We start from the raw sequence: 57,671 nt of genomic DNA on the forward strand, positions 1-57,671 counted from the left end.
AAACAAAAACGCAGCTTAAAGCTGCGTTTTTGTTTTTCAGCAGATGTCATTTCAGAAACTGAAAATTGCACGAGCCAGTAGTATAACAAAAGTACTTATCAGCACCACGCCTGCGATGTTCAGTGCTAAGCCAGCCTTTACCATATCGCTTATTTTAAGTTTACCTGACGCAAATATGATTGCATTTGGTGGTGTCGCCACCGGCATCATAAAGGCAAAACTTGCCGCAACAGCAGCGGGTATCACTAGCATTGCTGCTGAGGTGTCAAGTGATACTGCTACAGGCCCGAGCAAGGGCAGAAAGGCTGCTGCAGTGGCTGTATTGCTGGTAACTTCTGTCAGAAAAATAATGACTGACGTTACCAGCACGATGAGCACTAGCAGGTTAACATTGCCAAGCGAGCCGATTTGGCTGGCAATATAAGCAGACAAGCCGGAATTATCAATCTGGGCTGCCAGTGTGAGGCCGCCGCCAAATAATATTAATACGCCCCAGGGTAGGTTCTGGCAGTCCTGCCATTGCAAAATGCGGGTGCCTTCACGAAAAGACACCGGCGTAATAAATAGCAGGCAAGCTGCGGCTATTGCGATAAGGGTATCGTCTAGCTTGATGCCGCTGATATCACTTAGTGCACTGCGAAATATCCAGCAGAATGCTGCTGATGAAAAGATCATGAGCACCAGCTTTTCAGCGCGATGCATACTGCCGAGCTCTTGTAACCGTTGGCGATATAATGCTCTGCTATCAACTGTGCCACTGGATTGCAGTTTAAAATGTATTTGTGTCAGCCAAACCCAGCAAATAACTAGCATACTGATTGATAACGGTAGACCAAATAGCATCCAGTCACTGAAGCTCAGTTGTAACTGGTAGCTTCGTTCGAGATAAGCCGCCAGCAGCGCATTTGGCGGTGTACCAATTAATGTCGCAACGCCGCCTATGCTGGCAGCATAAGCGATAGATAGTAGTACGGCTTTAGCAAAGTTATCATCGTTACTGTCATGCTCTTGTTGCATCGCAATGACTGAAAGGCCTATAGGCAACATCATTACGGCTGTGGCAGTATTAGACATCCACATTGATAAGAATGCCGTTACCAGCATAAGTCCGGCAATTTGCTGGCTTGGCTTGGTACCGACCAATAGCATTGTCAGTAAGGCAATACGCTTATGTAAATTCCAGCGCTCCATAGCGATAGACAACATAAAACCACCAAGAAACAGAAAAATAAGTGGGTGGGCGTAGGGGGCTGTAACGTTGCCAATACTATCGAGTGCTGACAGTGGCACCATAACAATAGGTAGCAGGGCGGTAACAGGTATCGGCACGGGTTCGGTTATCCACCACCAGGCCATCCAGGTTGTTAATCCACTTATGAGCCATGCATTTGGGCTCATGCCGGCAAAAAATGGTTCGAAAACCAATGTAGTAAGAAATAGCGCTGGCCCAGCTAATAGATTGACATAAAAAGGTATTTTAATATTACCTGGCATATCTCACCTTACACTTCTACACAACAGTGTTAGTCTTCGAAACTATTGACTGTACTGGCTGAATTTACTGTCTTGCTGGAATTAAGTAGTTGCTGCTCCAGCATCTTGATTTCAATATCCTCAAGCAAACGCCATTGCCCCGGCTTTAAACCTGCTAAGCGGATATGCATGATGCGGTTACGTTTAAGTGTTACCACATCGTATCCCAGATACTCACACATCCGGCGAATTTGACGGTTGAGTCCCTGCGTCAGGATAATTGAAAAGCTCTGCTTTGAACGCTGCTGAACTTTACAAGGCAGTGTTACAGTGTCCAGTATCGGCACGCCGCGGCTCATTTGCTGAATAAAACGCTCGGTAATTGGCTTGTTTACAGTAACGATATATTCTTTCTCGTGCGCATTGCCTGCGCGCAGAATTTTGTTAACGATATCACCGTCGTTGGTCAGAAATATCAATCCTTCGGACGGTTTATCCAGCCTGCCAATTGGAAAAATACGCTCAGGGTAGCGCACCGCATCGACTATATTGCCCTGAATGTGACGCTCAGTGGTACAGGTAATGCCAACCGGCTTATGGTAGGCAAGGTAGACGCGTTTCGGTTTGTCTTTGAGCGGCTTACCATCAATCAGTACCTGGTCTTGTTCTGAAACTTTAGTGCCGACTGCTGCAATAACACCGTTTATAGTGACATTACCGTTTTCAATTAAACGATCTGCTTCACGGCGCGAACAAAAACCAGTGTCACTGATAAATTTGTTTAAACGATATAAGGTGTTATCTGACATAAAACAAACAATTTCCAAGCGGATTTATAAAGTGGCGATAGTGTAGGGTGATATCTGGTTTTACGCTACTGCCGATAGTAAAAAGGCTTAGCATTGCTAAGCCTTTTCTCGCCACAGCGCAGCGTTACTCACCTGTAGGTGTTTTTCGCTGGCTTTGTGGATTAAGCGAAATAACCTTAGTTTTACTGATTTTATGCCGGTAAATTTCCCGCAGGTATTTAATGGCCTTTTTCACGCTGTCACGGCTTAAACGGATGTCGTTAATCGAAACGAACTTGTCTTTATTATGGATAAGTTCACGATACTTTTTCTCATACATAGGTTTAATAGCGTACCAATTGGTATCAAGAATTTTGGCCGGATTTTCATATTCGTGCAGCATAGTATCCAGTGCGGCTTCATCAAATTCGTCTGAGCGGATAAAGGTTAACATTGCCTGATCCAACTGCTCATCAAACCGATAATTGTCTTTAGCAAAACAGCGTTTAATAAAGGCAACGATCAGGGTTAGAAAATCATCACTCAAGCAGGGGCTTTTTACAATCAGGGTTGTTAACGAAATATTTGCAGAAGCGCCTATTACCAGCGCATAGCGCTTTAATGTGGTATTAGGGAACAGAGAGTTAAGATGTGATTTTAACCGGTTTAAATCCATATATGATAATTTATAATCTTTTGGCAATGACACTATTGAAACAACTGACGAGCAGTTTTTGAAGAAATGCAGATCTTTGAGATCCGCTGCGTTATAACCGTTCTTAACATAGCTGGCTAATGTTTCGCGATAGCGGCCAGATTCAATTGGTAATAAACTGATGCCCTCAATAGCTTGCGTAACCTTGTTAAAGTGAGGCAAATCTATTGAGCGGAAAAACAAGTCGTCGATGTTCAGACCGCTACTGGATTTTTTATCTGTACTGCCGTTGTCGGGCGGAATGACAGACTCAGCATAAGCCACTGCAACCGGCCCCGCCAGGCTCATGAATAAATCGTTAGCATCAAGCCGTATCGTCTCGCCGATATCAATACCTGCCCGGCGGAAATAGTTCTCGTCATAATCCGTGGTTACTGCCTGGGCAGTCAAGATGTTAAATATTTGCTGTGAAATATACTGATTGGCATATTTTTCCATCGCATTGACATCAATATGCTGAATGCCCCCGTCGTCAGTCTCTTCGGCGTAGCGCATAATGTCGTTAGAAATCAGCATCATCGCATTCCAAGGCCGTATGCGATGCATAACACTGGATTCGCTGCTGTCTTCGTTGTCGAAGTTGTATGAAAAATCCCACTCTTCGGCCAGATACTTACATAACAGGCGGCCGGCGTTAATATGCAGTGCTTCCGACATCTCTACGCCGTGGTCAGAGATATTAGGCAGAATACAAATACCACTGGTGAAAATAGGCTCGAATACGAAAGAGTGTCCCCGGTTTTCCTCGTCTTCAGCCAGCATACGGGTATCAAACGTTTTACTCATATATGCATACTGCTGTGCCAGGCCAAACTCGGATGCCATACCTGACCCTGTACCACCACCGGCACTGAAGATATAAAAGTACAGTCTGGACTGATTGGCTTTGATACCGCAGGAGTCGATTAGGTAGGAGTGAATGAACTTCCAGTCCGCATTGGCAAAACGCTGAGTGTCTTTATTCAGGATAATTTTTGCCAGATACTGCCCTAAGATAGGTGCGTTGCCAGCACCTCCGGCATGTACTTCAGACAAGTCCATTATTTTCATTTTGGTGTAGTCATGCAGGAAGCCGCTTTTTTCACCTTTGTGGGAAAAACGGATCCGGCCTTCAATGTCTTTGTCGAGATCTCCCAACATTACCAGTGGCTCGATTAAAAACACCGGTTTTATCGACTGGGAATTTTCCAGATGCAGGCTGCGCTTTATCCAGCGCATAGGGCGGTATTCCTGCTCCCGGTTTTGCTTTTCTTCGTTATTAAACTCGCTGAGGTAAAAATTACGTGCATTGTAGACTAAAGATGCAACATCCAGCGCGATATTTGAACCGCAGCGGCCAAGCCCTATCAGGCAGACAGACGGAAAGTGCTGCTGCTTTCGGCTTTGGATCTCATTATCAGGGTTTGATACCGGAAATACGTTGGCCCGCAGTGCATCGAGATTGGTTAGAATTTTATTCAGATCGCGCTCGGTAAAATACATATAGCGATCGCTGGCAAAGGAGGGTGATGGAAGCGGTGCTGCAGGCTTTTTTATCACCGGCTTCACGGTAACCATATCATCTTGCGTAGACGTTTCTGTTTTTATTTTATTGTTCATATCACTACTTCCAATCTCTGGCGAGGCAATAAGGCTAAGTAAATTAATACTACGGACAATATTAAAAGTAGTAGCAGATTAAAATTAAGCCAATGAAATAACTAAATATAAAATGCGCTGTTTTAACGAGATTAAAGAGTGATTTATATAAGAAACAAGAGGTTGGTTTTTAGCGCCGGCATATTAACCTGGTTGATATGCCGGACAATCAATGCAGGACATCACATATTGGGATAGTTGGGGCCGCCAGCACCTTCCGGCGTTACCCAGATAATATTTTGTGCCGGATCCTTAATGTCACAGGTCTTACAATGGATACAGTTTTGAGCGTTGATTTGAAACTTAGGCTGATGATTTTCATCTTCTACAATTTCATAAACGCCAGCCGGGCAGTACCGCTGAGCTGGTTCATCATAGACCGGCAGGTTTACCGCTATCGGAATGCTACTGTCTTTTAATTTTAAATGACATGGTTGCTCTTCCTCATGGTTGGTATTGGATAAATACACCGATGATAAGCGGTCAAAACTTAACACATTGTCTGGTTTTGGATACTGGATCACAGTCGCCTCGCTAGCGGGTTTAAGCTGGGCATAGTCATACGTATCGTCTTTTAACGTAAAAGGTAATTTACCACCAAACCAGTTCTGCTCCAGCGTATTAAAAGCTCCGCCCCAGAAAGTGCCGAATTTGTGCATTGCCGGGCCGAAATTGCGCGACCGGTATAACTCATCATATAACCAGCTATTGGCCAGCGTGTCTGCAAACTGGGTAAGATCCTGGCCGCCTGCATCATCTTGCTGTAATACACTAAACAGCACTTCTGCCGCCAGCATGCCGGATTTCATTGCTGTATGGTTACCCTTAATTTTGGCAAAATTCAATGTTCCGGCATCACACCCAACTAGCAGACCGCCGTTAAAGCTCATTTTTGGCAAGCTATTTAAGCCACCTTTGGCTATAGCCCGCGCGCCATAGCTAACGCGTTTGCCACCGTTAAGATATTGACGAATGACAGGGTGATGCTTGTAGCGCTGAAATTCAGCAAACGGGTTTAGGTGAGGGTTGCTGTAATTCAGGTCGACAATCAGCCCAACTACTATCTGGTTATTTTCAGCATGGTACAGGTAACCACCACCGGAGGTGTCGCCTGTCAGAGGCCAGCCGGCAGAATGCACCACTAAACCTTCTTTATGCTGTTCTGCCGGAATATCCCAGATTTCTTTAAACCCCAATGCATAATGTTGAGGAGATTTTCCAGCGTCAAGGTTGAACTGCTTAATTAACTGTTTGCCCAGATGGCCGCGACAACCTTCTGCAAATACGGTATATTTAGCCCGCAGCTCCATACCAGGCGTAAAACTGTCTTTGGGCTTACCTTCGCGATCCAGTCCCATATCGCCAATCAGAATGCCTTTGACTACATTTTCTTCCAGCAGCACGTCACCGGCAGCAAAGCCCGGAAAAATCTCAACACCTAATTGCTCAGCCTGTTGGGCAAGCCAGCGGCACAGGTTAGCTATAGAGACAATATAATTGCCATCATTGTGCATCGTCTTAGGTACAGCAAAGCCAGGAAGCTTGCGCGCATTTTGGCCATCATTAAACAGATAAATATCATCATGGCTGACTGCAGTGGTGACAGGGGCGCCAAGCTGTTTCCAGTCGGGTAGCAACTCATCCAGTGCCCGAGTTTCAAACACGGCACCAGACAGAATATGAGCGCCAACTTCGGAGCCTTTTTCCACCACACAGACACTGAGCTCCCGGGTAGCTTTCTTAGCCTGTTGCATCAATCTGATCGCGGTTGATAAGCCAGCAGGACCTGCGCCTACAATTACCACGTCAAATTCCATTGATTCTCTTTCCACTGCGCGAACTCCTTGGAGTTTATTATTTACAGCATACGCCGTTTTTATCATGTTGATTAGGGTATTGTAGGTTGACGTTAACGTCAACAGTAAGTAGATTGTCGCAACGAGTCCATCTTAGCTTTACCTTCACGTAAACCTGCGGCATATAATGCAGCAATAGCAGGGCAGAGAACGAGGAAATTATGAAAATATTGGTGCCGGTAAAACGGGTAATAGATTACAACGTTAAAGTTCGGGTTAAAGCTGATCAAACAGGTGTCGATCTGGCTAACGTAAAAATGGCATTGAACCCGTTTTGTGAAATCGCAGTAGAAGAAGCTGTACGGTTAAAAGAAGCAGGTACAGCGTCTGAAGTGGTAGTGGTTTCAATTGGCACGACTGCAGTGCAGGAACAGTTACGCACTGCACTGGCGTTAGGTGCTGACCGGGCACTGCATATTGAAACCGATTTAAATCTGGACTCATTACAGGTTGCGAAGCTACTGGCGAAAGTAGTTGCTGATGAACAGCCGGGAATGATTATTCTTGGTAAACAGGCGATCGACTCTGATAACAACCAAACCGCACAGATGCTAGCAGCGCTGACGGGTATGGGCCAGGGTACCTTCGCTTCTAAGGTGGTCGTAGACGGCGGCAAAGTGCAGGTTACCCGTGAAATTGATGGTGGTTTACAGACCGTAGAACTGACATTGCCTGCTGTAGTATCAACTGATCTGCGGTTGAATGAACCGCGCTACGCGTCACTGCCTAACATTATGAAAGCGAAGAAAAAGCCGCTGGATGTTAAAGCTGCAGACAGCTACGGCGTAAGCCTTGAATCGAAAGTTTCTTTGCTGAAGGTCGCGGCTCCGGCGGTGCGTCAGGGTGGCGTCAAAGTAGAGTCAGTGGCAGAGCTGGTTGATAAATTAAAGCATGAAGCGAAGGTGATCTAATGGCTATTTTACTTATTGCAGAACATAACAACCAAAGCCTGAAAACCGAAACGCATAAAGTGGTGCAGGCGGCAGCCGCTATTGGCGGAGAGATTACCGTACTGGTTGCTGGTTTTAACTGCGCTGCGGCGGCATCTGAAGCCGCAACGATTAGCGGTGTAAATAAAGTACTGGTTGCAGATAATGCAGCATACGAGCATCAATTAGCAGAAAATATAGCAGCGCTTGTGGCTGAGTTGGGTAAAGATTTCAGCCATATTCTGACGGCAGCGACCACAACGGGTAAAAACTTCTTACCACGCGTAGCAGCATTGTTAGATGTGGCACAGATTTCTGACGTTATCGCAATCGAAAGCGCAGATACATTTGTGCGGCCAATTTACGCCGGTAATGCTATTGCTACCGTGCAATCTGCTGATGCCATTAAAGTGTTGACGGTGCGTCCAGCGGCATTTCGCGCAGCAGAGACCGGTAACAATGCAGCCGTTGAAGCACTGTCTTCAGTGCATGATGCAGTTGTATCACGTTATGTAAGTGAGGAGCTTACTAAGTCAGAAAGGCCTGAATTAAGCGCAGCCCGTGTTGTGATTTCAGGCGGTCGTGGCATGCAAAATGGTGAAAATTTCGCGTTACTAAATGGTATTGCCGATAAACTGGGTGCCGCTATTGGTGCATCACGGGCTGCGGTAGATGCGGGTTTTGTGCCGAATGATATGCAGGTTGGTCAAACTGGCAAGATAGTTGCGCCAGAGCTCTATATCGCTGTTGGTATTTCAGGTGCTATTCAACACCTGGCTGGGATGAAAGATTCAAAAATCATCGTGGCGATAAACAAAGATGCTGAAGCCCCCATTTTTCAGGTTGCCGATTATGGGCTGGTGGCAGATCTGTTTACGGTACTGCCTGAATTGGAACAGCAGTTGTAGATAAACATTGCACCGCAGAAGCCAGCATTGCGCTGGCTTTTTTATTGCGGGAGCTTGTTGCGATACCAAATTGCCCGTTAATATACAGCGTTATTGTTGCCAAGGATGCTATTATGCCTGCTGTGATCCGCCACGCTGAACCTGCTGATATTGATGCGATAAAATCCATTTATGATCAGTCAACCGTTTATGCTAACACCTTACAACTACCTTATCAGCCAGTCGCCAACTGGCAACGACTATACACTGCAGGTGCCGGTTTTTATAATCTGGTTGCAGAAGTCGAAGGCGCGGTAGTCGGGCAACTTGGCATGCAGGTTTGTCAGAATCCCCGCCGCCGTCATGTTGCTGAAATCGGTATGGGGGTGTCTGAGGAATATCAGGGGCAGGGGATTGGTTCAGCCTTGCTGCGCGCGGCACTGGAGATGGCCGACAACTGGTTGAATATCAGACGGGTAGAATTGACAGTGTACAGCAGCAATGAAGCTGCTATAGCCCTGTATGAACGTTTTGGTTTTGAAGTTGAGGCCGAGCTGGCAGATTATGCCTTCCAATATGGTAAATATGTTACTGCTCTGGCGATGGCACGTATTAACAACGTCAGCGGATAGTAAAAAGGCACCAACGGTGCCCTTTTTATAACTAGTTCATTTCGCTGTTTTTCTTGCACTGTTCCGTGTCTTTACACTCACCGTACAAATACAGGCTGTGGTGTGTCAGCTTGATACCATTCTTTTCTGCAATTTCCAGCTGCTTTGCTTCAATTACCTCGTCTTCGAACTCGATAACCTTACCGCATTTCAGGCAGACCAAATGATCGTGGTGGCTGCCACCGGTAAGTTCAAATACTGATTTACCACCTTCAAAGTGGTGACGGGTTAATATGCCTGCGTCATCAAACTGATTCAACACGCGGTATACGGTCGCCAGGCCGATATCTTCACCAATTTCTAACAGCAACTTGTATACGTCTTCAGCACTGATGTGCTGGTGCTTAGGGTCCTGTAGGATCTCTAAAATTTTTACTCTTGGCAGAGTAACTTTCAGGCCGGCTTTACGTAACTCATTGTTGTGATCTGGCATATTCATTCTGATTCTGGCTTATATATGCAAAGGATTATAAAGGCATTGCCGACAGATTGAAATGGCAAAATAGTGCAATAGGGACAAAGCTGCGCTTGTACTGTGATTTTACTGTCGTACAATGGCAGGATACAGGTCATACCAGAGATAAAAGATGAAATGGGCATTTAACCCCGCAGTGATGCGCAGATTGCTGAACTTCTGGCCACCTTTTTTGTTTCCGGGCATAAAAGTGGAAGAGCTAAGCACAGATTATCGCTATTGCAGAGTGATACTGAAAGGACGACCCTGGACGCGTAACATTAATAGTAGCCAGTTTGGCGGCTCTATGTTTGCAATGACTGATCCCATTTACCCTCTTATGCTAATGGGAGCATTGGGTAAAGAGTATCTGGTTTGGGATAAACAGGCAGATATCGACTTCATAACACCAGGTATTGGCAAGTTGACGGCTGAGTTCTGGTTATCCGACGATGCGATAGACGGTATAAAAGCCGCAACAGACAGTGGCGAGAAACATTTTCCGCAGTTTGTGGTACATATTAAAGACAGTAAAAACCAGATAGTCGCTGAGGTTAACCGTACTGTGTATATCAGAAAAAAAGCGAAATACCGGCCGCTTTGAACTAAGCAACAAAAAGCCGGCGTATCAGCCGGCCTTGTTATGTTTACAGCGCTTCAAACTCTTTCAGACTCATTTCATCGTAAATTTGTTTGCACCACTGTTTAACACGTTGTTCAGTCAGCTCTGGCTGCCGGTCTTCGTCTATGCCTAAACCGATAAAGTGATTGTCATCGGCTAAAGCTTTAGAGGCTACAAAGTTATAGCCTGCCGTTGGCCAGTGACCAACAATGATTGCGCCTTTGGGCTCGATAATATCGCGCAGTGTGCCCATCGCATCAAGGAAGTATTCAGCATAATCTTCCTGATCACCACAACCGAAAATAGCAACCAGCTTATTACTGAAGTCGATATTTTCCAGCTCAGGAAAAAAATCATCCCAGTCACACTGGGCTTCGCCGTAGTACCAGGTTGGAATACCCAATAGCAATAAGTCAAAGCCAGCGATATCTTCTTTGCTGCTTTTTGCTATATCACGTACGTCGAACAAATGTTTACCCAGCTCTTTCTGGATCATTTTGGCGATATGTTCAGTGTTACCTGTATCGCTACCGAAAAAAATGCCTACAGTTGCCATTAATCTAACCTTCTTACCTGGTTAAAACCTGTGTCAAAATATGTTCTATATACGCACTGCGTGTCATATCCGCTTTGCCGGCTTCTTTACTCAATGCGGTATACAGCTCGTCGGATACTTTGAATTCAATACGTTTTAAGCCTTTGCTGCGATCGCGCCTGATTTGATTACGCTTGTTAAGCTTAAGCTGTTCTTCCCGCGGCAGTGGATTCGTTTTGGGTCTGCCGGGGCGTTTTTCCTGCGCAAATAAATCAATGGTGGTGCGATCAGTGGCAATCTTCGCCATCGATCTAAACCTTACTACTCAAAAAAATAGGGCACGATACTTTTTATAATGAACACCGCGGGTGACAGAAAAAGCACCAGCCACACAAAAAACTGACCTATTTTAGGTGCATTGCTTTTCTTTAAAACGTCGCGGATCGCCATGATTATAAAGAGGTATAAGACACCCAGGCCTAACCACAAACCCAGCGATTCAAACTGCTCTATAGACATAGTGCTACCACCACCCCCTCAAAAGTGCGCGCACTATAGCATAATTTGAATAAAAATTTAGTGCGCTAGCGCAATAAAAACTCCTGCACCAGCCTGGTAAAGGCTGCAGGCTTTTCCGCATGTAACCAGTGTCCTGTGCCTTGAATGATTTTTGCCTGTGCGTTGGGAAACAGCCGGTTAATGACTTCTTTGTGCTCGGGTAAAATGTAGTCTGACTCGCCGCCTTTAATAAAAAGCACCGGGCCCTCGTACTGGCCTTTAGCCATGGGAGCATCAGTAAGTGCGCTGTAGTTTGCTTTTAAAGCGTTAAGGTTAAAGCGCCAGTAAAATTTGTCGTCTTCTTTTATCAGGCTTTTTAGCAGAAATTGCCTTACTCCTGCCTCTTTTACGAAAGCAGACATCTGCTCATCTGCCTGAGCCCGGCTGGATAAGTTTGCGATATCGACTGCAAACAGACCGGAGAAAATACTGTTGTGCCGGGGCGGGTAAGCCACCGGTGCTACATCTGCGGCGATTAGCTTGGTTACCCGCTGCGGGTACAATAGCGCGAATGTCATCGCCAATTTTCCACCCATAGAATGTCCCAATAAAGCGGCTTTACTGATGTTCAGTGCGTCTAGCGTTTGTGCTAAGTCATCAGCCATCAATTTGTAGTTCATCTGCTCACTGTGCCCGGAGCGGCCATGGTTACGCACATCAACGTTAATGATGTGATATTGTTCACCTAGGCTGCGGGCTATGACGCCAAGGTTTTCGTAGCTACCGAACAGACCATGGATCAGAACCACCGGCTCTGCTGTGCTCTCGGTCAGGCCACTACTGTGGGTATATAAAAGCATGTATAACTCATCTGGTTAACGGGTGGATTAGTCTAGCAAATCATGCCGCTGGCGTCAGTCGATAAGGCTTTATATAATGAAGCCAACTTTAGTGCGCGGAATAAATATATGAAAACCATCGAAATAGATGATGAGCTGTATCAGTACATTGCCGGCCAAACGCAGAAGATCGGTGAAAGTGCGTCAGAAATTTTAAGACGGCTGTTGCTTGGCGATGCTAAAGCGGCTGTCACTGCGACAGAAACAGAGGCAGTGCCAACAAAAATTGCTGCAAATAGTAATATTTTTGACTTACTTAACCGACAAGATTTACAGGCAGAATCCAGTGTTGTCGGGCGCTTTCTGTTTATTTTGTCGACGCTGGCGCGGGCACACAAAAAGCAATTTCATAAAGTGCTGGAAATAAAGGGCCGTAACCGGCTGTATTTTGGCCGCACGGCAGAAGAGTTATCAGAAGCCGGTAGTAGCACTAACCCTAAACCTATCCCGAATACAGAGTTTTGGGTAATAACCAATTCCAATACTACCCGTAAAAAAATGATGTTAACCGAAACCGCGGTGAAACTCGGTTATAGTGAACAGGACGCAGAGCGTATTCGCGATTTGTTATAACAAGGAATTTTTATGTCTTTACATCCGCTGGCAGGGCAACAGGTACCAACGTCGTTAATTCCGAATATCAGCCGCCTGATGACGGCTTATTATGTGTTGGAGCCCGATGTGCATATGTATCCGGAACACAAAGTGAGTTTTGGTACGTCAGGCCATCGGGGCAGTGCCTTACAGTGTTCCTTTAACGAGCCTCATGTGCTGGCAATTTGCCAGGCAATTGCGGATTACCGGAAAAAACAGGGCATTACCGGACCGCTGTTTTTGGGTAAAGACACTCATGCGCTGTCAGAAGCCGCCTTTGCCAGTGCGTTAGAAGTACTGATAGCCAACAAAATCCAGGTTTGTATTCAGAAAGATCTGGGTTATACGCCGACACCCGTTATTTCACATGCCATTTTGACGCAAAACAAAGACGCTGATAACCGCCTGGCAGATGGCATAGTTATTACACCTTCGCATAACCCGCCGCAGGATGGTGGCATCAAATACAATCCACCGCATGGCGGGCCAGCCGACAGCGATGTCACCAATTGGATTGAGCAACGCGCCAATGAGCTGCTGGCAAAGGAGCTTGAAGGGGTCAAAATGATGCCATATGCGCTGGCACTGCAATCTGGTTATTGTCAGCATATCGATTACATTCAGCATTATGTTGACGACCTGGAAAATGTTGTGGATATGGCTGCTATCGCAAAAGCTGGCATCCGCATTGGTGTTGACCCGTTAGGTGGCTCTGGTCTGGCATATTGGCCACGCATCGCTGAGCGTTACGGCATAAATATTACTGTTGTCAATGATAAAGTCGACCCGGCATTTGCCTTTATGCCGCTGGATAAAGACGGGCAAATCCGTATGGACTGCTCATCGGCTTACGCGATGGCGAATTTAATTCAGTTAAAAGATCAATTTGATATCGGCATTGGCAATGATCCCGATTTCGACCGGCACGGCATAGTTACCCGCAGTGGTGGCTTGATGAACCCTAACCATTATCTGGCGGTGGCGATTAATTACCTGTTGGCTAACCGGCCTGATTGGGATACCAGCTTAGTGATTGGCAAAACACTGGTATCCAGCGCACTAATTGACCGTGTGGTTGCCGCCCGTGGCCGCAACTTGTACGAGGTACCTGTTGGCTTTAAGTGGTTTGTCAGCGGCTTACACAAAGGCGAAGTGGCCTTTGGTGGCGAAGAAAGCGCCGGCGCCAGTTTTCTGCGCTTTGATGGCACGGCTTGGTCTACAGACAAAGATGGTATCATTTTAGGCCTGTTAGCCGCTGAAATACTGGCCAAAACAGGTGTAGATCCTTATCAGCAGTATCAGGCACTGACCAAAGAGTTGGGCTCGCCACTGTACCGCCGGCTCGATGCACCAGCCAGCAGTGAGCAAAAGGCTGCGCTAAAAAAGCTTGATGTCAGCAGTGTTACGCAAACGACGCTGGCAGGTGACGACATCTTAGCCGTACTCACTAAAGCTGAAGGCAATCAGGCTGATATTGGCGGGGTAAAAGTGGTTACGCGTAATGGCTGGTTTGCCGCGCGGCCATCCGGTACAGAAAACGCTTATAAAATTTATCTCGAGAGCTTTGTCGATCAAGCGCATCTGCTACAGTTAGAGCATGATGCCAAGGCTTTCGTTGAATACGTATTCAGTAAAATGTAACTTATTGAATTATATAAAAATTAAAATGTAATTAAGTTTCAGGTGATGCTGTTTATTTTGCTATCAGGCAGGACATAGGGTATTTTTTTGTAATAATTCTACATATGCCGCTATTTTGTTGAAAATTCAGGCATTAACTAATCAGGATTTGTAATGAAAAAACAAACTGTTTCTGCCAGTACCGGTATGAGCCAGATAAATACCGAGCAACTTAAAGAGCAAATTATCCGCCATTTACACTCGACGTTGGGAACCGACGTAAACAAAGCCAGCCCGCAAGCGTGGTGGCGTGCAACCTGTGCAGCAGTGAATGAGCAGGTGTATGACGGTTTACGTAATACCCAGCGGACGCATTACGAACAAAACACCCGGGCATTGCATTACTTTAGCCTTGAGTATCTGATGGGCCGGCTGTTTAGCAATAACCTGCATAATCTTGGGTTGTATGAACAGGCTAAACAGGCTTTGGCAGAGCTTGGGCTGAATATCGCTGATCTGGAAGATCAGGAAGAAGACATGGCGCTGGGTAATGGTGGTCTTGGCCGTTTAGCTGCATGTTTTATCGATTCGTTGGCGACATTGAATTATCCGGCCATTGGTTATGGTATTCATTACGAGCATGGCTTGTTTCAACAGAGCTTCCAGGATGGGCGCCAGATTGAGCGGCCGGATAGTTGGCGAGAATATGGCAACCCGTGGGAGATTTGCCGGCCTGAATCCGTGCAGGAGATATCTGTTTATGGCTATGTCGAGACCGTATACGATTTGCAGGGCAAAATGAAAAAAGTCTGGCACCCGGGCCGTATTATCAAAGGTGTGCCATGGGATATCCCGATCGTTGGCTACAACGGCAGCTCCGTTAACGTTTTGCGGCTGTGGGAGAGCCGGGCCAGTGATTTCTTTAACTGGGACGTGTTTAACTCTGGCGGCTATATCGATGCGGCAAGGGAAAACATCGAGGCAGAAACCATCTCTAAAGTACTGTATCCAAATGATGAAACCGATGCCGGCAAAGAACTGCGGCTCATTCAGCAGTACTTCTTCGTCTCCTGTTCACTAAAAGATATTATCCGCCGTTATAAGCGGGCGCATGGTGATGACTGGAGCGACTTTGCCAAACAGGTGGTGATCCAGCTAAATGATACGCACCCGGCGGTGTCTATTCCCGAATTGATGCGTATTCTGGTTGACCGCGCTGAAATGCAGTGGGATCAGGCGTGGAATATCTGCCAACAGGTATTTGCTTATACCAACCATACGCTGTTGCCTGAAGCGCTGGAAAAATGGCCGGTCAGATTGTTCGAGAAAGTGTTACCCCGCCATCTGGAGATTATTTACGAGATTAACCGTCGCTTCCTGGTAGAGCAGGTCGATGTGTTATGGCCAGGCGACAACGATAAAAAACGTAAGCTGTCCATCATTGAAGAAGGCCATGATCCTATGGTGCGGATGGGACACTTATCTGTAGTGGGCTCTTTCAAGGTAAACGGCGTGGCTGAAATTCACTCGCAACTGGTGAAATCAGACCTGTTCCCTGAAATGGTAGCGCTATGGCCAGACAAGTTCACTAACGTGACTAACGGTGTAACGCCGCGGCGCTGGCTGAAAGCCTGTAATCCAAAGCTGGCGAAACTGCTCGACAGTAAAATTGGTGATAACTGGCCAACCGATCTTAAGCAGTTGTCTAAGTTCGCTGCCTTTGCCGATGATCCTGCCGTACAGCAGAGTTTTATGGCGATAAAACAGCAAAACAAAGCCGAGTTGGCTACGGTGGTTAAAAAGCTAACTCAGATTGATATCGACCCTCATGCCATTTTTGATATCCAGATCAAGCGCCTGCATGAGTACAAACGCCAGCACCTGAACCTGTTGCATATACTGGCACTGTACCGCCGTATTCTGCAGGATCCGGACTACGATATGGTACCCCGGGTATTCCTGTTCGGCGCTAAAGCGGCGCCGGGCTACAAGCTGGCGAAAGAAATCATCTATGCCATTAATAAGGTGGCAGAGAAAATTAACCACGATAAACGGGTGAAAAACCGGCTTAAAGTGGTATTCATGCCAAACTACCGTGTAACGCTGGCTGAGAAGATGATCCCGGCTGCTGATGTTTCAGAGCAAATATCTACTGCAGGTAAAGAGGCTTCGGGCACAGGCAATATGAAATTGGCGTTAAATGGCGCTATTACCGTCGGTACGCTGGACGGTGCCAATATCGAAATTGCTGAAGAAGTGGGCAGCGACAACATTGCCATTTTCGGTTTAACGGTAGATGAAGTAAAAGCGCTACACGCCAAAGGTTATAACAGCGCTGACTACTACTATACGAATCCTGAGATTAAAGCCATTCTGGACTGGCTGGAAACCGACTATTTTACACCGGGTAAACCTGGGGAGCTGTCTGCGATTAAACGCAGCTTATTAGAAGGCGGCGACCCTTATCTGGTGCTGGCTGACTTTGAAAGCTACGTTAAAGCACATGAAAAAGTCGATTCCTGGTATCGCGATCAGGCCGGCTGGGCGAAAAAGGCTATGCTGAACACTGCATCTGTTGGCAAGTTTACCTCGGACCGTTCGATTGAGGATTATGTCAGCCGCGTCTGGCAGCTTAAAAAGTGCAATATTACCGCGCAATAACAAAAAGGCCTGTCACTGACAGGCCTTTTTTCTGAACCTTATATTGCCCGCTGCGCAGTAAGCGCTTTATAGTGGGCAAAAGAACAAAAGCTAAAGAATAAGAATAAGGAATATGTTTTGCAAACAGGTAGTTTAGTTTGTGTCGGCACCGGTATTACGTTGGGCGCGCACATAAGTCCGCTTTCCCGCAGCTATATCGAACAGGCTGACGTTGTCTTTGTGCTGGTCGCGGATGGTATCACCGAAAAATGGATTGAACAGATGAACACCGATGTGCGTTCACTGCAACCTTACTATCAAGAAGGTAAGTCGCGCATGATCTCCTATCGTGAAATGGTAGCCGCTATCCTCGCTGAAGTAACCGCTGGTAAAAAAGTTGTTGGGGCTTTTTACGGTCATCCTGGGGTATTTGCTTGGGTGCCTCACAGTTCGATTAAGCAAGCGCGTGAGCTGGGCCATAACGCACATATGGAACCAGGAATATCTGCCGAAGACTGTTTGTATGCAGACTTGGGAATAGACCCAGGAGCATACGGCTGTCAGCACTACGAAACCAGTAAATTTATGTTCTATAACAGAGCTGTAGACACTGGCGCATATTTAATTTTGTGGCAGGTGGTTGTTGCTGGAGATCGTACACTCGAAAAGTTTTCCGTTTCCAAAGCCTACCTGGATATCTTAATCGAATTATTGTCTGAGTTTTACTCTGTTGAACATGAGGTTATCTTGTATGAGGCAGCAACCTTATCTATTCAAAAGCCTAAAATTCGCTTTGTTAAGCTTAAGGAACTATCGACCGTAGAGCTCGATATGAAAACAACTCTAGTTATTCCTCCTTCAACAAAGTTGGAAAGAAACACGTCTATCATTAGGAGGCTGGAAGAACTAACTCTGGCGGGTGAGTAAAAATCCAATGATATTATTACCAAATGCTAGTTTTTTCACTTTTTCTTACGCTTACTTTAATGTGATACCGCTCAGCACCGAACATTTGTCTTTATATTCTGAACTTTATTGTGATAGTAAAACCATGCAACATGTTGCATTGCCGCTAACACAGTCAAGCGTGAGAAAGAGTTTTGAAAGCGCATTAAAATATAACAGTGCAATTGCTCCCAAACGATTGTTCTTAGTGATTTTTGACACCCGTAAAAAAAGTAATGCAGGTCTACTTGGTGTTTCCGCAGTGGAATCTACCTCTTCTGAGGTAGAGGTAGGAATCATGTTGTTGCAACAGTTCCATCGTTCGGGTTTAGCACTTGATGCGTTAGTAAGCTTATGTTCTGCAGTATTTCATCTGATACCTAATACAACGATTATCGGTAAAATTAATCCCTTTAATGCATCAGCTAAAAAACTGGTTGAAAAGGTGGGATTTGTGTATTGTAGTCGGAGCAGTAACTATAAATTAGTTCCTGATACATTTTGCTTCAAAAATTCAGAGGGTGTTAAATGGATAACATAATAAGACTGTTAGATAAAATAGCTTCTAGCGCTGATTTACAGCAATTAGATAGCGCGCTACTAGCAAAAGTAGCGAATCCTCTAGACCTGGACGATAACGTTCAAAAAGCAATATTAGCCCACGACAACGAGGCTTTGGAAGCTTTGTTGAATGTGCGTAACAAAGTAGTTTGTGCTATTTGTCCGGCTGAAGAAGAACCATCAGATATACCTCGTAAAGAAGATGATGATCAGGACGACATGGAAGAAAAAGCGTTTGCTTGTAAAGGCTGATCTCAACCGGACTGGTAAGTTTGGTTTGCTTAAACCAGCAAAATTTTTTTTTGCTGGTTTTTTTACGCTGATAGTTGCAACGGTCTCTGCCAGTGAGCGTTTAGAGCGACTTGATGATCTTAAAGTTACAGATCTGAAAGCATTCAGAGAACAGCTTGTATTAATTGAAGCTGAAATAGACGACATGCCTAAAGTCGAGCAGGATTATCTGCGGCTTTTGCAAGGATATAATCTTTCTCTTTCAGGCGACTTTAAAGCTGCACAGTTGCATCTGGAATCCATGTTGCAGAGTCAAATTGCTCCAGAACTTTCTGTTAGGGTGAAAGCCCTGTTGATTAATGTTCAAGCAGTAACTCAAAACTATCGTTCTGCGTTTGCCCTATTACAGGAAATTACTCATGATTTACCTGAGATCACTAATATTCGTGCAAAGGAGCATGGTCTAAGTGTTATTTCCTTCACTTACAATCAATTAGAGGAATTTGAAATTGCAAAGTTTTACTCGCAAATGCTCTTGGATATTGCTGTGTCAGAGCGGGCGAGATGTCAGGCAAGCCATCATCTCCTTGAGTCTTTATACGGTTTAGAAGATTGGCAGAGCTTTAATGAATTAATCGATGGCGCAATTGAACACTGCCTGAAGTTTAATGAGCAGATATTTGTCAACTTGCTTAGAACTAAACGGCAAAGTTATTTATTGAAAGTTGGTGAGTTTAAACAAGCTGATGAGTATTATCAAAGCTACAAAAACGAACTCAATAATATTAATTACCCGACTCTTGTTGCCAGTGCTTCGGCATTGGCAGCTCAAGTGGCTGTTAAGCTAGGAAGGCTAGAAGAAGCGTTAACGTTAGCTAATGCAGCGTTGAAGAGTTTGGCAGCTGACGAGTATAGCCAACCTTTATTAAATACCTACTACGCTCTGTATAACATATATGAGGCAAAGCATGATTATGAACGTGCGTTGTATTTTCATATCAAATACAGCGAAGCTTTAAAGGCAAACAGCGATAACCGCTTTGCTCAGCAGCAGGCATATTTTTTAGCAAGGGCAGAGGTTGAAGTAAAAAACCAACGCATTGCCTTGCTGGATAAGGATAATAAGGTTCTGGCTTTACAAAGCGACTTGTATGAGCAGGAGGCCCGTCAAAATCGGCTTTTGGTACTAATTTTAGGCGCCATACTATTATTGGCTACTGTTCTGGCCTATCGTGGGATGACTGGATGGCGTCGCTTTAAGAAAATTGCAGAGTACGACCAGCTTACCGGTATCAGCAACCGTTATCATTTCAATAATCAGGCTAAAATCGCGTTGGATTACTGTGAAACTAACGCCAAACCTGTAGCACTAATACTGTTTGATCTGGATTACTTTAAAGATATTAATGATACCCACGGCCATGCAGTCGGAGATTGGGCATTGCGGGCGGTTGTAAAAACGTGCCGCAATTTTATGCGCAATAACGATGTGTTCGGCCGAATCGGTGGTGAGGAGTTCGCGGTTGTACTGCCAGGTTGTCAGACTGACAAAGCGGTATTGCTGGCCGAGATTTGTCGTGATGCTATCGCAGGTATTGATACTACCGAGAGCGGAAAGCACTTTTCACTCAGCGGCAGTTTTGGTGTCAGTGGCTCGGATAACTCTGGCTATCAGTTGAAACAGCTACTGGCTGATGCTGATAGCGCAATGTACAGTGCAAAAGCAGCAGGACGGAACCAGGTCGCTACTTTTTCCGAATAACGCCATCTCTGATGTTGTCTGAGATTGTTAATGCGCTAGAATTGGCGCCAACCTCACAACAGGGAGTTGGCGCATGCCCAAGTCATTACCAGAACAACTACTTACACAGGGTGATTTTCTAAAGCTTACCCTGGCTCACCCGGATAGCCTTGAACCTTTTCAGTTTGACTTGCCAGACGATACCCGCGTCAGCGTATGGGACACTGGCGTTATTTGTTTTGAACCTGCAACTTTAACAGGCAAAGACATCGTTTTATCCTGCGGTGTGCATGGCAATGAAACTGCGCCTATTGAAATCTGTGCTGAGCTGGTACAGGACGTATTGCTTGGCAAGCTTAGCCTTAAACACCGCTTGTTAGTGTTGTTCGGTAACCCGCCAGCCATCAACGCCGGCAAACGTGAAGTTACAGAGAATCTTAACCGATTGTTTTCAGGCCACCATAGCGCCGGTGAGGGGCTGGTTAACGCCGAGCGTATACGGGCAAAGGCGTTAGAAGACTATGTTAGCCGTTTCTACAGCGACAAACGCGTAACCGAAATGGTGCCGCGTAACCGTTTCCTGTACGACTTACACACCGCTATTCGCGGTTCACGCTATGAAAAATTTGCCGTCTATCCTTTTTTACATGGCAAGGCCTGGCAACAATCTCAGTTTGAATTTTTGCAAGCCTGTGATGTAACCACAGTGCTGCTTATGCAAACGCCAGCGTCAACCTTTAGCTATTACGCGTCGAATACTCATGGAGCTGATGCCTTTACTATTGAGCTGGGTAAAGTGCAGCCTTTTGGCCAGAACGATATGAGTAGGTTTGCCAAAGTGCGCCAAACACTGCGTGCTCTGGTGAGCGAAACTGCAGTGGCAACCAAGCCATTTACTGAAGCTGATTTTCAGTTGTATCAGGTCTACCGTGCTATCAATAAGCAAACCGATGCTTTTAAGCTTAACTTTGCCGATGATGTGGAGAACTTTACCAGCTATCCGGTGGGTACTGTACTGGCAACCGATGGCGATATCGAATACCGCGTCGAGCAGCAAGGTGAAGCGTTAATATTTCCTAACGCAAAGGTGGCCATTGGCCAGCGCGCTATGCTGATGGTGGTTCCGACAGCAGTATCGGACAACCTGACATAGGTACCCGGACAATAACGGATTAGCGTAAAAGAGTAAATTTAAGCTGACAGTCGTCTACAGTGCACAGCGGTTTTCAGGGGGCTTGCGGTTGCAATGCAGTTTACGTAAAGGTAAAGTTGCCGCCGTTAAAGCATATAACACCGGCGCAAACAGCGATGTTCACGCAAACGGGGAGAGTGGCTAAAGCCGCTATACTGCATTGGTAACAGCTTTCCTTAAAAACATAAGCTGCTACCGGGTTTAAGAGCCTGATAAACAGGCCAATGCCGACAGGGCAACCACATGTCTATGACGTATAACAAACAAGAGACATCCTATGACTAACCCAAATAACGCCACCATCACCACGGTGCACACCGCAGAATTTACCGCTGGTGATGCGTTAAAAATTCCTACGCTGCGTATATTACGCGACGACGGCAGCTTATATGACGGGGCAGTAGCGCCAGAGCTGGATAAAGCCACTGCACTAAAAATGTACAATACCATGGTGTTTATCCGGGTATTGGACGAACGCATGCTTGCCGCGCAGCGCCAGGGCCGTATCAGTTTTTATATGCAGTGTTTAGGTGAAGAAGCCACAACAGTTGGCAGCGCAGCTGCACTGGATGATAAAGACATGATTATGGCGCAGTACCGTGAACAGGGTGCACTGCGTTACCGGGGCTTTACGCTGGAACAGTTTATGAACCAGCTGTTCTCAAATGAGAACGATTTGGGTAAAGGCCGCCAGATGCCGGTGCATTATGGCAGCAAAGACATTTACTACATGACGATTTCTTCGCCGCTGGGTACACAAATTCCTCAAGCCAGTGGTTACGCCTATGCACAGAAGCTACGTGGCCTGAGTAATACTACTATCTGTTATTTCGGTGAAGGCGCCGCATCAGAAGGTGACTTCCATGCTGGTCTGAATATGGCTGCGGTGCATAAAGCACCGGTGATTTTCTTCTGTCGCAATAACGGCTATGCCATTTCTACTCCAGCTAACGAGCAGTTTGTCGGCGATGGTATTGCTTGTCGCGCCGTCGGTTACGGTATGAAGGCATTGCGGGTTGACGGGGCTGATATTCTGGCCGTTTACCAGGCGACGCAAATGGCGCGTAAACATGCGCTTGAACATAATGAGCCGGTGTTGATTGAATCTATCGCTTATCGTTTAGGTGCGCATTCTTCATCTGACGATCCAAGTGGCTACCGCTCAAAAGAAGAAGAAGAAAAATGGCGCCAGAACGATCCAATTTCACGTTACCGTTTGTGGTTAATTGAAAAAGGCTGGCTAGACGAGGCTGATGATAAAGCCACCATTGAAAAGCTGCGAACCGAAATTCTCGATGCATTAAAAGTAGCAGAGAAAGTAGCTAAGCCAGGCATTGAGCATTTAATTTCCGATGTGTACGCCGAGCCCATTCCAGCATTACAACAACAATTAGATGAATTAAAAGCGCATATCCGTAAATACCCGGATGCGTATCCGGTAACGGCGGGGAGATTAGACTAATGGCCAAAATGAATATGTTGCAAGCCATTAATAATGCGCTTGATTTAGCCATGGCAAAAGATGACAGCGTGGTATGTTTTGGTGAAGACGTCGGCCACTTCGGTGGCGTATTCCGTGCGACCAGCAAGCTACAGGAAAAATACGGTAAGGCACGCTGCTTTAATACACCGCTGACCGAGCAGGGTATTGCCGGCTTTGCCAACGGTATGGCGGCGCAGGGCATGAAGCCGGTGGCAGAAATCCAGTTTGCCGATTATATCTTCCCGGCGTTTGACCAGATCGTTAACGAAACGGCGAAATTCCGCTACCGCTCAGGTAACGAGTTTAATGTCGGCGGCCTTGTGTTCAGAAGCCCGTACGGCGGTGGTATTGCCGGTGGTCATTACCACAGCCAGTCGCCGGAGGCCTATTTCGCGCATACGCCGGGGTTAAAAGTAGTGATCCCACGTGATCCTTATCAGGCTAAAGGCTTATTACTGGCATCTATTGCCAGTCCGGATCCGGTGATTTTCTTCGAGCCGAAGAAGCTTTACCGCGCATCGGTTGGTGAAGTGCCGGAAGAGTATTACGAAATTGAGCTGGGTAAAGCTGAAGTCACACAGCAAGGTAAAGACGTTACGGTGCTGGCCTGGGGCGCACAGATGGAAATCGTGCAAAAAGCGGTAGAAATGGCCGAGAAAGAAGGCGTGTCATGTGAAGTGATTGACCTTCGTAGTATTTTGCCATGGGATGCCGATACGGTAGCCGAGTCGGTGAAGAAAACCGGCCGTCTGGTGATTAACCATGAAGCACCGTTAACCGGTGGTTTTGCCGGTGAAATCGCCGCGACGATTCAGCAGAAGTGCTTCCTTTACTTAGAAAGCCCAATCGAGCGCGTCTGCGGTATGGACACGCCGTATCCGTTGGCACTGGAAAAAGAGTACGTAGCAGATCATTTAAAAACTTACGAAGCCATTATGCGCTCGGTTAAATTCTGATGGAGGCAGAGATGAAAAAAGATTTTATTCTGCCGGATATCGGTGAAGGTATTGTTGAGTGTGAAATTGTCGAATGGCTGGTTGCTGAAGGCGACAGTATTAAGGAAGATCAGCCGGTTTGCGATGTGATGACTGACAAAGCGCTGGTGCAAATTCCGGCGATACATGATGGTGTAGTTAGCAAATTGTATTACGCAAAAGGCGACATTGCCAAAGTACACGCACCTTTGTTTGAAATGCAGGTAGAGGGCGCTACAGAGGCCAAAGCAGATGTTGCTAAACCTGATGCAACGACGCCGGTAACCGCTGCTGTTACAGGTAGTGCCAGTGAAGATTTTATTCTGCCGGATATTGGTGAAGGTATCGTTGAGTGTGAAATCGTTGACTGGCTGGTAAGCGAAGGCGATGACATCGTTGAAGATCAGCCGGTGTGCGATGTGATGACCGACAAAGCGCTGGTACAAATTCCGGCGAAATACTCCGGTAAAGTGACCAAACTGTATTACGCCAAAGGTGAGATTGCCAAAGTGCATTCACCGTTGTTTGCCATGACGCATGCTGGCAGCAACGCAGCAGCTGAGCCTGCGCAACAGGCCGATGCGGTACAGTCTAAACCGGCCAGTACAAGTTGCGGCATAAAGCAGGCAGCGACCACAGGCTCTAATGGTAAAGCGCTTGCCAGCCCCGCAGTGCGCCGTCTGGCGCGTGAATTGAATATTGATCTGGCTAAAGTACCCGGCAGTGGTGATAAGGGCCGTGTCTATAAAGAAGATGTGCGCGCCTTTGCTGAAGGTAAAACCACTGATGCCGCATCAGCACAGGCACCTGCTAAGGCAGCATCGCCTGCAGTGGCAACCGGCGGTCGCCGGGTTGAACCCATCAAAGGTATTAAAGCGGCGATGGCACGGCAGATGGTGGAGTCGGTATCGACCATTCCACACTTTACTTACTGCGAGGAAATTGATTTAACTGAGCTGATTGCGCTGCGCCTGAGCTTAAAAGATCAGTACGCCAAGCAGGGCATTAAACTGACAATGATGCCGTTCTTTGTTAAAGCGTTGTCTCTGGCGATTAAGCAGTTCCCGATTATGAACAGTCAGGTTAATAGCGATTGTACTGAACTGACGTATTTTGACGATCACAATATCGGTATCGCCGTAGACTCTAAAGTAGGGCTGTTGGTGCCTAATATTAAAGGCTGTCAACAGAAGTCGGTTGTGCAGATCGCAGAAGAATTAACCCGCTTAACTGATTCTGCCCGCGAGGGCCGTGTTAGCCCGGCTGATTTGAAAGGCGGCACCATCAGCATCTCTAATATCGGTGCTTTAGGTGGCACGGTAGCTACGCCAATTATCAATAAGCCGGAGGTGGCGATAGTGGCGTTGGGTAAGGTGCAGGCGCTACCGCGGTTTAATGCCCAGGGCGAAGTAGAAGCGCGTCAGCTGATGCAAATCAGCTGGTCGGGCGACCACCGCGTGATTGATGGTGGCACTATTGCCCGCTTTACCAACCTGTGGAAGCAATATCTGGAGCAACCTGCCACTATGTTGTTGGCTATGCAGTAAAGAGCGACTTGGCACCGTTGTCGCTTTCTGATAAAACCCACTGGATGACAGTGGGTTTTTTGTTGGTGTAAAGGATATACATGCACGAGTTTGATGATTTACGGGTGTTGGTACAGGCTCACAGCCCGCTTATTGTGATTGAAAGCTATGAAGAACCCCGGGCACTTGCACTAATCAAGCGGCTGTCGGTTAATCTGATGCGGCCGGTGTTTAAATGGACTATCACCGAAGGTTTGCAGCGGCTGGATAGCGATCATGGCGCGCAAACATTCAACGCAGATCCAACCCATCTGCTGGCGCAAATAAAAAGCACACGTAGCAGTGGTATTTATGTGCTTTGTGACTTTCATCCCTTCCTGGACGATGCCAAACATGTAAGATACCTTAAAGAGATTGCTCAGGCGCATGAGCAGCAAGGCCATACACTGATTTTACTTAGCCATGCTATAACCATTCCGCCAGAGCTCAGCCGGCTGTGCTTTCATTTTCAGCTTAGCCTGCCGTCAGATCAGCAAATTCGTCAACTGGTGCATGAAGAAGCAGAGAACTATGCTGCTAAACACGGCATCGTCGCTGACTTACCACCACTGCAGGTGGCTGTGCTTGTACAAAATCTGCGAGGGCTAACATTCGCCGAAGTAAAACGTCTTGCCTGTAAAGCGATCGCCGATGATGGTGCCATCACTGATGAAGATATTCCACGTATTAACAGGGCAAAATTCAGCCTGTTACAAACAGACGGTGTTTTAACGCAGGTTTTCGATACCGGCAGTTTTGATAATGTTATAGGCCTTCATAATCTGAAAAGCTGGATAGTGCAGCGTCAGCAGGCTTTTGTAGAACGCATCCTTGACACACCCAGAGGTGTGTTACTCACCGGCGTGCAAGGAACGGGGAAAAGTCTTGCCGCTAAAGCCATTGCCGGCAGCTGGAAGTTACCACTGCTGCGATTAGATATGGCGGCGCTGTATAATAAATTTATCGGCGAAACCGAGAAAAATCTGGCACAGGCGTTGGTTTTGGCTGATGCAATGTCGCCTTGTGTACTGTGGATCGATGAGATTGAAAAGGGGCTTGCAGCTGGTGACAGCGATGGTGGCGTATCAAAACGGCTACTCGGTACTTTCCTCACCTGGTTATCAGAACGCAAATCGCAGGTATTTCTGGTAGCAACCGCGAACAATATCCATGAACTGGCGCCGGAGTTACTGCGTAAAGGGCGGTTTGATGAAATATTTTTTGTCGATCTGCCAAACCCGGATGAACGTGCAAAGTTACTGACTCTGCATCTGAAAAAGCGGCAACTGTTCCTTGAAGACACTGATCTTGCGGGTGTGCTGGGGCTTTGTGACGGATTTTCCGGGGCTGAACTTGAGCAGGCTGTTGTCGGTGCGGGGTTTCGGGCCCGTGCCTCACAGCAGCATTTTTCTGCCTCTCATCTGATGGACGAAATTGCCGCAACCCAACCATTGTCGGTGGTTATGGCCGAGAAAGTGTCGGCTTTACGTCAGTGGGCACAGCAGCGCTGTGTTAAGGCTTAATCAATGCAATACAAAAACCAGCTTCGTAACTTTTATATTCCGGAAGAGCAGTCAATCTACCTGCTCAATACGAATGATGCGAAGAAACTAAAAGACTGGGTGGCGTTATGTATCTCTGAGCTGGAAAAGCTTGGTTACCGCCAGATAGAGCTGATAGGCAAGGGCGCTTATGGTTTTGCTTTCGCGGGGCTAGACAGCAGTGCTCAGGCCTGTGTATTTAAATTTTCCCGTATAAATTTACCACAGCACATTCAGGATCGGCTGGCCGACGAAGCCTATATGTTATCGCAGGTTACGCATTCGAATGTACCGCGGTATATCACCTATCAGGTGGTTAAAAAGCAGGGTATCCTGATGATGCAACGTGGCAAAGGCATCGATCTTGAACAATTTGGTCTGAATAAAGGGCGTTTACCTGCCAGATTGCTGATCGATATTGCCTGTCAGTTGGCAAACGTGCTGTTGGCGCTACGCGAACATCGTAAAGACGGCGAATTACAGCCGATAGTACACGGAGATATCAAACCCTCAAATCTGGTATTTGATGAGCAAACCGGCCTGGTCAGCCTGATTGACTGGGGTTCGTCTGTGTTTGCGCAGCTCGATGCACAGGGGCAATACTTGTCTAACAATGTCATGCAGCTGATGTCGGCTGATTTACACAGTTCCAATGCCAGAATGGGCGACGTGTATTTTATCGGGCCAGAGCAGCGCAGCGGCGCACTATCCAGCCCGCGCTTTGATGAGCAGGGCGTTGCCAGTACCTTGTATGCGCTAGCATCCGGTCAGTCCTGCCGTTTTGGCCGTAAAGCTATACCGGCCAGAAGCTTAGGCTTGCCAGTTGAATTTGCAACTATGCTCGACAGTATGCTGTCCGATGATGCGCAGTTAAGAGCTCAGGCGGGTGACTTTTTTTTACAGCAGATGCCACGATTAAAACACCTGGTTTTGCCCGATATTGGATTGTTTGATGATGCGCCGCTGTTACCCGTCTGGGTTAGCCCTCAGGTGCGTGAGCTGGATACTGTGGTTTATTCATCGCGCAAATCATTTTTACGGGAACATAGTGAAGAAGATGGCATTGCCTATGTAGATGATGTGCAACTGGAGCGTTATTACAAAAACTATCTGGAGGGGATGGGGGAGACCGAAAAAGCCTTTGTTGCTGCAGTCAGCCGGTTGGCTCGTTATCCGGTGGTGGGCGGGCTGGCTATCCACTGGCAGGCCAGTGGCGTCTACATAGACTCCAGCCTTAACCTGTATGATGACAGTCTGGCCAGATCTTTCGCGTTGTCGGTCAATAATGTTGTATCTCTGGCCAGAGCGATTGCAAAGGTAGGCATCTTTAAAGCCTGTTTATTCAATGCGCGAAATACTATCCACATCAGCCGTTCAAGTGTGCAGCAGCCATTCCTGCCGCCTGTGGATGCGGTAATACCTTATCAGCTGGCGCCGGTATTAAGTAATGAAGATGCCAGCAAGCAGCATTCTTACTTTGAAGATGGTAAAGACCCGGATGAGCAACTGGTGCTACCGGATACCATCATGGCAGATATTGCCAGCCTGAATTTAATCCGCCATACCGGCTGTATCATTTTTGAAGTAACCAGCTTATATATGAAGATCCACAGCTATTACCGGCTGCTGGATCCGAATGCCGAGGCTGAATTTCGCACTTTGTTACAAAATATCCTGGCGAAGGTCAGCGAAATTACCGGCGAAGGCGTAGGTGGCTTTATGAAATTACCTTATAAAGATACCCGTTTTTTTGCGCATCAGTCTCAGTTACCCGTACATTATTATCCTGCTAACCCACTTAAAATAGCGGGCAAGCAGTAAAATAATGTACAAATCTCATTCGATCAGCTGTATTAAAGTGTTAAATGCCTGCCGAGGGCGCAAATCTTTGCCGCGAAATGGTTTAAATTTACGGGCAAAACGAGTAATGTACGGGTTTTGAGCATTAATCAGAATTCCTTACTTCATGTCGAATGAAAAAACTGCGTTATACCACCTGCTGAACCAGCAAGCTCAGGCGTTAATCGAGCAAGAAACTGATCTTATCGCCAATATGGCCAATCTAAGCGCATTGTTATTTAACCAGCTACCCGATTTAAACTGGGCAGGGTTTTATATCATGCGCTCAGGAGAGCTGGTATTGGGGCCATTTCAGGGTCAGGTGGCTTGTGTACGGATCCCGGTCGGTAAAGGTGTCTGCGGTACTGCGGTGGCCAGTGGGCAGGTGCAGCTGGTTAAAGATGTGCATGAATTTCCTGGCCACATTGCCTGCGATGCAGCCAGTAACTCAGAAATCGTTTTACCTCTGCGTCATAATGGTGAAATTATTGCGGTATTAGATATCGACAGCCCATTGCATGCCAGATTTGATGGTGACGATCAGGCTGGTTTGGAGCAATTGATCAGTCTGTTTGAAAAACACCTGGCCGCTACGTTATGAAAGACGCAATTTCACTTCACGATTATCTGTTTGATGTTGCAGATGTCGGTGATTGGGAAGGTGAAGAAGAACTGGTAACAGATAAGCTCAATGCGGTTTATCATGCTGTCTGGCATACTTTACCTGATGAGATAAGTGCTGCAGAGGTTGAGCAGTTACTACCTGATATCTGGGATCAGCTACGTGGTGGTACTGTGCTGCTTGAAGCAGATGAAGATGAGTTAATTGATTGGGCGTTGGCTTATGTACGCCAACAGCTGGAACAAGGCATACCGAATGCGGATGCTGCAGATGAAGAAGAGTGAAGCGTTAATGACCACCCCATCCGAACAAAATGTAAAAGCTGGCAATGTAAAAGAAGTGCTGGCTTACCTTGCTGTAAAGTTTCCAGCTTGTTTTAGCGTTTCAGGTGAAGCTAAGCCCCTGAAGATAGGTATTTTTCAGGAACTTGCGCAACGACTGCAAGATGATACTACAGTCAGCAAAACTCAGTTGCGCCAGGCGCTCAGAGTGTACACATCCAGCTGGCGTTATCTGGAGTCGACGAAAGAAGGCGTAAGCCGCATTGACTTAGACGGTAATGCTGGCGATGTAATTGACGCTTCACAGGCAGAACATGCCAGTAAAGTGCTGGAAGAAAGTAAAGCCAAAGCTGCCCAAAAACGTAAAGCAAAAATTGCCGAAGCCAAAAGCCAGGCAGCCGCTGAAAAACCTGCTTACAAAAAAAGCGCGAACAAAAAGCCAACTGCAGCCTCTAAAAGCACTAAGGTTAACCAGAAACCTGTATCTAATACTGAGGCTCCGGCCAAAGCCGCCCCGGTATTGGAAAGGATACCCGCTGAACATGTTGTTGTTGGTGGTAAAGTATTGTTAAAGTTGGGGCAAAGCCCAATGCTGGCTACAGTGCTTGAGATCAGCAAAGACGATGTGACTGTACAGTTGGGCTCTGGTATGGTGATCAAAACCCGTCAGGATAGTTTATATATTGCCTGACCAACTCTGAGTAGCTTATGAAAAAATTATCAGTACTTGCGACAGCCCTCATCGTTGCCTTTAGTATAAATGCTTCTCCTGAATCTAAAACTGAGCCGTTGGTGCTGCCTTCAATTGCACAGGATGCCCAACATGCGACTGCCAGTAAAAGGATTACGGCGCTTTTCACCCGGGGCCATTATACGCACGTGCAACTTGATGATGAGTTATCATCCAAGATGTTCGACACTTATCTGAAGAATCTGGATTATTATCGCAATGTACTGACAAAAGCTGATATTGATGCTTTTGAGCAATACCGGGATAAATTTGACGATGCGATCAACAAAGGCAACCTGAACTTTGCTTTTGATATGTTTAATTTGACGCTGAAGCGCCGGTTTGAACGTTTTGATTATGCTCAGAAGCTGCTGGAAAAAGGTTTCGATTTTGACGTTGAAGATCAGTACATCTACGATCGTGAAAAAGCCAATTGGGCAGCAAGTACAGCTGAGCTGGACGAAATATGGCGTCAGCGGGTCAAGTTCGATGCATTGAACCTGAAACTGGCCGGAAAAAACGCTGAAGAGATTCAGACTATTCTGAAAAAGCGTTATCACAATAGCCAGAAACGTTTAACACAAAGCGAAAGTGAAGACGTTTTTCAATTGATCATGAACTCATTTGCGCGCAGTATTGAAGCACATACCTCTTATCTGTCTCCCCGTAACGCAGACCGTTTCCAGCAGGAAATGAACCTGTCACTGGAAGGGATCGGAGCGGTGCTTCGTGCTGACGAAGACTATACCGTTATCCAGAGCCTGGTACCCGGCGGTCCTGCCGATTTAACGCAGAAATTGAAGCCAAAAGATAAAATCATCGGTGTGGCGCAGGACAAAGCTGAATTTGTCGATGTGATCGGCTGGCGTCTTGATGATGTGGTTGATCTTATCAAAGGCCCTAAAGGCAGCACAGTACGGTTACAGGTTGTCGGTGCTAATGATATTGGTACCAGTCATGCACAGGTTATAAGCATTGTACGCGACAAAATCCGACTGGAGGATCGCGCAGCAAAAGCTGAAGTGTTTAAACCTCAGCTGTCTGAATTAGATCAGAAAATCGGCGTGATAAGCATTCCCGGCTTTTACAACAATCTGGCCGACGATGTTAAAAAACTGCTGGTGGAGCTGAAAGAAAGCTCAGTTGATGGCATTATTATCGATCTTCGTGGTAATGGCGGCGGCTCGCTGCAAGAAGCGACTTTACTTACCGGGCTGTTTATCGACAGTGGCCCTGTTGTGCAAATCCGAGAAGGTGACGGCAAGGTATCAGTGTCTCAGGATAATGATGGCGTAAGCTACTATGAAGGTCCGCTAACAGTAATGGTAGACCGCTACAGTGCGTCGGCGTCAGAAATATTTGCTGCAGCAATGCAAGACTATGGCCGTGCGCTGATAGTGGGTGAGCAAACCTTTGGTAAAGGCACGGTGCAGCAGCATCGCGGACTTGGCCGTATTTACGACATGTTTGATAACCCATTAGGCAGCGTGCAATACACTATTGCTAAGTTTTACCGTATTAATGGCGGCAGTACGCAGCATAAAGGTGTAATACCGGATATACAGTTCCCTACCGCAATTGACCCGGCAGAATGGGGTGAAAGCAAAGAGGAATATGCGTTGCCATGGGACTCAATTAATGCGGCGCGTTATAGCAGCCTGAATGATATTTCCGGTGTGTTACCTGCACTGAGAGAAAAACACCAGGCTCGCATCGGTAAAGAGCCTGAGTTCAAGTATCTGTTGGATGACATCAACGAATACAAACAACAGATGGATGACAAGACCGTATCGCTGAAAGAAGTCGAGCGCGTTGCCGAGCGGGATGAAGGTAAAGCAAAGCAGCTGGCCAGGGTAAATGCGCGTTTGAAACGTTTTGGTATGCCAGAGGTGACATCTTTAGATGATGTGCCAGAGAAGCTGGAGAAGATTGACCCGTTTCTGGAAGAAGCGGCTAATATCACTGCAGATTTTAAAATGGTAAGTCGTCTGGCAAAAAAATAGATACAGAGTTCATCATTAAATAAGGCGGTTGTATTACCGCCTTTTCTAATAAAATCATAATAATTATAAAGGTTTACTATGACAACACGTGGTGAATTCTCCTCGAGAATTGGCTTTATTCTTGCCGCATCCGGTTCTGCTGTCGGGTTGGGGAATATATGGGGATTTCCAGCTCAGGTCGCCAGTAATGGCGGTGCAGCTTTTGTTTTAATGTACCTTATTCTTGCTTTTTTATTGGCCTATCCGGTGTTGATGGCTGAGTTTTTGATTGGCCGTGCAACCGAGTCTAATGTTGTCGATGCGCTTGGCAAAGTGTCAAAGGGGCTCAGTGGCAGGTTAGTCGGCATGTGGGGTATAGTGACAGTGTCACTAATCCTGGCGTTTTACGGCATCGTCGGCGGCTGGATGCTGGCCTACACGCTGGAGGCTGTTGCCAGTTTGGTGGGGCTGGAAGATACCGCACAATGGTTGGTTTCACAGTCTGTTAGCCGGAACATTATATTTTGCGGGCTGTTTATGTTACTGACCGTCGGTATTGTCAGCGGCGGCGTTGTAAAAGGTATAGAGCGTTGGTCAGTGCGATTGATGCCTACGTTGTTTGCGATCATGATTTTGTTGTTCGGTTATGTGATGACGCAAGATGGCGCAGTTGATGGGCTTAAAGTGTATTTGCTACCTGATTTTTCACAGGTACTGAATCCGGATTTACTGATTAGTGCCATGGGGCAAGCCTTTTTCTCGATGTCTTTAGGTGTTGGCACCATGCTTATCTATGGTTCCTATGTCAGCCATAAAGAGAACCTGCCAAAGCTGGGTGCCGCTGTATCCCTTATTGATATTGGTGTTGCAGTTTTGGCCGGATTGCTGATTATCCCTGCAATGTACGTAGCACTACACAACGGTGTACAGATATTTGCCGAAGACGGCCGCTTACTGGCTGAAGACACATTGATCTTTGCGGTATTGCCGTCTTTATTCGATACCATGGGATTGGTTGGTTTATTTGTCGCGCTGGCATTTTTTCTGCTGATGTCTATTGCTTCATTGACGTCATCTATTTCGATGCTGGAGGTTCCGGTGTCTTATGTGGTAGAGAATAAAAACGTCAGCCGGCACAAAGCAGTCTGGTTGATTGCTGCCATTATTTTCGCTGCCAGCGTCATCATAATTCTGAATTTCTCAACGCTGTTTGGTTTTGTTATCGCGCTGACAACACGATACAGCCAGCCTTTATTAGGCTTGATGTTGTGCATATTTGCCGGCTGGGTGTGGAAACGCAATGAAATACTACAGGAACTGAAAAAAGGTGACAGTAATGCAGAGAACTCTTTGTTCTGGCGCATCTGGCCTTGGTATGTCAGGTTTGTTTGCCCGGTGGTGATCTTACTGATGTTTTACCGTTCGCTATAACTAAAAATATAACAAAAGCAGAGTGAAGGGCCGGGCGACGCCCTTCATCAACCGGAGCAACACCATGTCTGAAAAACAACCCAGTTTTCTTGATGCGTCTATTCCACTCATCGTACTGGTCATTTTACTCTCAGCGTCAGTCTATCTGTTTGGCGATAATTCATCATACGGTCCTAACCAAATTGCATTGTTTATGGCAACAGCTGTTGCTGTGGTGATTGGTTTGAAAAACGGCTATCGCTGGGCCGTTATCGAAAAAGCCATGGTTAAAGGTATTTCGTTGTCGCTGGGGGCTGTGCTTATTTTATTATCTGTCGGTGCATTAATTGGTACCTGGATGTTATCCGGCACAGTACCGACGCTGATTTATTATGGTTTACAGCTGTTAAACCCTAGCTGGTTTTTTGCAGCCAGCTGCCTTTTATGTGGCATTGTAGCGATGAGTATTGGCAGCTCCTGGACAACAGCAGCGACTATAGGTGTTGCATTGATAGGTGTTGCACAGGGCCTGGGATTGTCGCCGGCAATTACAGCAGGCGCTATAGTGTCGGGGGCCTATTTTGGGGATAAAATTTCACCGTTAAGTGAAACCACTAATTTAGCGCCAGCAGTGGCCGGGTCTGATTTATTTGATCATATTCGACATATGCTGTGGACGACAGTGCCAAGTTTTGCAATAGCACTGATTTTATTCACTGTTATTGGCTTTAGCACTGATGTTACTGCCGATTTTGAAAGAATAAATGAAATAAGTAATGTGCTACAGCAGAACTTTTCCATTAATTTCACCGCGCTGATCCCGTTATTTGTACTGTTAACCATGGCGGTTAAGAAAGTACCCGCATTCCCGACTGTCTTTATCGGTGCGCTGCTAGGTGCAGTGTGGGCTGTGTTGTTTCAGCAGGATTTGATGGCAAAACTGGTTGAGCAGGATATTAACTACGCACTGGCAAGTTTAAAGCTGATTTGGCATATCTTTCATGCTGGTTTTACGATTGATACCGGCAATGCCAGTTTGAATGATCTGTTAAGCGGCGGTGGCATGGCCAGTATGCTTAATACTATCTGGCTGGTATTTTGTGCGATGATGTTTGGTGCGACTATCGAAAAGATTGGCTTGCTGCGTAAGTTTGTTCAGTCCATTCTGTTTTTTGCAAAAAGCACCGGCTCACTTATCACCAGCACCATTGCGACCTGCTTTGTTACCAACGTACTGACGGCCGATCAATACATGTCAATAGTCATGCCCGGCCGTATGTTTAAAGAAGAATATGAACGCCGTAATCTGGCTCCGGTTAATCTGTCCAGGACACTGGAAGACGGTGGAACGATTACCAGCCCGCTGATCCCATGGAATACTTGTGGGGCTTATATGCACAGCGTGTTACAAGTCAGCCCGCTTGACTATGCGGTTTACGCTTTTTTTAACCTTATTAACCCTGTGTTGGCGATTATTTACGCTTACTGCGGAATTAAAATATTACGGCTTACCCCTCCGGACTCTGTCGCGAAGGATTTGGCAGCAAAAGCCTGACAAAAAAGCCTGAATTATTCAGGCTTTTTTGTCAGTATACTTCGAAGAACAAAAGACTATTTAGCAGGACACTGACATGGCAACAGATCAGCAAAACCGGCAGGCAAAGTCGCGTCACGATTACCAACCGCCCGCATTCCTTATTCCTACTATCGACCTGCATTTCGAACTGGACAGCGCTGCAACTATTGTCAGCTCTGTCATGCAGCTTCGTCGTCAAACTGCGGGGGCAGCACTAAAACTTGATGGGCAGCATCTTAAGCTACTTCAGGTGGTGATAGATGGGAAACAACTTTCCGACGCACAATATGACTTAATCGGTGAAAGTCTGACAATACCCGACGTTCCTGATGCATTTGAGTTGAAGATCGTAACGCAGATTGCACCAGTGGAAAACACCGCTCTTGAAGGCCTGTACATGGCGGGAAATAGCTATTGTACCCAGTGTGAAGCGGAGGGATTTCGTCGCATAAGCTATTTCCTGGATAGACCCGATGTGCTGAGCGAATACCGGGTAACAATTAAAGCAGCTGCCGCCAGCTATCCTTACTTGCTGTCTAATGGCAACAAAATTGCCGAGCATATAACGGCAGATGGCAGCCGGATAGTGCAGTGGCACGATCCCTTTCCGAAACCTTGCTATTTGTTTGCGCTGGTTGCCGGGGATTATGATTTGCTTGAAGACAACTTCATCACGGCTTCAGGTCGAGAAGTTGCATTACAGCTGTTTGTCGATAAAGGTCAGGCGCACAGGGGCGATTTCGCGTTACAGGCATTAAAGCGTGCTATGCGCTGGGACGAGCAGCGTTTTAATCTGGAATACGACCTGGATATCTATATGGTCGTAGCAACAGATTTTTTTAACATGGGGGCGATGGAAAACAAAGGCCTGAATGTTTTTAACAGTAAATATGTACTGGCAGAAACGGCAACGGCAACTGACCGGGACTATTTTAATATCGAATCCATTATCGGCCATGAGTATTTTCATAACTGGACCGGTAACCGCGTAACGTGCCGAGACTGGTTTCAGCTAAGTCTGAAAGAAGGGTTAACGGTTTTTCGTGATCAGGAGTTCAGTGCGGATATGGGCTCGGCTACGCTATGCCGTATAGATGCAGTGAAACTGATCCGTACTGCGCAGTTTGCTGAAGATGCCAGCCCAATGGCGCATCCAATCCGGCCAGAATCAGTGCTTGAGATGAATAACTTCTACACCGTAACCGTTTACGATAAAGGCGCTGAAGTGATTCGTATGCTACAAACAATACTGGGTAAAGAAGGTTTTGCTCAGGGTATGGCGTTGTATTTAAAACGGCACGATGGACAGGCGGCGACTTGCGACGACTTTATGCAGGCAATGCAGGATGCAAATCGTTATGATTTAAGCCAGTTTGCACTGTGGTACAGCCAGTCAGGTACAACGCAACTGACAGCTAGCCAACAATATGATGCTGCTACACAAGTACTGACATTAACACTTGGGCAATCTACCGCAGCAACGGCTGACCAGAGTGTTAAAAAAGCCTTACTGATACCAGTACAGCTCGAACTGCTATTGTCTGGCAATGAAAAACAATCTCATCTTTTGCTGCTGACTGAATATGATCAAGTTTTTAGTTTCAATAATATCAGCAATGAACCTGTTGTAGTCTGGCTGGAGCATTTTTCTGCGCCGGTAAAGCTACAGCAACAAAGCTCTGACGATGCACTTTTACACATCGCTGCCTTTGCAACCGATGGTGTCGCCCGTTGGGACGCAATGCAGCAGTTTTGGAGCCGAAAAGTGGCGGAAGTGATAGCAGGGAAAAATGCGCAGCATGTTTTACCGCCAAAACTGTTTCAAATGATGCAAAGCTGGTTGCGCGACCCAGGAGATGACAAGGCCTTGATTGCAGAACTGCTATCACTGCCTGATTTTGACACTTTGGCGGAGCAGTATGAACAAATCCCAGTCGACGGCATTTTGTCTGCGCTGGAGCAGTTCAGACAAATTATCGCCGACAGTTTGCAAAGCCAGTTTATCAGCTGCTATCAGCAAGTGCCGGTATCAGCTTATCAATATGATGAAGCTTCTGTCGGTAATCGCCGCCTAAGGGCGTTATGCCTTGGTTATATTGCGTTTCAACACAACAGCCAGCAGCTGCTGCAAGCACATTATCATCAAGCCGACAATATGTCGGATACTATTGCTGCTCTGATGGCCAGTCAGCAGGCGCAGACTGATACGTTCAAAGCGTTGCTCGCTGACTTTAGCCAGCGCTGGAATAGTGATGTATTAGTGATGGATAAGGCCTTTAGCCTGGCGGCGACAGAGCCTTCAGAGCAGGTTTTTTACAGCATCGAAAAGATGCAGAGCCATCCGCTGTTCAGCTGGAAAAACCCGAATCGGGTAAGAGCATTATTTTCAGCTTTTAGTATGAGAAACCCCAAACAGTTTCACAGTGCTGATGGCAAAGGTTATCAGTTATTGCAGTATGCTGTGGCGAAAATGGATGCTATTAATCCTCAGGTTGCTGCACGGCTGATAACGCCGTTGCTGAGTTGGCAAAGATATGACGATTGCAGACAGCAGGCAATGCGAAATGTGCTGCAGGCTTTGGCCGATAGTCCGTCGTTGAGTAATGACGTATTTGAAAAAGTGAGTCGAAGTCTTAGCTAATGCGGCGCTATTTTTTTAATGCCATGCTCAGCGCCGAACAATGCTATGGTTATTATCGCGGCGACATTAAAAACGTCATCGTTACCACCGATAGCGGGGAGCGAGTTCAACTGCTGTTCAAGCACTTCCAACGCTTTATCGGTAGTGATGGCGTCCGTGGACGCTTTAGGCTTATCGTCAGTGAACAGGGTGCTTTTGTCAGCCTGGATAAAATTAATTAGAGTTAATACTTTAAACGCTGAATTAAAACAATGACTTGCTTAAAATGCGCGTTTGGCCTTTAATTTCATAAGTTTAGCGTTTTCTTCGCTAATGATAGATCAAGAGGTTAAACCAGATAGACAGCAATTAGTTTAAAAGTTGAGCATGATTTGTAAAAAGTGAATACAAATCAACAGATTTCAAGCCTTGCAGCCCTTGCTTGCAGCTTGAAATGATGTAATTATTTTGGCTAAGTAGGCTGAGATCGGATCAGTTGGCTTAGTAATATAACTAAAAGAACATTTAAGAATCCTGCAGGGACAGGGGGGGAGAAAACAAGATGAATAAAAGGTCAATAACCTTTGCTAAAAAGCCTTTAGCAGTGGGTGTTGCGTCAGCGCTGTTTGCCTTGTCATTGGCTCCGGCTCAGGCCGCATCCTGGGATCTGGGTGATGTAAATATCACTTTTGACTCAACGTTTTCGTACGGCGCCAGCTGGCGTATGGAAGATCGCGACTGGGATACCATCAGTAAAGTCAATCATCCGCGGTTTGATTGGACCGGCTATAACGCCGCAACTAATAATATCTATCTTCCATCCCAGATTTGGCAGCAGCCGGGTGCTTACTCCAGCAACGGTGATGCAGGTAACTTAAACTATGATCGCGGTGATATGTTCAGTAGCCTGGCAAAAGGCCTGCATGAGTTGTCCATTACCAAAGATAATATTGGTCTGTTTACCCGTTTCATGTATTTCTACGATTTCGCGTTGATGGATAAAGATGGCGCTTACACCAACCCTGTATCCGGTCAACGAGTTGACCCGTGTGCTGATGATGATGCCCGTGATCTTGCTTGTCGTGATATCAGACTACTAGACGCTTATGTTTACGGTAATTTCAGCTTTAATGACGGCATGAACCCGGTTTCAGTTAAAGTGGGTCAACAAGTGTTAAGTTGGGGTGAAAGTACATTTATACCCCATGGTATTAATTCTACCCCAATCGATGTCGGAGTATTACGTTCACCCGGCGCTGATTTGAAAGAAGCCTATATTCCTGTCGGCATGGCGGTGTTAAATATCGGTTTAACCGAGAACCTGTCAACTGAAATGTTTTATCAGTACGAATGGGTAAATAGCTATTTACCGGTACCTGGCAGCTATTTTTCAACCAACGACTTTGCCGGTGAAGGCGGATATTTGCAGAACGTACAGCTCGGTTTTGCTGGTAACCCGGACATAGATCTGGCGCACCTGTTACAGAGTCTGAACACGCTGGGCGCTGCTGTGGCCGGCGGTGTTATTACCCCGGCTCAGGCTGGACAGGCCTATCTTGCCTATCCGACGAAAGTAACCTTGCGCCCTTACGGTAGTGCCGGCGAAATCGAACCGGATGATGGTGGCCAATATGGTATTAAGTTTGACTACTTTGCATCAAACTTAAATGATACCGAATTCTCTTTATATTATATGAACTACCACAGCCGGGTACCGGTAATTTCTGGTATCGCATCTGATTTTTCCCAGGTCGGTGCAGATATTGGTCGCCTGGTAAATATGGCAGCAACCGGTGGTGTAACAAAAGACAATATCACTCAGCTGGCTGCGTTTTCTAAGGCGCTTGTTGAGTATCCTGAAGACATCAAGTTATATGGTTTCAGTTTCAATACAACGTTGGGCGAAACGTCTGTTGCTGGTGAAATAGCATACCGTCAGGATGAGCCGTTACAAATTGATGACGTAGAAATATTATATGCAGGTATGCCAGAACAGTTAGCGAATGCTGGGCTGCGTCCGGATTTAGCCGGTATTTCACAAATTGGCCGGGATCCGCGCTACGGTGAAAAGGTGCTGCCGGGGCAAAAAGCAAACGGTTTTATTCTCAGCGATACGTTGCAAGCACAGATGACATTTACTCATCTGTTCGGCCCGACGTTAGGCGCCGACAATTTTACTATGCTGGCCGAAGTTGGCGGTATCCGTATTCAGGATATGCCGGATCAAAGCGTGCTTAGGTTAAATGGACCCAACACCGACCGCAGTGGTGCGCCACTGTTAAATGGCAATGGCGTTGAAATTCCAGGTTTACATACCGGTTTATCGAATGGGGCTGAAACGAACCCATTCCCGACAGCATCAGCCTGGGGTTACCGTTTACTGGCAAAGGCAGATTATAACAACGTCTTTGCTGGCGTTAACCTGTCTCAACGCATGGTATTTGCGCATGACGTCAATGGTATTACGCCTGATCCGCTGTTTATGTTTGTCGAAGACCGTAAATCTCTGGCCTATGCTGTTAGCTTTGATTATCTGAGCAAGTGGTCAGGAGAAGTGTCTTACAACGTATTCTGGGGCGGCCAGGGCACAACGAATAACGTTGCTGACCGTGACTTTATCTCTTTTAACATCAAGTACTCTATTTAAGGGACGAGCACTTATTATGAAAAAACTCACCCTAATTTCTTCAGCAATTGCATTAGTATTAAGCTGCTCTGTAGCTGCAAAAATCTCTCCGGAGCAAGCCGCACGGCTTGGCAACGACTTAACGCCGCTAGGCGGCGAGAAAGCCGCGAACGCAGACGGCTCTATTCCTGCCTGGAATGGTGGTATCACGTCAGCACCGGCGGGGTACACACCAGGCATGCATCATCCGGATCCGTTTAAAGACGATAAGATACTGATGACGATTGATAAATCTAATGTTGATCAGTATAAAAACTTGCTAAGCCCGGGTCAGATCAAGTTGTTTGAGATTTACCCAGACACTTACAAGATGAACATTTATCAATCGCGCCGCACTGCATCATTTCCTCAATATGTTTATGATGCGACTAAACAAATCGCTACCAAGGCTGAGCTGATTGAAGGCGGCAATGGTATTGTGAACGCGGCTATCGGTATTCCGTTTCCTATTCCGCAAAATGGCCTTGAGGCTGTTTGGAACCATTTGTTGCGCTACCGTGGTGTAGCAGCAAGCCGTAACGGTGGCCAGGCTGCACCTACTGCAACGGGCGCTTTTACAATTATCGGCTTTGATGAGCAAATAATGTTTAAGTACTCTGAACCGAATGCAACGCCAGAAGCGTTAACAGAGGAAAATATCCTGTTCCGCTTTAAACAAGGTGTAACTTCTCCGGCGCGTCTGGCTGGTACTGCGCTGTTAGTACACGAGACCATGGACCAGGTTAAAACACCGCGTCAGGCCTGGACATACAATACAGGTCAGCGCCGTGTTCGCCGCGCACCCAATGTTGCATACGATGCTCCAGGTACAGCATCAGATGGCTTGCGTACCACCGATGATTTTGACATGTTTAACGGCTCACCGGATCGTTACAACTGGACGCTGGTTGGTAAGCAAGAGCTTTATATCCCTTATAACAGCTACAAGCTGCACAGTGATGAAGTGAAATATGCCGATTTACTGATGGCGGGGCACATTAACCCTGATTATGTGCGCTGGGAAAAACACCGTGTCTGGGTTGTCGAAGCGAAACTAAAAGAGAATACACGTCATGTATATGGTAAACGCGTATTTTATATCGATGAAGACAGCTGGCAGATCCATGTTGCGGACTTATATGACAACCGTGATGAGTTGTATCGTGTAGCCGTAGCGCATGGCCTGAACTACTACGAAGTGCCTACGCACTGGAGTACGTTGGAAGTTTATCACGACCTGAACTCTCGTCGTTACATTGCGATTGGTTTGGACAACGAGGACAAAATGTACGATTTCTCAGTTAACCTGACTGACGCTGATTTTACGCCGGCAGCATTGCGTCGTGAAGGAACGCGGTAACCTGATAGTGGTATGACGACGGTTGGCCTGGTGCCAACCGTTTTTATTTTTGAATTTATTTAGAGTGAAAACTCAAAGTATGGCTAAAAAGATAATCTGTCTGGCAGCAGCGTGTGCAGCCTTATGTTCAGTAATGACGGCAACAGCGCAGTCTAATGATATGCAACCACAAGCTGCCGACATTGCTGTATTAGCGCAGCATTCTTTGTTGACCGATATCGTTAACGTTAACGGCCAGCAAATTGTTGCTGTAGGTGAGCGCGGGCATATTTTGTTAAGTCAGGACGGACAGAACTGGTTGCAGTCACCTGTTCCTGTGCAGGCTAACCTGAACGGCGTCTATTTTATTGATAAACAACATGGCTGGGCAGTGGGGCATGATGCCAGTATCCTCGCTACAAAAGATGGAGGTGCCAGCTGGCAGCTGCAGCATTATGCACCTGAGACAGATAAACCACTGTTTGACGTTTATTTTGCCGACAGTAATAACGGTATCGCAGTAGGCGCGTATGGCTTGTTTTATCGGTCTGAAGACGGCGGTGAGACCTGGCAAAAAGAGTTTCATCCCGAAGTGTTATCAGAAGACGATCAGGTCTATCTTGAAGAGCTGAAAGAAACAGATCCAGACATGTATGAAGTTGAGCAAGGTGCTATTTTGCCGCATTTTAACCGACTGTTTGCAGATGGTAACGTGCTGTATATGGTGGGGGAAGCTGGTTTTGCTGCCAAAAGCATTGATAACGGCACTAGTTGGATCAGACTGGAGCCATTTTACAATGGATCTTTGTTTGATATCACCAGAACACCGCAAATGGCATTACTAGCCGTTGGCTTACGCGGGCATGCGTTTTTAAGTCATGATCAGGGACAAAGTTGGCAACAGATTACGCTAAATGAAACTGCGACGTTGAATAGCGCGTTTTCAGACGAGAACGGCCGTTTGTATCTGGTAGGTAACGCCGGTACTTTACTGGTAAGCAATGATGATGGTGTTTCTTTTACTAATGTGTCTCTTGCCGACGGCAAAGCTATTGTCAACGGTCTGTTATGGCACGATGAGCTGCTGCTGGTTACAGAAACAGGCATTAAAAGCATCAAGCAGAGTGAATTAAAATAACATGAGTGTAAATCGACTGGTTAATAAATTTGAATATGCATTATTTCGCCATCGGGCATTGGTTATCGGCGCCTTTGTGCTGGCAACGTTGTTTTTACTGTTTAAAGCGACAACAATAAAACTTGATGCAGCGTTCACTAAAAATATCCCGCTAAAGCACGAGTATATGCAGACGTATTTACGTCATGCTCAGGATTTTGGTGGCGCGAATAATATTTTGATTTCGTTATGTGACGAAAACGGCGATATTTTTAACGCTGGGTTTTTTGACACCTTACGCAAAGCACATGATGAGTTGCTTTATACCTCTGGTGTCGACCGGGTTCAGGTTAAATCTTTATTTAGCCCTAGCACCCGCTTTGTCGAGGTCGTTGAAGACGGCTTTGCCGGTGGTCCGGTTATTCCGGCCGATTTCATCGCCAATGAAGCAGGGTTGGCAAAGGTAAAAGAGAATACTGAGAAAGCCGGCATCGTTGGACGTATGGTTGCCGATGATTACAGCTGCGCCATGATTTCAGCGCAGTTACTGGAGGTTGACCCAGACACTGGCGAAAAGTTAGATACGATAGGCCTTGCCGGTACGCTTGAGCAGAATATCCGCGCGAAATACCAGTCTGACAACATCAGCGTACATATTATTGGCTTTGCCAAAATGGTAGGTGATGTAGCCGAAGGGGCGAAAGGCGTATTAGTGTTTTTTGCTATCGCTATCGCCGTAACATCAATCATGGTGTTTTTCTTCTGCCGCTCACTGATGCTTACGGTATTGCCTATTGCCTGTTCATTGATTGCCGTTGTCTGGCAGATGGGTTTGCTGTCGCTGATGGGGTTTGGTATTGACCCGATGTCTATTCTGGTGCCATTTTTAGTATTTGCCATTGGCGTAAGCCATGGCGTGCAGATGATCAACTCTACCGGCAAACGTGTTGCTGCCGGCATGGATGCAAAAACCGCTGCCCAGGCCAGTTTCCGTAAGTTACTGGTGCCCGGTGGTGTAGCGCTACTGTCTGATACGGTAGGTTTCTTAACGTTACTGATTATTGAGATTGGCGTTATCCGCGAGTTGGCTATCACTGCCAGTTTGGGTGTCGCCGTTATCATTCTGACGAACCTGATTTTATTGCCGGTGCTGATGTCGTTCGTTCGTTTTAGTCAACGCTATAAAGCCCATGCTGCCGCGCCGTCTCCGACGAGTGACAAAATTTGGTTTGCGTTATCAGCTTTTGCTACCCGCAAGTATGCTGCCGTAATTTTGCTGATTACTGCCGCATTATTTGCTTTTGGTTTTATGCAGAGTCAGCAATTAAAAATAGGGGATTTACATGCCGGTGCGCCTGCGCTGCATGAAGACTCGCGTTATAACCAGGATACTTTTCTGATCACGGACCGCTATGCTATTTCTGTCGATTACCTGAATGTAATGGTTGAAACCATACCCAGCGCCTGCACAGAACACAGCATTATGGCCAAGATAGACCGGTTTCAGTGGTTGATGGAAAACGTCGAAGGCGTGCAGTCTACAGTGTCGCTGGCATCAGTATCAAAATCGATCAATGCCGCCTTTAATGAGGGTAATGTGAAGTGGCGGGTACTGCCGCGTAATACCCAAAGCCTGGTGCAGGCGTCATCAAGGGTAGAAACCAGTACCGGTTTGCTGAATGCAGATTGCTCTGTCATGCCAGTGATTCTGTTTTTGCAGGACCATAAAGCTGAAACGATGGAGCGTGTGGTTGCTGCCGCTAAGCAATACGGTAAGGAAATCGGTGATGAGCAAACCCGGTTTATGCTGGCATCCGGCCCTGCAGGTGTCATGGCAGCGACAAACGAAGCGGTGTCAGAAGCCCAGCAGCCAATGATGTGGTACGTATATGGTGCTGTTATTGTGCTGTGTTTGTTAAGTTTCCGCTCAGTACGCGCAACGGTGTCAGTGATAGTGCCACTGTATGTCGTGTCGGTACTGGCCACAGCGTTAATGACAGCACTGCAGATTGGCCTGACAGTATCAACGTTACCTGTAATAGCCCTTGGTGTCGGTATTGGGGTGGATTATGGTATTTATATCCTATCGAATATGACACAGATGTTGCGGGACGGTGCACCGCTGCGTCAGGCTTATTATGAAGCACTAAAAGAGAGGGGCAGTGCAGTGCTCTTCACCGGTATAACGTTGGCAATCGGTGTCAGTACCTGGGTATTCTCAGCCCTGAAATTCCAGGTAGATATGGGGATATTGTTAACCTTCATGTTTATCGTCAATATGCTTGGTGCAATAGTTGTTTTGCCCGCGCTTGCAGCATTTTTATGGCGAAAAAATTAGTTTCGTTTACTGCATGAATAAACACGAAAATGGCCGAAAGGCCATTTTCTATTTACAGCGAGTGAATAACTTCTCAGATACCTTAAAAATCACTGGTTTAACCAGCATAAAAGCCCAAAATAGTGCTCGAAAAGCGCTACAATAGGCACTACACTGCGCACCTGACACGCTCTGGTTTGTTCGGTAGCGCCTGCTGTGAAAGCAGTGACTGCAAAAAGGATACAAAAATGGCACTGATAGACGGTCAACCCTCTGTATTACTACAAAATGTTAATAAACTAATCCAACAGCGAGTAAAAGATCAGGTGAAACTGGTTGAAAAATTCGCTAATACCCTTTACGGCAATATGTCTAATGAAGATCTGGTTGGCCGTAACGACAGCGATTTATACGGTGCAGCCCTTAGCTTATGGCAAACGTTTAACAGCCATGCTGAGCCTGCAGCAAAAATCAGGGTGTTTAACCCCGAGATAGCCAAGCACGGTTGGGAGTCTAAACATACTATTGTTGAAATGGTGGTGCAGGATATGCCATTTCTGGTTGACTCGGTGCGCATGGCCCTGAGCCGGCAAAGCATTACAGCACATTTGCTACTGCATTACCCACTGCAGACCGAGCGTAACAAAGAACAGCAGATCACAGACTTCTTTAAGCTGGGTAGTAAGGCCAATGCCAGCACCCAGCAGACAGTATTTCATATTGAAATCGATCGCGTTACCGACAAGTCTGCTATTCAGACACTGACAGACGAACTGCACTCGGTAATGGAAGATGTTTCTCTGGCCGTGCAAGACTGGCAGCCGGCAAAAGAGAAACTGCTGGAAGTGATTAAAGCGCTGCCAAAGCAAAGTGGCAAAGCCAGTGCTGAAGAAGTAAAACAGGCAAGCGAATTTTTAAACTGGCTGGCAAAAGATAACTTCACACTGCTTGGTTACCGCGAATACTCCATCACCCCGGTGAAGGGTGATTATAAAATCAGTGGCATCGATAAAAGCTCGCTGGGTTTGATGCGCCGCTCAGCATCACGTGATCTGATGTTGTCGGAGTTGCCTGAAAGTGGCCGCAAACAAGCAGTCAACAATGCGCTTTTGATACTGACAAAAACCAATAATAAGTCACGCGTACACCGCCCGGCGTATATCGATTACATCGGCGTGAAGAAATTTGATAAAGACGGCAAAGTCATCGGCGAAGATCGTTTTATCGGTTTGTACTCATCGTCACTTTATAACAACAGTGCCGGCGATATTCCGTTGTTAAAAAGCAAACTGGCTAAAGTCATGCAAATGTCGGAGTTTGCAACAGGCACTCATGCCTACAAAGCGCTGCTGAATATTCTGGAAACTTACCCGCGTGACGAGTTGATCCAAGCCACAGCTGATGAACTGTTGCATGTTGCAATGGGCGTGCTGCAAATGCAGGAGCGCGATATGACGCGGCTGTTTATGCGTAAAGACAGCTTTGGCCGCTTCGTTAGTGCTATGGTGTATGTGCCGCGCGAGCGCTATAACACCCAACTGCGTAAAGAGACTCAGGCCATACTGCAACGTGCTCTTGGCAGCAATGAACCGGTAGAATTTACCACTTATTTTTCTGAATCTGTGCTGGCGCGTACTCATTATCTGGTGCGGATCAGCGATAGCCATGTCGAGTATAAAGTGAAAGATATTGAACGTAATCTGGTAGAAGCGGCCCGTACCTGGGAAGATAAATTAGAAAGCGCCTTAATTGGAGTTTATGGTGAGGCCCGCGGTCGCGAGCTTATCAGTAAGTACGTCAATGCTTTTCCGCGCAGTTACAAAGAAGAAATGTTGCCAAACGATGCGCTGGTAGATATCGGCAAGCTGGAATCACTGAATGATGATCATAAGCTGGAAATGCTGTTTTACCGGCCGCAGGAAGAGAAAGCCGACAGCAAAGCTGTACGGTTAAATCTGTTCCATAAAGATCATCCTATCCATCTGTCTGATGTGCTGCCAATGCTGGAAAACTTTGGCCTGCGTGTTATCGGTGAAACACCTTATGCGGTGAAATGTGCTGATGGCTCGGTCAGCTGGGTGCTTAACTTTGCAATGGAGCTAAACTGTGCATTGCCAGCAGATTTTGAAGCTGCGCAGCAATCGTTCCAGGAGTCTTTTGCCAAGGTATGGAATGGAGAGCTGGAAGATGATGGTTTTAACCGGTTAATCCTTGGTGCCGGCTTGAGTGGCCGCGAGGCTTCTTTGCTGCGTGCTTTAGCGAAATACAAGCGTCAGATTGGCGGTACGTTCAGCCAGTCTTATGTCGAAAACACCTTTGCCCGCTACGCTGAGCTTGCTAACCTGCTGGTGCAGCTGTTTAACAGCAAGTTTGACCCTAAATCCAAAGCGACACCCAAAGCGATTGAGAAACTGGAAGAACAGATTGTTTCATCTCTGGAAAATGTTGCTAACCTGGATGATGACCGCATAGTACGTCGTTTTGTTGATATGATTAATGCCACACTGCGTACAAACTATTTCCAGAAAAGCGCGCAGGGCACGGATAAGCCTTATATCTCATTTAAGATTAAGTCGGATTTAATTCCTGACATGCCACTGCCGACACCGATGTTTGAGATTTTTGTCTACTCACCGCGGGTAGAAGGTGTGCATTTACGTTTTGGTAAAGTTGCCCGCGGCGGTTTACGCTGGTCAGACCGCCGGGAAGATTTCCGTACTGAAGTACTGGGTCTGGTAAAAGCACAAACCGTTAAAAATACCGTAATAGTACCTACCGGTTCTAAAGGTGGTTTTGTGTGTAAGAAACTGCCGGAAACCGGTGGCCGTGAAGCATTCCTGAATGAAGGTAAAGACTGTTACCGCACCTTTATCCGCGGTTTGCTGGATGTGACCGACAATATCGTGCAGGGCGCGATCGTTCCGCCCAAAGACGTAGTGCGGCATGATGAGGATGATCCGTATCTGGTGGTAGCGGCTGACAAAGGCACCGCGACCTTCTCTGATATTTCAAATGGTATTTCAGAAGAATATGGTTTCTGGCTCGGTGATGCGTTTGCTTCAGGCGGTTCAAACGGCTATGACCACAAGAAGATGGGCATTACTGCGCGTGGCGGTTGGGAGTCAGTAAAACGTCACTTCCGTGAAATAGGCATCGATTGTCAAACCACCGACTTTACCTGTGTAGGCATAGGTGACATGGCAGGTGACGTGTTTGGTAACGGCATGTTGCTATCAAAACATATCCGCCTGCAGGTTGCATTCAACCACATGCATATCTTTGTAGACCCTAACCCTGATTCAGCCAGGAGCTGGGAAGAGCGCAACCGGATGTTTAATCTGCCTACATCCACCTGGGATGACTATGATAAGTCTCTTATTTCTGAAGGCGGCGGTATCTTCTTACGTAGTGCCAAAGCCATTAAGTTGTCACCACAGATGAAGGAAATGCTGGGCACAACCAAAGCCAGCATGACACCGAACGAGCTGATCCGTGAAGCGCTAATGATGCCGGTTGACCTTATTTGGAATGGCGGTATTGGTACTTACGTTAAAGCAACCAGCGAAAGCCACGCAGAAGTTGGCGATCGCGGTTCAGAGCCGCTGCGGGTGAACGGTAAAGACCTGAAAGCGAAAATCATCGGCGAAGGTGGCAACCTTGGGGCGACGCAACGTGGCCGTATTGAATACGCGATGAACGGCGGCCGGGTCAACACTGACTTCGTTGATAACGTGGGTGGGGTGACTTGCTCAGACAATGAAGTAAACATCAAGATCCTGCTTAACACATTGGTTGCCGGCGGTGATTTAACGCTGAAACAGCGTAATAAATTGCTGCTAGATATGACTGAAGATGTGGCTGCAATTGTTATTAAAGACTGTTACCGTCAGACGCAGAGTATCAGTATTTCTTCTTTATTAGGCGCTGAGCAGCTAAAAGAATATACCCGTTTTATTCATACACTGGAAAAAGACGGCAAGTTAAACCGTGAGCTGGAGTTCCTGCCGTCAGATGACGAGCTGGCAGAGCGCATGGCTAAAGGGCAGGGTTTAACCCGTCCTGAGCTGTCTATCCTGACTGCTTACGGTAAAATGGTGTTGAAAGAGCGTCTGGTACTGCCAGAGATTTATGAAAACGCTTATTTCAAACGTCAGTTGTTTGCTAATTTCCCACAAATGTTGCAGGACAAGTACGCTGCAGAGATGGAAAACCATCCGCTAAAAGCAGAAATTATCGCGACCAAACTAGCCAATATGCTGGTTAACGAGATGGGGCCTAATTTTGCACAGCGTATGCAGGAAGAGACCGGTGCCGGTGTGGGTGAAGTAACACTGTGTTATGCCATTGCGCGTGACCTGTTTGATTTATCGCCAATGTGGCGCAAGCTGGAACAGCTGGATAACGTGATACCTGCTGCGCTGCAAAGCAAGCTGCTACATCAGTTGCGCCGCACAATGCGCCGGGCAACCCGCTGGTTCCTGCGTCACCGTAACAAGGCGCTGGATATTCAGCAAACTATCGACTTCTTCAAACCAGCTTATCAGCAGTTAAACAAAGAACTGCCAGCTTATCTGGCGGCATCTGAAGCTGAACAGCTGTTGCACAAGCAATCGGCACTGACCGAGCAGGGTGTACCGCAGGATATTGCCCAGTATCTGGCACAATTGAGTACAGTATTCTCTGTAATGGATATTGCACAGGTGGCTGACGCTGAGAAGATTTCGTTGTCAATGGTCGCTGAGATCTATTTCAAACTGGGCGACAAGCTTGATTTGCACTGGTTCCTTGAGCAAATTACTAATCAGCCGGTATCAAATCACTGGCAGGCATTGGCCAGAGCGTCTTATCGTGAAGAGTTGGACTGGCAGCAACGAGCATTATCTGCTGTTGTAGTGCGCAGTTGCGGTAAGGTCTGCGAAGCAGATGAGGTTATCAGCAGCTGGATTAATGAACATGATGCTTTGCTTGAGCGCTGGCGCTTAATGCTGGCAGAGTTCAAAACGACCAAGAGTCATGAGTTTGCCAAGTTCTCGGTAGCATTGCGTGAATTAATGTTGTTAAGTCACCACTGCGACCCTGTAAAATAACAGGCTAAATGGCTACAATACCCCGGCTGGTCCGGGGTATTTTTTTGTTTTTAAAAGGCAATTTATGTTTTATCCAATCGCGCAAAAAGTTATGTTCGCCTGTGATGCCGAATGGTCTCACAACTTTGCTCTTGGCAGCCTGAAACGGCTGGCTCATACGCCTGCGGCAGCATTGTGGCGCCAGCAACTGCCAGTTAAGCCCGTTACTGTTGCTGGGATCCGGTTTGATAATCCACTGGGTTTGGCGGCGGGTTTAGACAAAAACGCCGAGTGTATTGATGCCTTTGGCCAGATGGGCTTCGGTTTTATTGAAGTGGGTACTGTCACGCCCCGGCCACAAGTGGGTAATGATAAACCGCGGCTGTTTCGTTTGCCGCAAGCTAATGCCATTATTAACCGCATGGGTTTTAACAACAAAGGTGTTGATTATCTGGTCGAAAATGTCAAAAAGGCCAGTTACAAAGGTGTGCTTGGTATTAATATCGGTAAGAATAAAGATACACCGAACGAGCAGGGTAAAGATGACTATATCCACTGTATGCGTAAAGTCTATACGCATGCCAGCTATATTACAGTGAATATTTCCTCACCAAACACCCCCGGTTTACGTGATCTGCAATTTGGTGATGCCTTGTATGATCTGTTGCAAAGTGTGAAAAATGAGCAGCTGGATTTGCAGGCCCGCCATGACAAGTATGTGCCGGTGTTTGTAAAAATTGCGCCGGATATGGATCTGGTGGCTGTAAATCAGGTTGCGGAGACGCTGCTAAACAGCAAGATGGACGGTGTAATAGCGACCAACACAACATTAGACAGAAGCCTGGTACAGGGCCTGCAGTATGCAGACGAAGCAGGTGGCCTGAGTGGGCAGCCCGTCAGACAAAAAAGTACTGAGGTATTGCGCCAACTAAGAGCCGCCGTAGGAACTAAGCTGCCAATAATTGGTGTTGGCGGAATAGATGACGCTCAATCAGCGCAGGAAAAACTGGCGGCAGGTGCAAATCTGTTACAGGTTTACACCGGTTTTATCTACCGTGGGCCAGAGCTGGTAAAACAGATCGTTACCAGCTTATAAGGATCAGTAGCTGATCTTGGTATGTTATAACCAAAAGGTCTTTAACATCTTGATCAGCTTAGTGTATTTCTGTAACTGCATAATTGTTAGCCAATTGGGATTTAATAGGAAATCTTATGCTTAGGCCGTCAGAGCGCTGGTTTTGGACATACTGCAATAAAAAAGACCGCTTGTTGCTGGATATCAGCGACGAGGCGCAGTTTTGTTCGCCTTTTGCTCAGTCGCAGCTGATCCAACAGCCGCAAAAGCAGCCGTTGTCGATGGCAGAAGCTCAAGCGTTCTGGCATATAGACGAGAGTTTGCAGCAACTGGATTTACCGGCAGCAATCCGCCTCGAGTTATGCCTTACTGCGCTATGTGCGCCTTTTGTCCAGCAACAGGCGCACAAAAGTTGGTACTTTCAACAGGGCCAGCGGTATGAGCCTGCTCAGTTTGACGTGGTGACGATACGTGGCCTGAGCAGCCAGTATGCGCTGGTACTGTCTACTGACTCTGAGAGTGCTAATTGTCTGTTGCTGGGTGAGATAACGACGCTGGCCGGCAAAGTGCTACCAAGGTTGCAGATTATCCGCGTGCTGGCAAATCGTATCAGCTCTTTGAAAACTGCGGTGTCTTACCGGCAAATTGCCTGAATTTACCGATCTGTTATTTCCCTGCTGTGTTTAACCGACTAAACTAGCGGCATTTGATGTTGCCGTGAATCTAATCTATGTCTGCTATTGTTTCTTCTGCTGAACTTGATGCTTTCTTTAACTTGCTTGGCTCTGCTGTTAGCGGCCAACAGTTACTTAAGCTGGTATTGAGTAAATACCGCGGTAATGAACCCTTAAAGCAGGTTCAGGTGCGCCCGGTGCAGTTAAAACAGCAATGGCTGCTTAGTTTTACCTACAAATATCAGACGAATGACGTTACGCGTAACCTAGATGCAGAGGCCGCTTCAATAGAAATCCGCAGTTTACTGGGTAATAGCTTTAGCGCTGCAAACTTATTCACCGCAGATGCGGAAGCACAACTTGCCATAAGCAAAAAGGGAAAGGTGTTGTATCAGGTGAAGCAACTGCAGCAACTGCAGCACTCCGCCACAGCGCAGGCTCCCACTCATAACCGTGAAAAGCATCGCTACCTGTCGCTGCAAAGGCCTTTTTTGCAGGAGCTTGGCGTGACTGATGCACAGCAGCAGTTGATACCGTCGATGTCGCGTAAATGGAAGCAGATAAACAAGTTTATTGAAATCTTTTCTAATGCCGTGCAGGAATCTGGCTTGAAACAACGGCAGCAGCTGCATGTGGCGGATTTTGGTTCAGGTAAAGCCTATCTGACTTTCGCCATGCATGACTATCTGACCAATACTTTGGGGCTACAAGCAAAAGTTACCGGCGTTGAGCTACGACAAAACCTGGTGGATTTATGTAATAACACAGCTGAAAAACTGTCGTTAGCGGGCATACATTTTGAACAGGGAGACGTAAAGCACTTTAAAGCCCGGGGTATCAATGTCATGATAGCACTGCATGCGTGCGACATCGCAACCGATTATGCGATTCATATGGGTATAGCAACAGGTGCAGAAATCATTATGTGTTCGCCTTGTTGCCACAAGCAAATACGCCCGCAAATGACACTGCCTGCGGTACTGGCGCCGATGTTAACGCATGGTATCCATCTGGGCCAGGAAGCTGAGATGGTAACCGACAGTGTGCGGGCTTTGCTGTTGGAAGCTTCTGGCTATACCACTAAAGTATTCGAGTTTGTTTCGCTCGAGCATACCAGCAAAAACAAGATGATTCTGGCAATAAAAAACAAACAAAAAATTAACAAAGAAAAGCATCTATCTCAAGTTATTGAAATAAAAAAGTTTTATGGTATAAATCAGCATTATCTTGAACACTTGCTGAATATCACGGATGAAATTAAGTAACGCGTTAATCACAAAAACTTCACCTGTACAAAATTGACTTAGCGCGTCAGCCGCCTGTAGTCTGATCCGAAAGCTTAACGTTGTTAAGCATTAATCAGTAAATCGTTTCTTTACTGTCAGGATAAGGATGCAGAGGCTATGAAAACAGTACCAGCACATAGTGATACCCGCCGCAGCAAGATTACCAAGGCGGTCATTCCCGTTGCGGGCTTAGGCACAAGAATGTTGCCTGCGACAAAAGCCATTCCGAAAGAAATGTTACCCGTGCTGGATAAGCCTTTGATCCAGCATGTAGTGCAAGAAGCCGTCGCGGCTGGGATGACGGAAATTGTACTGGTAACACACTCTTCAAAAAACAGTATTGAAAACCATTTCGATACCAGTTTCGAGCTGGAAGCCACACTGGAAAAACGCGTTAAACGCCAGCTGCTCGAAGAAGTACGCAGTATTACACCCAAGAATGTCACCCTGATTTCGGTGCGCCAACCGGTCGCGCTGGGGCTTGGAAATGCCATTATGTGTGCCTACCCGGTAGTCGGTCACAATCCTTTTGCGATTTTGCTGCCCGACGTTCTGGTCGATCAACATCAGTGCGATCCTGCTAAAGACAATCTGGCCGCAATGATGACACGCTACAGCGAAACGGGGGCCAGTCAGATTATGGTCGAGCCGGTACCCGGTAACATGGTTAATCAGTACGGTATTGTTGACTTGAATGATGCAAGCTTAAAAGCTGGCACCAGCGCAACGATAACTGACATGATAGAGAAACCTGCCGTCAATGAAGCGCCAAGCAATTTTGCGATTACAGGCCGTTATGTGTTGTCAGAACATATCTGGGACTTGCTTGCCCATATACCACCCGGCGCCGGCGATGAAATACAGCTTACCGATGCGATATATCAGTTGTGCTTACGCGAGAAGACGGAGGCATATCACATCATTGGTAAGAGCCATGATTGCGGCACCAAGCTGGGGTTGATACAAGCGAATATCGAGTATGCATTGCAGCATGAGCAATATGCTCAACCCTTACGTGCCACCATCGAGCGCATTTTCGCAGATCTAAATAAAGATAAGCGACATCTGCAGCTGTTAAAAACAGTGTAAGAGGCATACAAGCTATGCAAAACAGCACACCGCATATCCGTAAAAGTCAGCCTGTGGCAGGCCTATCTTTTTGCCTGCTGTCACAGGAACAAATTGTGCAAAGTGTCATGTCACTGGCACCGGAAGATGAAGCTTTAAGGCTGGTGGTGACGACCAATGTTGATCATATGGTCACAATGCGCAGACAGCCGGAGTTCAAACATGCCTGTGAACATGCCTGGCTGGTTACCGCAGACGGCTTTCCGGTTGTGAGTTTGCTAAAAGCGTTAAACATTGCCACGCCTGGACGTATAACAGGGGCGGATTTATTTCCGGCCATCCTTGCTAGCTTAAGTCCGGTGTGGCATTCGCCGTTTTTTGTCTGTGCCAGTGAAGCCACGGCGGATTACCTGCGTTGCTGGTTAGCCGGCAGAGGTTACACCAACCCGGACCAGCGCGTGATAGTACCTGAGTTCGGTTTTGAAAAAGACGCACTACGCAGCAATGAAATCCTCACGCAGATCCAGGCAGTTGGCACTACCCATCTGTTTTTTGGTGTCGGTGCGCCTAAATCGGAATTATGGATGCAGAAACACAGAGCGCAACTGACCGGTATGTATGGCTTCGGCTTTGGTGCCGGGCTGGATTTTTTTGCCGGTACAGCCAAACGGGCCCCACAGTGGATACAACTTGTCAACATGGAATGGGCGTGGCGCTTGTTTTCTAACCCGCGCCGTCTGGCCAAACGCTACCTGGTTGACTCATGGAGTTTTCTGCGGATAGCACTGACAGAATACAGGTTGACTGCGAAGGAGAGTCGCTAATGTCTTCATCCTCTATGATGTTGCCTGATGCCATTATTGATTGTTCTCATTTAGGCCGTAAAACGACAGGTATCGAGCGCATTACAGAAGAGTTGTTTTCTGATGAAGCGCTTGGTAACAGCCAGGTTGTCAGATTAAAGTCGCGTAGTATTAGCGGTATGCTATTACAGCAGTGGTTTGGCATTTTGTATGCGGCGCTTAAGTACCCTGATAGTCTAATAATCACACCGGGTTTTCCTCCATCAGTGCTGGCAACGCTGATGCTAAATGACAGGCTGATCCCTTATATCCATGATGTTTTTCTGCTGACACGTCAGCATGAGCTTAATCTCAAGGCAAGGCTTTATATGCGGCCGTCTTTCGCCTTTGCAGTAAAAAGATTAAAGCGTTTTTTTGTCAATTCAGAAAAAACCAAACAGGATTTACAGCAGTTTTGCCAGCCCGATGCGCAGATCATTATGTTACGGCCTCAGGTACGAAATGTATTTGAGTTGCAGCATGATGAACAGCGCTATGGCACAGTTGAACCATCCAGATTAAAGTTGGTAATGCTGGGTACCGTAGAGCCGCGTAAGAATTATGCGGCGGCTGTGGCTATTCTTAATGAACTACGGGCCAGGTCAGGTAGTGAGGTGGAGCTGCATGTTGTAGGACGGCTAGGCTGGGGGCCGGATGCCAATTTACTGCAGAATACCCCGGGCGTGGTGTGCTATGGCTATCTCAGTGCGGATGAGATCAGAGCGTTAATAAGCAGTGCGACCTTTTATTTATCCACGTCGCATGACGAAGGTTTAGGCTTGCCGCTGTTAGAGCTGCAGTACAGTGGTATAGCTGTGGTTGCGGCTAAAATACCGGTATTTGCCGAAGTATTGGGTAATTCCGGATTGCTGATAGATACCGGCGACGCTGTAGGGGCAGCTGATCAAATTCTGGCATTTTGCCAGGACAGCGCCGCGATGCAGCAGCAAGCTGAACTTGCCAGGCTGAATATTCAGCGCTGGAACGCCCTGGCAATGGCAGACAAAGCCAATGCTGCGGCGCTGATCTCAGGGTAGGGTAAGCAGTGTTTTTCAATGGCATAAACAATTTTCGCGCGCTGGCTATTTTTCTGATCGTCTGTGGCCACTGCTTCTGGATCTCAAATTGGTACCCGGAGCAAACCTGGGAGAAAGTGTATTTGTACATGATACCCGGTGGCACGTTTTTCTTTGCGTTTATCAGTGGGTTTCTGTTTGCACACCTTAACGTCAATACATTTCGTTATGCTGATTTTATCGGAAAAAAATGGCGCAACATCGCGTCACCTTATCTTTTCCTGTCGATCCCGGTGATATGTCTGGCAGTCGTTATTCAATATCCGGGTTATTTTGTCGATGAACGTTCTGGCCTGTATTATCAGTATATTCAGCCATTTATACAGTATCTACTGACCGGGCGGGTACTGACGGGTTACTGGTATATACCTTTTATTATGCTGGTATTTGCAATATCGCCGTTATTGGTTCGGTTTTACCGCATGCAAAATCAGGTTTTGCAACTGGCTGTCGTTGGCGCTTTGCTGGTAATCGCGATGTTTGTGCATCGCTCAGAAGATAATCTGAATCCGCTGCAGAGTTTTGTGTATTTTCTGCCTGTGTTCATGTTTGGCATGGTATTTAATCGTCACTACGCATTGTTGAAGGATAACTATCGTGCTCTTCCGTGGGTGCTGCTTATCTGTTCTCTGGTGTTGTCAGTGTATCAAAGTGCCTGGTTGGGTATTGCGCATAACGCGCACAAAGCATTTTTCGAGTATGCTGGTGCAGATCTGAAGTTAGTGGAAAAGGTGATGCAGGCGGTAGCCATTTTGCTACTGTTTGAACGTTACTGGCATAAGCGTTACCGGTTGATTGACCTTATCGCATCGGCCAGCTTTGCAATATTTTTTCTGCACCCGATTGTGATTGCCGTATTTAAGCGGGTGCTACAGAACAATTTTGCCGGCTTTATGTACTGGCATGTTCTGACGTTTACGGTTTTCTTTACTACGTTGTTGCTGGCCTGGTGTGCGAAGCAGGTTCTGGGTTCGTACAGCAGACGGGTAATAGGCTGGTAAAGGGTATTTTAAAGGAGCTGTTATGTTTACACC

Annotated in this window: 47 protein-coding genes (1 of these 47 running past the window's edge); 38 read left to right on the forward strand and 9 right to left on the reverse strand. The window is 46.7% G+C overall.

The window, feature by feature from the left end; translation table 11 throughout:
- Nucleotides 1-51: 51 nt before the first annotated feature.
- The 4 genes from AC5SV9_RS00005 to AC5SV9_RS00020 form a co-directional block, all read right to left on the reverse strand.
- Nucleotides 52-1,494: an SLC13 family permease gene (locus AC5SV9_RS00005; RefSeq protein WP_475150554.1), complete on the reverse strand. Its 1,443-nt coding sequence runs from the start codon at nt 1,492-1,494 to the stop codon at nt 52-54.
- A 29-nt stretch (nt 1,495-1,523) separates the two neighbouring features.
- The gene (gene rluF, locus AC5SV9_RS00010) at nt 1,524-2,282 is read right to left on the reverse strand and encodes a 23S rRNA pseudouridine(2604) synthase RluF (RefSeq protein ID WP_475150552.1); all 759 of its coding nucleotides are present in this window, start codon (nt 2,280-2,282) and stop codon (nt 1,524-1,526) included.
- Nucleotides 2,283-2,406: 124 nt separating this feature from the next.
- The gene (locus AC5SV9_RS00015; protein ID WP_475150549.1) at nt 2,407-4,575 is read right to left on the reverse strand and encodes a hypothetical protein; all 2,169 of its coding nucleotides are present in this window, start codon (nt 4,573-4,575) and stop codon (nt 2,407-2,409) included.
- A gap of 221 nt (nt 4,576-4,796) precedes the next feature.
- On the reverse strand, nt 4,797-6,446 hold the full coding sequence (locus AC5SV9_RS00020) for an electron transfer flavoprotein-ubiquinone oxidoreductase (protein WP_475150547.1): 1,650 nt from the start codon (nt 6,444-6,446) through the stop codon (nt 4,797-4,799).
- Between the two features lie 185 nt (nt 6,447-6,631).
- Between AC5SV9_RS00020 and AC5SV9_RS00025 the strand changes: the two genes are divergently transcribed.
- The 3 genes from AC5SV9_RS00025 to AC5SV9_RS00035 all read left to right on the forward strand — a co-directional run bounded on the left by AC5SV9_RS00025 (nt 6,632) and on the right by AC5SV9_RS00035 (nt 8,918).
- Nucleotides 6,632-7,381: an electron transfer flavoprotein subunit beta/FixA family protein gene (locus tag AC5SV9_RS00025; protein ID WP_475150546.1), complete on the forward strand. Its 750-nt coding sequence runs from the start codon at nt 6,632-6,634 to the stop codon at nt 7,379-7,381.
- Nucleotides 7,381-8,307 (forward strand): electron transfer flavoprotein subunit alpha/FixB family protein, encoded by a 927-nt coding sequence (locus AC5SV9_RS00030; RefSeq protein WP_475150543.1) that lies wholly within the window; start codon nt 7,381-7,383, stop codon nt 8,305-8,307. The genes AC5SV9_RS00025 and AC5SV9_RS00030 overlap by 1 nt, the downstream gene beginning before the upstream one ends.
- Before the next feature lie 113 nt (nt 8,308-8,420).
- Nucleotides 8,421-8,918, forward strand: coding sequence for a GNAT family N-acetyltransferase (locus AC5SV9_RS00035; protein WP_475150541.1), 498 nt, complete (start codon nt 8,421-8,423; stop codon nt 8,916-8,918).
- A 31-nt stretch (nt 8,919-8,949) separates the two neighbouring features.
- Here the strand turns inward: AC5SV9_RS00035 and fur are convergent, their stop codons facing one another.
- Nucleotides 8,950-9,390: a ferric iron uptake transcriptional regulator gene (gene fur / locus AC5SV9_RS00040; RefSeq protein WP_134055251.1), complete on the reverse strand. Its 441-nt coding sequence runs from the start codon at nt 9,388-9,390 to the stop codon at nt 8,950-8,952.
- 154 nt (nt 9,391-9,544) lie between these two features.
- On the opposite strand from fur, the gene AC5SV9_RS00045 reads away from it, so the two are divergent.
- On the forward strand, nt 9,545-10,015 hold the full coding sequence (locus AC5SV9_RS00045; RefSeq protein ID WP_475150539.1) for a DUF4442 domain-containing protein: 471 nt from the start codon (nt 9,545-9,547) through the stop codon (nt 10,013-10,015).
- Between the two features lie 43 nt (nt 10,016-10,058).
- On the opposite strand, the gene fldA is transcribed toward AC5SV9_RS00045, so the two are convergent.
- From fldA to AC5SV9_RS00065, 4 genes are all read right to left on the reverse strand, one after another.
- Nucleotides 10,059-10,589 (reverse strand): flavodoxin FldA, encoded by a 531-nt coding sequence (gene fldA, locus AC5SV9_RS00050; protein ID WP_226765386.1) that lies wholly within the window; start codon nt 10,587-10,589, stop codon nt 10,059-10,061.
- Between the two features lie 13 nt (nt 10,590-10,602).
- Nucleotides 10,603-10,875 carry a LexA regulated protein gene (ybfE, locus tag AC5SV9_RS00055; protein ID WP_475150537.1) on the reverse strand — a complete coding sequence of 91 codons (273 nt, stop codon included), beginning with the start codon at nt 10,873-10,875 and terminating at the stop codon, nt 10,603-10,605.
- 14 nt (nt 10,876-10,889) lie between these two features.
- The gene (locus AC5SV9_RS00060) at nt 10,890-11,087 is read right to left on the reverse strand and encodes a DUF2788 domain-containing protein (RefSeq protein WP_134054896.1); all 198 of its coding nucleotides are present in this window, start codon (nt 11,085-11,087) and stop codon (nt 10,890-10,892) included.
- Nucleotides 11,088-11,152: 65 nt separating this feature from the next.
- Nucleotides 11,153-11,926 carry an alpha/beta fold hydrolase gene (locus AC5SV9_RS00065; protein WP_475150534.1) on the reverse strand — a complete coding sequence of 258 codons (774 nt, stop codon included), beginning with the start codon at nt 11,924-11,926 and terminating at the stop codon, nt 11,153-11,155.
- 108 nt (nt 11,927-12,034) lie between these two features.
- Between AC5SV9_RS00065 and seqA the strand changes: the two genes are divergently transcribed.
- The 34 genes from seqA to AC5SV9_RS00235 all read left to right on the forward strand — a co-directional run.
- On the forward strand, nt 12,035-12,538 hold the full coding sequence (gene seqA, locus AC5SV9_RS00070) for a replication initiation negative regulator SeqA (protein WP_475150533.1): 504 nt from the start codon (nt 12,035-12,037) through the stop codon (nt 12,536-12,538).
- A 12-nt stretch (nt 12,539-12,550) separates the two neighbouring features.
- The gene (pgm, locus tag AC5SV9_RS00075) at nt 12,551-14,200 is read left to right on the forward strand and encodes a phosphoglucomutase (alpha-D-glucose-1,6-bisphosphate-dependent) (RefSeq protein ID WP_475150530.1); all 1,650 of its coding nucleotides are present in this window, start codon (nt 12,551-12,553) and stop codon (nt 14,198-14,200) included.
- 153 nt (nt 14,201-14,353) lie between these two features.
- The gene (locus AC5SV9_RS00080; RefSeq protein WP_475150529.1) at nt 14,354-16,840 is read left to right on the forward strand and encodes a glycogen/starch/alpha-glucan phosphorylase; all 2,487 of its coding nucleotides are present in this window, start codon (nt 14,354-14,356) and stop codon (nt 16,838-16,840) included.
- A gap of 117 nt (nt 16,841-16,957) precedes the next feature.
- Nucleotides 16,958-17,746, forward strand: coding sequence for an SAM-dependent methyltransferase (locus tag AC5SV9_RS00085; RefSeq protein ID WP_230819635.1), 789 nt, complete (start codon nt 16,958-16,960; stop codon nt 17,744-17,746).
- A gap of 7 nt (nt 17,747-17,753) precedes the next feature.
- On the forward strand, nt 17,754-18,305 hold the full coding sequence (locus AC5SV9_RS00090) for a GNAT family N-acetyltransferase (protein WP_230819634.1): 552 nt from the start codon (nt 17,754-17,756) through the stop codon (nt 18,303-18,305).
- The gene (locus tag AC5SV9_RS00095; RefSeq protein WP_475150526.1) at nt 18,293-18,577 is read left to right on the forward strand and encodes a hypothetical protein; all 285 of its coding nucleotides are present in this window, start codon (nt 18,293-18,295) and stop codon (nt 18,575-18,577) included. The genes AC5SV9_RS00090 and AC5SV9_RS00095 overlap by 13 nt, the downstream gene beginning before the upstream one ends.
- Nucleotides 18,528-20,318 (forward strand): GGDEF domain-containing protein, encoded by a 1,791-nt coding sequence (locus tag AC5SV9_RS00100; RefSeq protein WP_475150524.1) that lies wholly within the window; start codon nt 18,528-18,530, stop codon nt 20,316-20,318. Before AC5SV9_RS00095 ends, AC5SV9_RS00100 begins: the two co-directional genes overlap by 50 nt.
- Nucleotides 20,319-20,391: 73 nt before the next feature.
- On the forward strand, nt 20,392-21,450 hold the full coding sequence (astE, locus tag AC5SV9_RS00105; RefSeq protein ID WP_475150521.1) for a succinylglutamate desuccinylase: 1,059 nt from the start codon (nt 20,392-20,394) through the stop codon (nt 21,448-21,450).
- Nucleotides 21,451-21,766: 316 nt separating this feature from the next.
- Nucleotides 21,767-22,951, forward strand: a complete 1,185-nt coding sequence (locus AC5SV9_RS00110; protein ID WP_475150520.1) for a thiamine pyrophosphate-dependent dehydrogenase E1 component subunit alpha — start codon at nt 21,767-21,769, stop codon at nt 22,949-22,951.
- Nucleotides 22,951-23,928 (forward strand): alpha-ketoacid dehydrogenase subunit beta, encoded by a 978-nt coding sequence (locus tag AC5SV9_RS00115; protein ID WP_475150517.1) that lies wholly within the window; start codon nt 22,951-22,953, stop codon nt 23,926-23,928. Before AC5SV9_RS00110 ends, AC5SV9_RS00115 begins: the two co-directional genes overlap by 1 nt.
- Nucleotides 23,929-23,939: 11 nt before the next feature.
- The gene (locus AC5SV9_RS00120) at nt 23,940-25,493 is read left to right on the forward strand and encodes a dihydrolipoyllysine-residue acetyltransferase (protein ID WP_475150515.1); all 1,554 of its coding nucleotides are present in this window, start codon (nt 23,940-23,942) and stop codon (nt 25,491-25,493) included.
- Nucleotides 25,494-25,573: 80 nt separating this feature from the next.
- Nucleotides 25,574-27,034 (forward strand): AAA family ATPase, encoded by a 1,461-nt coding sequence (locus AC5SV9_RS00125; protein WP_475150514.1) that lies wholly within the window; start codon nt 25,574-25,576, stop codon nt 27,032-27,034.
- Nucleotides 27,035-27,037: 3 nt separating this feature from the next.
- Nucleotides 27,038-28,873 (forward strand): protein kinase domain-containing protein, encoded by a 1,836-nt coding sequence (locus AC5SV9_RS00130; protein ID WP_475150511.1) that lies wholly within the window; start codon nt 27,038-27,040, stop codon nt 28,871-28,873.
- Nucleotides 28,874-29,018: 145 nt separating this feature from the next.
- The gene (locus tag AC5SV9_RS00135) at nt 29,019-29,492 is read left to right on the forward strand and encodes a GAF domain-containing protein (RefSeq protein WP_226765396.1); all 474 of its coding nucleotides are present in this window, start codon (nt 29,019-29,021) and stop codon (nt 29,490-29,492) included.
- Nucleotides 29,489-29,797: a hypothetical protein gene (locus AC5SV9_RS00140; protein ID WP_226765397.1), complete on the forward strand. Its 309-nt coding sequence runs from the start codon at nt 29,489-29,491 to the stop codon at nt 29,795-29,797. Before AC5SV9_RS00135 ends, AC5SV9_RS00140 begins: the two co-directional genes overlap by 4 nt.
- Nucleotides 29,784-30,485: an RNA chaperone ProQ gene (gene proQ, locus AC5SV9_RS00145; protein ID WP_475150509.1), complete on the forward strand. Its 702-nt coding sequence runs from the start codon at nt 29,784-29,786 to the stop codon at nt 30,483-30,485. The genes AC5SV9_RS00140 and proQ overlap by 14 nt, the downstream gene beginning before the upstream one ends.
- A gap of 17 nt (nt 30,486-30,502) precedes the next feature.
- A complete protein-coding gene (gene prc / locus AC5SV9_RS00150; RefSeq protein ID WP_475150508.1) occupies nt 30,503-32,527 on the forward strand; it encodes a carboxy terminal-processing peptidase in 2,025 nt (674 codons plus the stop codon).
- Between the two features lie 78 nt (nt 32,528-32,605).
- Nucleotides 32,606-33,937 (forward strand): sodium-dependent transporter, encoded by a 1,332-nt coding sequence (locus AC5SV9_RS00155; RefSeq protein WP_475150505.1) that lies wholly within the window; start codon nt 32,606-32,608, stop codon nt 33,935-33,937.
- A gap of 64 nt (nt 33,938-34,001) precedes the next feature.
- Nucleotides 34,002-35,471 carry a Na+/H+ antiporter NhaC gene (gene nhaC / locus AC5SV9_RS00160; protein ID WP_226765401.1) on the forward strand — a complete coding sequence of 490 codons (1,470 nt, stop codon included), beginning with the start codon at nt 34,002-34,004 and terminating at the stop codon, nt 35,469-35,471.
- Between the two features lie 76 nt (nt 35,472-35,547).
- Nucleotides 35,548-38,133, forward strand: coding sequence for an aminopeptidase N (gene pepN, locus AC5SV9_RS00165; RefSeq protein ID WP_475150502.1), 2,586 nt, complete (start codon nt 35,548-35,550; stop codon nt 38,131-38,133).
- A complete protein-coding gene (locus AC5SV9_RS00170; protein ID WP_475150500.1) occupies nt 38,133-38,354 on the forward strand; it encodes a DUF2835 family protein in 222 nt (73 codons plus the stop codon). The genes pepN and AC5SV9_RS00170 overlap by 1 nt, the downstream gene beginning before the upstream one ends.
- Before the next feature lie 320 nt (nt 38,355-38,674).
- Nucleotides 38,675-40,759, forward strand: coding sequence for a DUF1302 domain-containing protein (locus tag AC5SV9_RS00175; protein ID WP_475150498.1), 2,085 nt, complete (start codon nt 38,675-38,677; stop codon nt 40,757-40,759).
- A 16-nt stretch (nt 40,760-40,775) separates the two neighbouring features.
- Nucleotides 40,776-42,137, forward strand: a complete 1,362-nt coding sequence (locus tag AC5SV9_RS00180; protein WP_475150496.1) for a DUF1329 domain-containing protein — start codon at nt 40,776-40,778, stop codon at nt 42,135-42,137.
- A 160-nt stretch (nt 42,138-42,297) separates the two neighbouring features.
- On the forward strand, nt 42,298-43,254 hold the full coding sequence (locus AC5SV9_RS00185; protein ID WP_475150493.1) for a WD40/YVTN/BNR-like repeat-containing protein: 957 nt from the start codon (nt 42,298-42,300) through the stop codon (nt 43,252-43,254).
- A 1-nt stretch (nt 43,255) separates the two neighbouring features.
- Nucleotides 43,256-45,571, forward strand: coding sequence for an efflux RND transporter permease subunit (locus AC5SV9_RS00190; RefSeq protein ID WP_475150492.1), 2,316 nt, complete (start codon nt 43,256-43,258; stop codon nt 45,569-45,571).
- Nucleotides 45,572-45,798: 227 nt separating this feature from the next.
- Complete coding sequence (locus AC5SV9_RS00195) at nt 45,799-50,637, forward strand: NAD-glutamate dehydrogenase (protein ID WP_475150489.1); 4,839 nt, start codon at nt 45,799-45,801, stop codon at nt 50,635-50,637.
- A gap of 64 nt (nt 50,638-50,701) precedes the next feature.
- The gene (pyrD, locus tag AC5SV9_RS00200) at nt 50,702-51,712 is read left to right on the forward strand and encodes a quinone-dependent dihydroorotate dehydrogenase (protein WP_475150487.1); all 1,011 of its coding nucleotides are present in this window, start codon (nt 50,702-50,704) and stop codon (nt 51,710-51,712) included.
- 116 nt (nt 51,713-51,828) lie between these two features.
- A complete protein-coding gene (locus tag AC5SV9_RS00205) occupies nt 51,829-52,344 on the forward strand; it encodes a cell division protein ZapC domain-containing protein (RefSeq protein WP_475150484.1) in 516 nt (171 codons plus the stop codon).
- 77 nt (nt 52,345-52,421) lie between these two features.
- Complete coding sequence (locus tag AC5SV9_RS00210; protein WP_475150482.1) at nt 52,422-53,630, forward strand: class I SAM-dependent methyltransferase; 1,209 nt, start codon at nt 52,422-52,424, stop codon at nt 53,628-53,630.
- A 138-nt stretch (nt 53,631-53,768) separates the two neighbouring features.
- Nucleotides 53,769-54,740, forward strand: coding sequence for a UTP--glucose-1-phosphate uridylyltransferase GalU (gene galU, locus AC5SV9_RS00215; RefSeq protein ID WP_475150479.1), 972 nt, complete (start codon nt 53,769-53,771; stop codon nt 54,738-54,740).
- Nucleotides 54,741-54,754: 14 nt separating this feature from the next.
- On the forward strand, nt 54,755-55,543 hold the full coding sequence (locus AC5SV9_RS00220) for a WecB/TagA/CpsF family glycosyltransferase (protein ID WP_475150477.1): 789 nt from the start codon (nt 54,755-54,757) through the stop codon (nt 55,541-55,543).
- Complete coding sequence (locus AC5SV9_RS00225) at nt 55,543-56,598, forward strand: glycosyltransferase (protein ID WP_475150474.1); 1,056 nt, start codon at nt 55,543-55,545, stop codon at nt 56,596-56,598. The genes AC5SV9_RS00220 and AC5SV9_RS00225 overlap by 1 nt, the downstream gene beginning before the upstream one ends.
- Nucleotides 56,599-56,606: 8 nt before the next feature.
- On the forward strand, nt 56,607-57,638 hold the full coding sequence (locus AC5SV9_RS00230) for an acyltransferase family protein (RefSeq protein ID WP_475150472.1): 1,032 nt from the start codon (nt 56,607-56,609) through the stop codon (nt 57,636-57,638).
- A 22-nt stretch (nt 57,639-57,660) separates the two neighbouring features.
- Nucleotides 57,661-57,671: the beginning of a mannose-1-phosphate guanylyltransferase/mannose-6-phosphate isomerase gene (locus AC5SV9_RS00235; RefSeq protein WP_273024609.1), read on the forward strand. Its footprint extends 1,396 nt past the window's final position; only the first 11 of its 1,407 coding nucleotides appear in the window; its start codon is at nt 57,661-57,663; its stop codon lies off the right edge, out of view.

It is taken from the genome of Rheinheimera sp. ATLC3 (genome assembly GCF_059429535.1).

What these genes read in the sequence shown, in the direction of transcription:
- AC5SV9_RS00155 (WP_475150505.1), top strand. Translation starts at nt 32,606, where the DNA reads ATGACAACACGTGGTGAATTCTCCTCGAGAATTGGCTTTATTCTTGCC.
- AC5SV9_RS00130 (WP_475150511.1), top strand. Translation starts at nt 27,038, where the DNA reads ATGCAATACAAAAACCAGCTTCGTAACTTTTATATTCCGGAAGAGCAG.
- AC5SV9_RS00100 (WP_475150524.1), top strand. Translation starts at nt 18,528, where the DNA reads ATGATGATCAGGACGACATGGAAGAAAAAGCGTTTGCTTGTAAAGGCT.
- AC5SV9_RS00110 (WP_475150520.1), top strand. Translation starts at nt 21,767, where the DNA reads ATGACTAACCCAAATAACGCCACCATCACCACGGTGCACACCGCAGAA.
- nhaC (WP_226765401.1), top strand. Translation starts at nt 34,002, where the DNA reads ATGTCTGAAAAACAACCCAGTTTTCTTGATGCGTCTATTCCACTCATC.
- astE (WP_475150521.1), top strand. Translation starts at nt 20,392, where the DNA reads ATGCCCAAGTCATTACCAGAACAACTACTTACACAGGGTGATTTTCTA.
- AC5SV9_RS00005 (WP_475150554.1), bottom strand. Translation starts at nt 1,494, where the DNA reads ATGCCAGGTAATATTAAAATACCTTTTTATGTCAATCTATTAGCTGGG.
- AC5SV9_RS00090 (WP_230819634.1), top strand. Translation starts at nt 17,754, where the DNA reads ATGATATTATTACCAAATGCTAGTTTTTTCACTTTTTCTTACGCTTAC.
- pyrD (WP_475150487.1), top strand. Translation starts at nt 50,702, where the DNA reads ATGTTTTATCCAATCGCGCAAAAAGTTATGTTCGCCTGTGATGCCGAA.
- pepN (WP_475150502.1), top strand. Translation starts at nt 35,548, where the DNA reads ATGGCAACAGATCAGCAAAACCGGCAGGCAAAGTCGCGTCACGATTAC.
- AC5SV9_RS00170 (WP_475150500.1), top strand. Translation starts at nt 38,133, where the DNA reads ATGCGGCGCTATTTTTTTAATGCCATGCTCAGCGCCGAACAATGCTAT.
- galU (WP_475150479.1), top strand. Translation starts at nt 53,769, where the DNA reads ATGAAAACAGTACCAGCACATAGTGATACCCGCCGCAGCAAGATTACC.
- AC5SV9_RS00140 (WP_226765397.1), top strand. Translation starts at nt 29,489, where the DNA reads ATGAAAGACGCAATTTCACTTCACGATTATCTGTTTGATGTTGCAGAT.
- AC5SV9_RS00060 (WP_134054896.1), bottom strand. Translation starts at nt 11,087, where the DNA reads ATGTCTATAGAGCAGTTTGAATCGCTGGGTTTGTGGTTAGGCCTGGGT.
- AC5SV9_RS00180 (WP_475150496.1), top strand. Translation starts at nt 40,776, where the DNA reads ATGAAAAAACTCACCCTAATTTCTTCAGCAATTGCATTAGTATTAAGC.
- AC5SV9_RS00220 (WP_475150477.1), top strand. Translation starts at nt 54,755, where the DNA reads ATGCAAAACAGCACACCGCATATCCGTAAAAGTCAGCCTGTGGCAGGC.
- AC5SV9_RS00025 (WP_475150546.1), top strand. Translation starts at nt 6,632, where the DNA reads ATGAAAATATTGGTGCCGGTAAAACGGGTAATAGATTACAACGTTAAA.
- AC5SV9_RS00095 (WP_475150526.1), top strand. Translation starts at nt 18,293, where the DNA reads ATGGATAACATAATAAGACTGTTAGATAAAATAGCTTCTAGCGCTGAT.
- AC5SV9_RS00035 (WP_475150541.1), top strand. Translation starts at nt 8,421, where the DNA reads ATGCCTGCTGTGATCCGCCACGCTGAACCTGCTGATATTGATGCGATA.
- AC5SV9_RS00185 (WP_475150493.1), top strand. Translation starts at nt 42,298, where the DNA reads ATGCAACCACAAGCTGCCGACATTGCTGTATTAGCGCAGCATTCTTTG.
- fur (WP_134055251.1), bottom strand. Translation starts at nt 9,390, where the DNA reads ATGCCAGATCACAACAATGAGTTACGTAAAGCCGGCCTGAAAGTTACT.
- AC5SV9_RS00125 (WP_475150514.1), top strand. Translation starts at nt 25,574, where the DNA reads ATGCACGAGTTTGATGATTTACGGGTGTTGGTACAGGCTCACAGCCCG.
- AC5SV9_RS00030 (WP_475150543.1), top strand. Translation starts at nt 7,381, where the DNA reads ATGGCTATTTTACTTATTGCAGAACATAACAACCAAAGCCTGAAAACC.
- pgm (WP_475150530.1), top strand. Translation starts at nt 12,551, where the DNA reads ATGTCTTTACATCCGCTGGCAGGGCAACAGGTACCAACGTCGTTAATT.
- AC5SV9_RS00195 (WP_475150489.1), top strand. Translation starts at nt 45,799, where the DNA reads ATGGCACTGATAGACGGTCAACCCTCTGTATTACTACAAAATGTTAAT.
- proQ (WP_475150509.1), top strand. Translation starts at nt 29,784, where the DNA reads ATGAAGAAGAGTGAAGCGTTAATGACCACCCCATCCGAACAAAATGTA.
- AC5SV9_RS00120 (WP_475150515.1), top strand. Translation starts at nt 23,940, where the DNA reads ATGAAAAAAGATTTTATTCTGCCGGATATCGGTGAAGGTATTGTTGAG.
- AC5SV9_RS00190 (WP_475150492.1), top strand. Translation starts at nt 43,256, where the DNA reads ATGAGTGTAAATCGACTGGTTAATAAATTTGAATATGCATTATTTCGC.
- AC5SV9_RS00065 (WP_475150534.1), bottom strand. Translation starts at nt 11,926, where the DNA reads ATGCTTTTATATACCCACAGTAGTGGCCTGACCGAGAGCACAGCAGAG.
- AC5SV9_RS00015 (WP_475150549.1), bottom strand. Translation starts at nt 4,575, where the DNA reads ATGAACAATAAAATAAAAACAGAAACGTCTACGCAAGATGATATGGTT.
- ybfE (WP_475150537.1), bottom strand. Translation starts at nt 10,875, where the DNA reads ATGGCGAAGATTGCCACTGATCGCACCACCATTGATTTATTTGCGCAG.
- fldA (WP_226765386.1), bottom strand. Translation starts at nt 10,589, where the DNA reads ATGGCAACTGTAGGCATTTTTTTCGGTAGCGATACAGGTAACACTGAA.
- AC5SV9_RS00115 (WP_475150517.1), top strand. Translation starts at nt 22,951, where the DNA reads ATGGCCAAAATGAATATGTTGCAAGCCATTAATAATGCGCTTGATTTA.
- prc (WP_475150508.1), top strand. Translation starts at nt 30,503, where the DNA reads ATGAAAAAATTATCAGTACTTGCGACAGCCCTCATCGTTGCCTTTAGT.
- AC5SV9_RS00225 (WP_475150474.1), top strand. Translation starts at nt 55,543, where the DNA reads ATGTCTTCATCCTCTATGATGTTGCCTGATGCCATTATTGATTGTTCT.
- AC5SV9_RS00210 (WP_475150482.1), top strand. Translation starts at nt 52,422, where the DNA reads ATGTCTGCTATTGTTTCTTCTGCTGAACTTGATGCTTTCTTTAACTTG.
- AC5SV9_RS00205 (WP_475150484.1), top strand. Translation starts at nt 51,829, where the DNA reads ATGCTTAGGCCGTCAGAGCGCTGGTTTTGGACATACTGCAATAAAAAA.
- AC5SV9_RS00045 (WP_475150539.1), top strand. Translation starts at nt 9,545, where the DNA reads ATGAAATGGGCATTTAACCCCGCAGTGATGCGCAGATTGCTGAACTTC.
- AC5SV9_RS00135 (WP_226765396.1), top strand. Translation starts at nt 29,019, where the DNA reads ATGTCGAATGAAAAAACTGCGTTATACCACCTGCTGAACCAGCAAGCT.
- AC5SV9_RS00175 (WP_475150498.1), top strand. Translation starts at nt 38,675, where the DNA reads ATGAATAAAAGGTCAATAACCTTTGCTAAAAAGCCTTTAGCAGTGGGT.
- rluF (WP_475150552.1), bottom strand. Translation starts at nt 2,282, where the DNA reads ATGTCAGATAACACCTTATATCGTTTAAACAAATTTATCAGTGACACT.
- seqA (WP_475150533.1), top strand. Translation starts at nt 12,035, where the DNA reads ATGAAAACCATCGAAATAGATGATGAGCTGTATCAGTACATTGCCGGC.
- AC5SV9_RS00080 (WP_475150529.1), top strand. Translation starts at nt 14,354, where the DNA reads ATGAAAAAACAAACTGTTTCTGCCAGTACCGGTATGAGCCAGATAAAT.